This window comes from Paraglaciecola sp. 20A4, from assembly GCF_011378905.1.
Classification (GTDB): domain Bacteria; phylum Pseudomonadota; class Gammaproteobacteria; order Enterobacterales; family Alteromonadaceae; genus Paraglaciecola.
Window position 1 is genome coordinate 1 of sequence record NZ_WTPY01000027.1, and the last position, 57,671, is coordinate 57,671.

The following is a 57,671-nucleotide window of genomic DNA, read 5'->3' on the forward strand; positions in this document are numbered from 1 at the left end:
ACGCCAGCCAAGTTAATGGCTGAACACATGGTAGCAATAGCTGCTTAGCTGTTATGCACTTCAAAGTTGAATCTGCCGGTTATAAAGATGCTGCCCAAAGAGCTTTATATCTGTTAAGCGAGTCTCGACGTTTACAAGTCTCCGGCGTTGCCCTTAAAGACCGTTCGCAAGATGATGAGCTTGTGGCTTCGCAGCCAAACATGAGGCGAAAGCATAGCTTTCTAACAGGGCCTTGCTGACAGTTTCTTTAACGTTTAGACGTGGGGGCGCAGAGACCAATGTGAACAGTCGCTCTGTAATTTTGACCGGACTTTCTCGTCTTCGTAAGTAAAGACAAATCAGCCAAGCGCCTATATGGCGTGCTGATGTAAGGGTTCAATAAACGATTCCAACGACTCAAGTTTTGATTAACGATGCATATCGGTAATGGGTTTTGCTCTGTATATTACTTTTGTATCTGTATATTTATTCCTCAGCTGTATTTCAAAATTATTAACACTTTCGCCGTATTTTTACGCACATTATTTCGCAGCCCTGTGGCTAGAATCAGTTAACACACATAAGCACACACTCCACGTTCAGTGATTTGAACGGATGGCTACGCATCAAATAATAAATAAAGGTAGGTTTGCAATGGGTAACAAAAAATATTCGATCGCGAGGGACATGGGGCAAGTCGGCATGCCAGATTGGCCAAGTGAAGCGCTCACCGCAGCCCTTAAAACGGTCGATGTGTGGATAGAAATTGGCGCTGCTTGTATGTTGTACTCTGACATATGGGAAACCGTGATGAGAGAAAACAAGAAGGTTCGCTACAACATTCTAGCTGACTCGACTATCCCGTTTGCAGCGTGTTAAAGCACTTGAAGAAACGGGCATGATTAAGGGCTACCTTATGAACCCCGATATTGATCTGATTTGCTATAACGTGAAGGCCTATGGGCTGGTGACATTGAAATCAAATGATTACGAGCATGGCTCGCGCTTCGAGAAGTGCGTTAAGGGCATTCCTGAAGTGATTGACTGTCTTAAAACCAGTGGTTCAATAGATTATATCGCCCTTATCATGTGCTCAAGAATCGAAGACGTGAATAGGTTATGTGATGAAATCCTCGCTCAGGACTTGAATATAGAACGGTTAGAGACGTGCTTTGTGATGAGTGCACCTAAATGGTTTGGCGGATACCCACTGGAAAACCTTGAATGGAAAGTTGACTGACTAGAATGCCCGATAACTCAAGTTTATCGGGCATTCTAGTCGTTGGCAGGTATTAAGGTAGCTAAAAACAATTCAATGCAATAGCAATTACGTCCGTGGTTTAACGGCGAAACGGCTTAAACCAAGCATTCCCAAAAACAGCAACCAGTATACACTGGAGCCTTGGCGTTCGTACTCTTCTTCGTACACGTCGCAGTTGTCTATTGAGCCTCCAGCTATCGGTACAAGTTTTACCGCAACAACGTGAGTGGTGTAAGACTCAGCATCGTATTCGTCTAGCGCGATTTCTCCGGTGATATCTCTATCGACCGTTGATATGGTAGCGGTGGCAATGATTTCGTTATTCTCATTGATGCCGTTAGCCTGAGCAATAGTGTAAGGACTGTTACATTCGATTAAGTCATTTAGGCCAGAGAATATATCGTTGCGGTAATCATATAAAAATCCTTCAACTCTGCGTACCCCAGAGCTTGTTTCTTCATATTCAGTATAACCTACAACCATATTGTCATCGTTAATCGCTGTTGGGATTGTCGATGCACTATCGAAAAAGTCATCTGGGTAATCTATCAGTCCAGTATCATAGTCATAAACAAAGAACTTACTTGCGCTTGAGCCTAAGACGCTTTTTGTGGCGTAACCTACCACTAAATCATTATTATTAATGTCAGTCGCGTAGCTCGCGAAAACATCGTACTCTTCATCGTTGTCTTCGCTGATGGTGTAAGCTTTATCGTTGTCATATATTACGGCGGCAGACGTTAATGTGTCAGTGAAGTTGTAATAAGCTGGCGATGTGCCGACAGCAATACCGAAATCATTGATTGCTACAGCAGTACTACTATAGACAGTGGTGTCATTCTCATCTGGTTCAATAAGCATGGGCAGTTCAAGGGTGTCAGTTACGTTACCATCATCCAGTTGCCATATAACGCCCCGTCTTTGAAAGACAGTACTCAAGCTTGCATACGTACTGATACTTAAATTACGTAAGCAAGACTCTACCGGTACATCACCTCGCTCGTCTTCATCATTGCAGGCTTCAATACTGTCTTCCAATGTATCTGACACTAGCTCAGTGGTTGCAATTCCCACAACCTGATTCAGTTCATTTATGTCATAGGCTTCGCTATAACCACCGATTGTATCGTCTGGTGGTGCAAGTCCGATTACATCATCTCCGATCTGCGCAAACGCGCGGGCGTAAAAGTCATTTAATACATAGGTGACGTCTTCAATGTTTTCGTTTACATAGTCAAGAGTGTAGAAGCCGTCGTAGCTCAGTCCAACCGTATAACCTGATTCATTAATACCGCGCACAGTCGTTTTAGCGCTATTACGGTAGTCATCAGTACTGGGGGCAATCGTGTCAAAACCGTGTAGTAAAGTACTGGTGTCTTCGGTGGCGACGTAGCTGTTTATACTGGCTATTTGCTGGAAAAACTGACTCTCGTCATTGGCCACAATATACGCATATAAAAGTTCATAATCGGCGGTGTTGAAATCTCCGGATTTGGCATTTTCTATATTCGTCAAGCTAGCGATCAATGTGGCAGAATTAAAATCAAGTAAGGTGACATCAATAACGGGATTATATTGAGAAATTAAGTTAAGCGTAATTTCAGCGATATCGTTGATCGCACTGGGATAGGAATCCTCTCCTAGTTGCGCAGCGGGGATCTCAACCACTTCATACTGAGCACTAAACGCAGAGGGAATAGATAGAAATGCGCTGGATAGTAGTGCTGCCAATCTTGTTTTTTTCATTTGGAGTCCTGCTTAAAACTGTGTTTCATGGGTCTCTTTCGTTACTTGCTCAATTTCTTGCTGAGGGGTGAGCATCATTTTTCGCCAAAGCTTCAGGTAAAACTTCAAACTCAATCCTAAATTTTGTTCATGTACGTTCCCTGTAAATACAGATCGTAACGTGCAGTAAAACGTTAAAAGGATTGGTAACTGGAGGCCCCAAATATGAAATTAGGGCGTAAAACTTGAGCGAGCATAAAGCGACGCTCAGCCTGGACAATGATGAGTCAGGCTGGCGCAACTTAATTAAACTCGATTAATCGTCTTGGTTCTGATTGACTAACGTCATACTAAAGCCAGTAGAAGAACTATCATCAGCTTCAAATATCAAGAACTGCTCAACGCTATCTTCATTTAGCGTAAGTTGAAAGCTGTCCATAATAATATCTGAGTCTTCAATTGTGGCGATGGCGTATACAGAATACGTGTTGTTAATAAGGCTAATTGAGCTGTTACTTTCTTGAAGAACAGAAAGCGTATTGTCAGCAGTGGAAATAACCTCATCATTTTCTACGAAGTAAAACTTAACCCGGCTAAAATCGTCAGAATCGCTTAAGTTAACAACTTTTATGCCATGGCTATAGATACTAGAGCTGGTGCTCTTAGTGATCGTGATTGATTTGATGATAGATTCATAATCATCAACAATTCCATCTTCATTTTCATCAATAATATCGTCTTCATCGTCATCGATAGCATCGGTCTTTGCGTAGATAAACACCATATTATTGGCATTTTCTTCCAAGCTTAATAGCGCGTCATGAATGAAAAGCACATCTGTATCAGCATTATAAATATCAAATGAGTAATCACCATTAGCAGTCGTGGTGGTTTCACTGAATTCACCGTAGGCTAAATCATCTACTGTAATTTCGCTATCATCGTCTAAATCAACATTAAGATTAACCACGCCCGTGTAATCGGGTATATAGCGGTTAGTGGCTATACCGTTATAGAAACCAAAAGAGGCTTCTGAATCAACATCGTTTAATTCAGTTACGCTGTTAACACCGATACTGTCGATGCTGAATGGAGAACTGCCTACGCCAACGTTGTCACGCAAGACAACTAAATACTGGCTAACAACCGAATAGGAAATATCTTCAGATGTGAAGATAGGTTCGTCACTGCCTGGCTCTGTAATATAAAAAATATACTGGTCTTGATCGACTTTAAAATTTTCGGTCAAGGTATTAAGACTTACGTTTGAAACAAATTCTGCTTCATTAAATGTTTCATTGTCTTCAGACATATAAACGTCAACTGATGAATAGTCGCTGTTTAAGTTTAAGAAACGCACGTTAAACAAGTCATCATCATCATCGTCGTCGTCATCTACCACTGCGATATCAAAAGTCAGTATGGTCGGTTCGCGAATATCATCGGTCAGTGCAACGAAGGTAATATAATCATTTCTAATCTTGTGTTGCTCTTGATATATCACTTCAAGATCACTGCGATCGCTGCTTTCTTCATCTTGCCAACCAAGTTCAACCCAATAAGTATCATTATCTAATGCGTTGTTCGATGTAACGCCACCGAATTCAACTGAACTGTAAGTAATTTCAATTTCATCGTCATCATCTGTGTCTAGATCTTCGTCTACTGTCAAATATACTGCGGGGGCATTGTATGAGGCATTGTAAAAACGAATATAGCCCGTGTTGTCGTCATCACTTGAACCACAACCAGTAAGGGACATTAATGCTACGCTCATGTAAAGTAAGGGTGAGCGTAAGATCGACGAGGGCGTTTTGCTTAACTTCATTGTATCTCCAGATTTATTATAGATATGCAGTACTTCATCAATGATTGATGATGGTTTGCGATTCCGACTGACTATTTAAACGATAAGTTCACCGGTGTAACCCGTCTTTACAGAACCTTTACCTTCCTTGACAATAACTTGGCATTTCTAGACAAAACTTGGCAAAAGGCATGTGAATAGATACAAATAAGCGCGGGAAAATGTTACACGTCGATAGAATATATTGGCGTGCGAATTTCATCGGTATTTAACTGTTAACTGAGGGGGAATAAATACAAACGCCCACAGGATATGGGCGTGATATTGAATTTACGCACTAATTTTTATGTTTGATAACGCTACTTATGCCATAGAAGGCGACGCTAGCGCTAACGTAAACTGCTCGTCAGTGAGTCCCGTTTTCTCTTCTCAGGAAGGCGCAGGCAAAGCCACTGAGGATTATAAGTAAGCCCACTGCGGGTGCTGATGCATTCACACTGGGGCGAGCAACCTCTAGATTGAGTGTCGTTACTAACTCGTCATCTGTGAAAATCTGTTCGTTTCCGGCGTAAAGTAAACTGACACTCGTGGCTGTAAAATCCACAGTAAACGCAGATAAAAAAGTATTGTCGCTAATAGTCGCGCCTATAATTTCACTGCCGTCAGGCCATTCAATATCTTCGATAATCATATTCCACCCGTCTGTGATTGAGAACAAACCACTGGGATCGTTACCGGAACTGGTTAAAAATTGACGAATAGTGACGAACTCGTCAAAAAAACTCACCTCCATTTGCGTATTGTCGGGGATCCCTGCGGGTAGGGTTGGGCCAAACGTTACATTCGGTATATAGCCTGTAGCTAAATTATTTGCGTCGACCCCCGTACCAATAGGGCCGAATAAGTTGTTAGTCGAACCCTCAGCAAACAGCCCAACATTTAATCCGTCAGCATCGGTCAATAATGAAGCATTAGCATCTTTTGCACTGCCGATAATAAAACTACAACTGATGAAAAGCAGCATTAATGTGATTTTATGTGACATAAAAAACTCTCCTATTTTTTGTCTTGATACAATCTGTATTTTTCATAAATAAATTTGTGATATATGACCGCTAACATCAAGAAATAGGGCATAACAACATCCGTAATTGTATTGCTGGATATATAATGCATTTTTCAAACCAGAGAATATATTTACCCATAACTTCAAGGCCTTATCCTTGAGAATGGCAAATAGAATATTGCTTTAATGAGATACTGTAAAAGAGTCTGACATGCTCTGAGCGTTATCTGACAATAGCGCTAATATGTTGATACCTGGCCGCAAAAGCGTGCTAAACCCATCTAGCATCTTTGCTTATTGCTGCGTCCGTGGCAATTATGTCAACAATTGAAATGCGCCTGCAGCGCAGATAAACCAAGATTTGGAGTGCTATTGAGGTGTGACTAAAATAATTCGGTTAGTGCTGCTTTGATGTATCAGCAGATTACCTTCTCGCGTCGCGCGCATATGTCTTACGATCCCAGCATATATATTGCCAGTGGGGATTGCCCAGCTTTGAAATGCTTCTGTTACGGGATCGAATCTGACCAGTGTATCTGGCCTCATGCCAGACTCGTTGTACCAAATTACGTTATCGACCACCGCTATGGCATAAGGATGGGATTTCGGGCCACTGGGAGATGGCCATTCTTTTGCTATACCACTAACAGGATCGAACCGGCCCAAGCGGCCTTGGCTGGAGTTGACATACCACAGCATGCCGTCACTGGCGAAATCGAGACGCCGAACGGTTGTTGCTGGGTCTGGAAGCTTATATTCACGTAATTGCATTGTACGTGGATTGACTTTTATTAGGCAGTTACTGCCATTACATGCTACCCAAGGATTGTCGTTAGCGTCTAATTTAATGCCGTAAGGTCGTGAGTTTTTGGTTGGCATTGTGACAAGTTTGATATTGCCGGTTTCTGGCACGAGTCTGCCCACCATATTACTGTGCTGCAACGTAAACCACATGGTGCCTTTGCTATCAAAGATGGCCGAATGAGGATCTGTGGCTTCTGTGTCCGGCATTTTATAGGGTGTAATCTCGCCGGTGCTAGGGTTGAGCCTACCCACAGTGCCATTTTTGTTACCTGTGTACCATATATTTCCCGCTTGATCGTGCGTCACTGAGTGGGGCATTGATCCCACTGGCAGTGGGTATTCAGTCATTTCGTCGTTTGCAGGGTCTATTTTGCCAATTAGGTTTCCCCATTGTCCAGCCCACCATATAGCACCATCGGGTGCTTGTATTGGATCTCTAGCACGTTGACCTAAAGTAGGCACCGTCCACTCTTTGAATGTGATCGACGTGTTCCCAGAAATCAGCCGCGGGCTGTGCTTGGTGTTTTGCACAATGTTATCTGCTAGATAAGCCGTTATCGTCTCGCGGTTTGGATTTCCATCTAAATCCACCATAGTGGCAATCAATTCTTGCCAGCCTGATTGGGTATAACCAGAACTTTGCGTGATCTTATTGAGCTGATGGCAAACAGTGCATTGAGCTTGGATAAGCTTTTTGCCAGGGCCGTCTGGCCAATCACTGGCTTCATTCTGGGCGATAACGGGACTAAGAAAATTAATACTTCCCAGTGAAATAAACAGTTTCAACAGTATATTCATTGTTTCCCCCAAGCAGAAAATAATCCGTTACAAAGCACGACTGTATAAAGTGCTACATCTGTTTGCCGATAAAAGATCTCTATAGTCGGCAAAATAGCATTCAGTAATATAGTCTTGTGAAGGACGATATGATTGTCAAGAATGTGCGCAGATAGGGGTGGAAGACAAAATGTAATTCAGCTTTGCGAGTGGCGTTAAGTGCTCTGTTTTTTTACGTAATAAGCAGTCGATGGTCAACATTATAGAAAAGGTTAGCGATGGGTATTGGTCAATAAACTATCAGTTAATTGGACGCAAATGAAGGCCGAGCTCGGGGGATGGCATGCCCAGTATACGACATCTGCTATTCGGTATCTGATACTCGGTATGCGATACGCGATATGCGATATGCGATATGCGATATCCGATATCCGATACGCGATACGCGATATCCGATACGCGATATCCGATACACGATATCCGATACACGAGCATCGATAAAATATTTTTTTTGTCATATGGTCTTGCGGCGAAAAATCGCCGTAAGACGCGAGACGTTGATCAAATCAAGCCTGTTCGATCGTCATCTACTCTTTGAGCAATCAATTGGTCGGCATTAAGAATATTTCTCGCACTGAATTGCGTTTGTCAGCCTCTATAGCAAATAAAACAGCCTCGGCTACATCTACGGGGGCAAGTTTGTCAGGTTTCGCTTCATCAAAGAACGGTGTGTTTACCATACCTGGCGTAATAGTGGTGCATCTGCCTCCCCAGTCGGCCATTTCTTCAGCCAGATTTTGGCCGAATCCGTAAGCGAACCATTTACTTGCGCCGTAAACCGAGCCTTTAATGGGTCGACGCCCCGCGGCTGAACTGGTGATAATGAATTGTCCCACAGACTCACGCAAATGGGGAAGGGTAAGCTTGGCGGTATAAAGCAGTGCGTTAATATTAATCTTGAGCATCGTATTCCACTCGTCTGGATCACCGCTCTCAGTACCTGAGATAGAGACGCCCGTTCCTGCATTGGCAAATGCTACGTCCAAACGACCAAATTTCTCAAGTCCTGCCTGTACAACCTTATTCAGCTCGTCAATGTCAGTAGCATCGGCGGCGACTGCAAAAGCATGTTCTTCTCCTAAGTAGTCTACGAGTTCGTCTAATTGCTTCTGTCTGCGTGCGGTTAAAATTACTTTGTGACCATTTTGCACAAGAATTTTTGCAGTCATTTCACCTATGCCACTTGATGCACCGGTAATTAATACGACTTTCTCTTTAGCCATGTTACTTTCTCCTGATGAAATTAAAATTTGTTCTCTGTGTAGAACTGATGCTGTTTTATTAGAATTCAATCCTTAGCAAAAATTAAGCGTCTCTTGTGGGTATTTCACTAGGGGTTTCATTAACAGGGATAGGGGTATTTTGCTAGCTTGTTAATCAAAAACAAGAGATTAGTTTTTGTAATCCAAGATGGGCAATAAATGTGCGTTGTGCAGCGGTTCAATTGTAACTAGAATCCCCGCAAATTCGGCATCAACCGACGGTTTAGTTTAATAGTTATAATGATAAGGCGTGTTAAGTGAATACAGCAGAGTTTATTCAGATTCGAAAATTTATCGTTAAATTGGGCATTATGTTGCACAAATACGGTACACCTGCGTTTCGCTTAGAAGCTTATCTGACTGAGCTTGCTACTTATCTGGGGGTTCGCGCTTCGTTTATTGCTACCCCCACTGCGTTGACGTTCGTAATTTGGAGCGACAGACGGGAAGATGAATACAATCACTCAGTGCGCGTGCAGCCCGGTGATTACGATATGAATGCCTTATCTCGAACAGATGAATTGGCAACGCGTCTACTGGCCGGAGAGGTTGGTCTTGAAGAAGCAGATTATCAACTAGATGTGATTAACCAAATGCCCAGTCCTTATGGCAAAGTACTAACTGGCCTAGGTTTTTGCGGCGCTACGGGTGCCTTTGCCATGCTAATGGGGGCGAGTTGGCAAGAAATACTATGGACCGCCCTAATAGGCTTGATAGTATACTTTTTAGTCTTGTGGTCGCAAATTTCAAAACGCGTCACGTTGATGCTAGAGCCTGCGGCGTCACTTATCGCAGGGTTGGTGGCGTGTGCTATTAGCTTTTACTTTGATCATGGGATTAATATTCCGCTGGTGGTACTTTCGTCGGTTATTATTTTAGTGCCGGGGTTGGCGTTAACCATGGGGTTAGCTGAATTATCTTCACGTAATTTAGTGTCAGGCACAGCTCGGATAATGGATGCTGTCATGCAATTATTCAAATTGTATTTTGGCGCATTTTTAGGGATAAGCATTGGCTTTGGTTTGTTCGGCGCGAATGAATCACAAGTTGCCTACTCATTACCAGAATGGACGCGTTGGTTCGCCATATTTATGCTCTGCTTGGCCCTCGTTGTGATATTCAGAACACGGGTAAAGCATATTCCGTGGGCGTTGTTATCAGGTTTTATTGGTTATGGGGCAACGGTGTGGAGTTCGGCTTATTTAGAGCAAGGCTTAAGTACCTTTGTCGGCGCATTTGCGCTGGGCGTTTACGCAAATTTATTCACACGTATTGCTAATGCACCAGCGTCGTTGGTGAGCATGCAAGGCTTAATTGTGCTGGTGCCAGGCTCGAAAACCTATATTGGTTTAAACTCTTTTGTATCAGGGCAAGACTTCGTGCAAGCTGAACATATCGGTCAGGAAACGTTTTTGATATTTATGTCACTGATTGCTGGTTTAATTTTTGCCAATGTTGTGATGCCAACGAAAAAAGCACTATAGCGTGTAAAAAAAGTTGTCAGTCGATTTGAGATAATAAAAAAGAGAGCAATGCTCTCTTTTTTATTATCTGTTACGCACGTTAAACGTGAGAAGGATTAACTCACTTCTTTTAAACCCTCATCTGTTTCAGCGACAAAATTTTTCGGCAAAAAACTTTCTGCACAAGATTCCGCCAGTGCTTGAGCAAACTTGGTGGGTGTGTCTTCACGAAAGAAGCTACCCGCAACTGGACTCGCGTAAATCTCATCGAAACGGCGAACTTCTGTCTCGCTAACTCGGCGGAATATATGTGAGCGATTTAAATCGGACGTGTCACGTAAACCGGCCGATGCAATAATCTCTAATGCGGAATTGACCGTGGCTTTATGATAGCGTGCGACGCGCTCAGCTTTGTCGGGTACCACAAGGCCGCGGGTTAACTTGGGATCCTGAGTAGCGATACCAGTGGGGCATCTATTGGTGTTGCACTCTAATGATTGAACGCAACCTAGGGCGACCATCATGCCTCGCGCGCTGTTACACATATCAGCGCCTAAGGCTAAATTTTTAACCAAGTGAAAACCACTGAAGGTTTTGCCACTAGCAATAACACGTATGTCTTTTTTCAGATCAAAACCAACCAGCACATCACAGACAAACGACAGAGCCTCTCGCAACGGCATACCCACCGAGTTTGAAAACTCCAACGGGGCAGCGCCAGTTCCACCTTCGCCACCGTCAACGGTAATGAAATCTGGCTTTATGCCTGTTTCGATCATCGCTTTGCACACAGCCACAAATTCGCTGGCACGACCGATACATAATTTGAATCCTACAGGCTTGCCGTCAGATAGTTCTCGTAGTTGTTTGATGAATTGCATCATTTCAAGGGGAGTGTCAAATGCACTATGTGAAGGAGGTGAATCAACTTGGGTGCCAGGTTCAACAAGACGAATACGGGCTATTTCATTGGTGTTTTTATCGGCTGGTAACAAGCCGCCATGACCAGGCTTAGCCCCTTGACTGAGTTTTATTTCAATCATTTTAATGACGTCTTTTTGCGCTATCTTTTGAAAAGCCTCAGGATCAAATTTACCGTCTTCATTACGACAACCGAAATAGCCAGTGCCAATTTGCCATACAATGTCCCCACCATTTTCTAAGTGGTAGTCGCTGACGCTGCCCTCACCGGTATTGTGATAAAAACCGCCAATTGACGCTCCTTTATTTAACGCACGTATGGCGTTATCGCTCAGGGCACCAAAACTCATAGCCGAGATGTTGAAAAAGCTCGCCTCGTAAGGCTGAGTGCAATCAGGTCCACCAACCATAATGCGCGGAGCAGGGCTTTTGCTATCGTGATGCTTGGCTGCCATTGAATGGCCTATCCACTCGTATCCAACGCATTGGGTATCTATTTTTGTGCCATAGGGATTTGAATCTAGACTGCCTTTTGCACGTTGATAAATTAATGATCTGAACATTCGGCTAATGGGTTTGCCATCAGTTTCTGATTCGAAAAAATACTGACGAACGAACGGCCGTAAGCGTTCCATGATCCAGCGGCCATGACCGACTATTGGATAGTTGCGCAATATACTGTGGCTGGTTTGATGGTAGTCAGAATAGCCCAATGCTACGAGTGGGATAAGCAGCACGAATAACCATAGTGCAGGAAGCCAGAATAAACTGACGACTAAGATCGCTATCGCTGTCCATATGGCGATTTCTTTCAATTTTTTTTCCATTATTGCTCACTATTGTTGGTTTTTATAAAGGCTGATTCATATCAGACCCAGTGACAAGAGAACTTCGTTCAAGTATTCCAGTTACGTATAATTAGTCTAGTTGGTTTTGTTTCGGCATATTTCAATACTCAACGTGAAAATAACCATAGTTTAGTCCGACATTAAATGTATTGATGCTGAGCGACTAATATTGAATTGCCGTCTGAATCAATCTTCAGAAAGACTTGGGCTTTGGGTATTTTTATCTATCCCAGTGATAATGTCGACATCCTGTTTTTTTAGCGATTGTTGAATTTGTCTTATATCAGTATTTGCCCCGAGGAGTTAGCTTTGCTGTGCTGTTGTTTAAGGCGGCAATTAACTTATTAAACGCTAGCATTGAATGAGCAAACGGGCAAAAAACGTTAGCTGATTTAATACCTTTGTTATCCCTATTAGGTAATGCACTGGAATTGCCTCTACTTACTTATATATTAGGGCTCCAATTTGCCGCTTTCTTTGCTTTCACGCACATAATAATCAGGCTAATGTGCTATCCCTTGGACCATCTAATACACGACCGCAATGCTGGTGAATAAGTTGGCCTTCTTGAGTATGGGATACTTGCGAGTGGTGCGATATAACAGCATCATGTTTAACCGCGTTTCTAACGCTCTTATGTGGCGGCTAATCTAAGCCGTTGATATAGCCAACTTCTTCGAGGCTAACGTGAAGCGACTCGTAACTGCTACACAAACAAATTCGCCGATCTTTCCCACCATATTATTATTACCTGTGTGTAATAGTGATTTTCAAAAGTCGTATATTATCATTTCTCAGTAAACAACTATAATACGCACCATTAGTAACCGAGCATTAAGCTTGTGGTGTTAAAAGAAGCAAGTTAATTGCAATACCACAGTCACTAGATGCTTAATCATTTATTAACAAAGAAGTGAGAATTTTTATGTCAGATCAATTTATTAAATCAAAAGCAGCGATTGCTTGGGGACCGAAGCAACCCTTGTCTGTTGAAGAAGTTGATGTGATGCTGCCGCGCAAAGGCGAAGTGTTGATTAAAGTGATTGCTTCTGGTGTATGTCACACCGATGCATTCACCTTATCTGGTGACGATCCAGAAGGGATCTTCCCGGTTATTCTTGGTCACGAAGGTGGCGGTATTGTTGAGCAGATAGGCGAAGGCGTCACCAGTGTATCGGTAGGCGATCATGTTATTCCCCTTTATACGCCAGAGTGCGGCGAGTGTAAGTTCTGTTTGTCTGGTAAGACTAATTTGTGTCAGAAAATTCGTGAAACCCAAGGTAAAGGCTTAATGCCAGACGGCACTACGCGTTTTTATAAAGATGGTCAGCCGATCTTTCATTATATGGGCTGTTCAACGTTTTCTGAATACACAGTATTACCTGAAATTTCATTAGCAAAAGTCAACAAAGACGCGCCACTCGAAGAAGTTTGTTTGTTAGGCTGTGGTGTTACCACCGGGATGGGCGCAGTGATGAATACCGCCAAAGTAGAAGAGGGCGCAACCGTGGCTATCTTTGGTCTTGGCGGCATTGGCTTGTCTGCTGTGATTGGGGCGACGATGGCCAAAGCCAGCCGAATTATTGCCATCGACATTAACGAGAGCAAGTTCGAGTTAGCTAAAAAATTAGGTGCTACTGATTTCATTAATCCAAAAGACTACGACAAGCCTATTCAAGATGTCATTGTTGAGCTTACCGATGGCGGTGTTGACTACTCCTTCGAGTGTATCGGTAACGTTAACCTTATGCGCTCTGCACTTGAGTGCTGCCACAAAGGCTGGGGCGAGTCAGTGATCATCGGTGTAGCGGGTGCAGGGCAAGAAATATCCACCCGCCCGTTTCAGCTAGTGACCGGTCGCGTATGGCGTGGTTCTGCATTTGGCGGCGTAAAAGGTCGTTCAGAGTTACCTGATTACGTAGAGCGTTACCTGCAAGGTGAGTTTAAGTTAAGCGACTTCATTACTCACACTATGGGCCTTGAGGACATCAACGAATCCTTCGAATTAATGCATAAAGGCGAGAGTATTCGTAGCGTTATTCACTTCGACAAGTAATCGCACTTTGTGACTGCTCTGTATTGTGAGCAGTCCACTTCTCATATTGTGTTTTAATCACAAACGGCGTCTCGCCAAGTTTTAGGTACGCTTATGACAATCAAAAATTTATCCATCAATAAAAGTTTTGGCGGCTGGCATAAACAATATAGTCATCAATCCAAGACCTTAAATTGCACTATGCGCTTTGCTATTTATCTACCGCCGCAAACCGCGAACGGTACTAAGGTGCCCGTTTTGTATTGGTTATCTGGATTGACCTGCACCGAAGAGAACTTTATGCAAAAAGCTGGTGCACTGCGTATAGCAGCTCAGCTGGGCATCGCCATAGTGGCACCAGACACCAGCCCCAGGGGTGACGATGTGGCTGATGATGAAGGTTATGATTTGGGTAAGGGCGCAGGCTTTTACGTGAATGCGACCCAAGCACCTTGGGATCGGCATTATCATATGTATGACTATGTAGTGAATGAATTGCCCCAACTAATTGAAGCGACATTTCCCGTGTCAGACAAACGCGCGATTGCAGGGCATTCAATGGGCGGCCATGGGGCACTGACTATCGCTATGCGCAATCCTGAACGTTATACATCAATGTCGGCATTTAGCCCGATCAGCAACCCAGTACACTGCCCGTGGGGGCAAAAAGCCTTCACCACATACCTTGGTAGTGACATGGCAAAATGGCGTGAACATGATGCCAGCGAATTGATGCGCAGTGCCACACAGTTTGTCCCTGCTTTGGTTGATCAAGGCGCATCTGATGACTTCTTGGCAGAGCAGCTAAAGCCTGAAGTATTGCAAAGCGCAGCTAAGGCCAGCGGCTATCCGTTAGCGCTGAATTTGCATGAGGGTTACGATCATAGTTACTACTTTATCAGCAGTTTTATTGAACAGCATTTACGCTTTCACGCAACTTATTTAAATGAATAGCTCACAAGGTTAAATTAGCGGGTTAGCTTAATTAGACAATGTTGAACCTAAGCGATTTCTGCATCAATGTTGAAATCGCTTTCTACTAAACAGCCTAATCAGTAGCCGCCAAGCGGAAGTGAATAAATTTTAAACTTCTTTGTCTTGTGGCCACTCTTCCTCGGCCAATAGTTTGCTGGCGATGAGTTGTGTTCTTAATTCGTTGATGTGTTGTTTTAGTTCATCTCGAATAAGCCGAATAGCGGGGGAAATTAACTGGCGGCTGGGTAGCACTAACCATATTTCCGTTAACGAAATTTTATACTCTGGCATTAAGCGTTTTAGCCTCCCAGCTAATAAATCTTGGGCGGTATCAATGACTGTTTTTTAGTGATTCCTTCACCGTCAACGCATCACCGCCATAACGTTACGTTTGCATTATCTCCATAGAACACAAGCCCTTAGATAATCAGTCAGGATTATCAGGTGCTAAAGTCACTGCCCATTTTTTAACTTTTGAATCTTACACAAAGCGCAATACTAGCGAAATAATGATCCCGGTGGCGATAAGCTGAACTAAGCAAAATCCCATAATATCTTTAGCTTTGAGCCCCGCAATGGCTAACACGGGCAAAGCCCAAAACGGTTGGATTAAGTTTGTCCACGCATCGCCCCATGCTACCGCCATGGCCACGCGGCTCACGTCAGCCCCTAATTCAATCGCTGCAGGTAAAACGACTGGGGCTTGTACCGCCCATTGCCCGCCGCCTGATGGGACAAAGATATTCACCACGCCAGCACTGATGAAGCTCCATACGGGGAGTGACTCAGCGGTTGCAAAACTGATAAGCCATTGGGATAAACTTTGTGCTAAACCAGATTGCACCATAACCGCCATAATACCCGCGTAAAATGGAAACTGAATAATAATGCCGCTGCCACCATGAACAGCTTGTTGAAGGCTGTGCAGCAAACGTTTAGGGGTGCCGTGCAATACGATGGCTAAAAATAAGAAGAGGCTGTTTACAATATTCAGATTCAGGCCGCCACCTTGAACAAAGTAACTTACTAGGTAGGCTATACCCACAAAACCGACCAGCACTGCTAACAGCGTGCTGTTCTCGAGTTTATCCGCTGGTCGAGCATTTTCGGCGCTTGGCATAGGGTCGTCGTGCAGTTTATCTGGGCTGACGATAATGCTCTCGTCAACTGGGGGTAACATCATGCGATTAATAAGCGGCACTACGACAAATAGAATGCCAAGTAAAATGAGGTTAAAGTTGCTGAATATAGTGCTGCCTGTAGTGATTACGCCGATTTGGTCCCCACTAAAGTGCCCAGGCGTAGCGATTGTCAGTGGAATTGAGCCTGCTAACCCGCCGTGCCACACCACAAACCCGGAATAAGCACTGGCCACTAACAGTCGGTAATCGACTTGAATATTGCGGGCAAGGGCTTTGGCAAACAAAGCCCCGATGACTAAACCAAAGCCCCAGTTTATCCAGCTGGCCGTAAGTGACACCAATGTAACCAGAATAATGGCTTTACCTGGGGTATTCCCTAATTTCGCTAAGTGTCCTAAAAGGCCTTTCATTAAGGGGGTGTTGGCCAACATAAAGCCGCTCACTAGTACCAACAGCATTTGCATAGAAAAGCTCAGCAAACCCCAAAAACCGTCGCCCCATTGTTTAATGACGGTCAAGACAGGTTGCTGTTCAAATACTACCGCAGCGCCTATGGTGATCAGCGTTAACAGGAGAACAAAAATATAGGGATCAGGCAGATAGCGTTCTACCAGTTTTATAAAAGGCTTAGCGACACCGTTTAGCATATAAAAGGCTCATAACATATTGATAACAGGACGTATATTAGCGCACTTTATGTGAATGCTATATGCTTTGGTTTTGTTGGTAGAAAGCGCGCGACTGAACTGGATACATGGCTTGGCATTGAACCCGGCATCAGGCCCAGTATTAGAGTTAAATATTCAATCTATTAACAAACAGCCCGTTGGTTTTTCTTTATAATGCACAGCTCATTTCAAGTTTGAGATACTTATGATTATTCGCGATACCCCTCACTCATTTAGATTGTTTTTTATTCTACGTGGCTCGGTGTTACCGCTTATCTACGGGAAAATTATATTTATTACGCTGCTGGGCGTGGCGGTTGCTATTGCGCAGCATTTCTTTCCTAATGTATTCCCCAATTTCACCCTTGCGCCAGTGGCTTTGTTCGGTGTTGCGTTGTCATTGTTTCTAGGTTTTAGAAATAATGCGAGTTATGACCGGTGGTGGGAGGCGCGAAAGCACTGGGGACATTTGATTGTAGCGTCGCGTAGCTTGTCTCGTCAGTTGGTGACCTATCTTGATAGTACTGATGACGCAGACGTAGAGGCGCAAAAATATGCCATCAATCTGACCATCGCGTTTAGCCATGCTTTGCGTCACCAATTGCGGGAGTCAGACCCTTGGGGGGATATTAAAAAGTATGTCACGCAGGACGACATGCCGTTTTTGCAACAGGCGAACAGTTTGCCCGATGCTATATTGCGCTTGATAGGGCAAAAACTCGCCGAGTGCCAACGCAAAAAAAGGATATCAGATATTTTGTTGGTCAGTTTAAATCGGCAGATTACCGCTATGGCTGATGTGCAGGCGTCTTGTGAGCGTATTCATAATACGCCCCTGCCATTCGCGTATATGTTACTTGTTCAGCGTACAGCCTATTTATACTGCTTTATTTTGCCCTTTGGTATTGTGGCCTCCCAAGGATTAGTCACGCCTTTGTTTAGCGCGATCATTGCTTACACATTTTTTGGATTAGACGCGTTAAGTGAAGAGTTAGCCGAACCTTTTGGTCTGTCTGCTAATCACCTGCCTTTGCATGCCATCTCTCGCACGATCGAAATAAACTTGCTGGATATATTAGGGGAAAAACCACTGCCTGAGCCTATTAAAGCGCAAGATCACCGCCTAGTCTGAGCTGTCTAGGCGTTGACATGCAAAGAGGGGTTAGCGTGGCAAAGTACAATGTTTGTCTAATTAAAAATACTTTACCCAAGGCATACTTGTGCGCTTTTTAAATTTCGAAAACGCCCTCGTCGGATAATAAAGCGCCAAGGCGAGTAGCCCTGCAATAGCCCATACTTGCCAAACCCGCTCGACGCCAAAAACATCACCTTGGTTTGCCCCGTATAGGGCAAATAATACTCGGTATAAAATAAGCAGTACGTATAAATGCACGATGTAAAAGAACATGGGGGCAGAGCCAAAGCGTTCGATGACTTTGCTAAGGTTATTATCGACTTTCTCAAGGGCGCATAAGAAAAGCCAAGCGATGCCTAAGGTCAGTAAAATATAATCTAAAGAGGGTGGATATTTGGTGAAATTAACAAATGATTTCAGCCCATCGGCTAGGGTTTCGCCCGACTGCCAAGGCAGAGTTTCACCATAAATATTCAAGCCTCGTAGCACCAGTAATAATCCTAAACTGCCTAAGCCGCCGAGCACGAGCACTTTCTGGCGTTGACTCGATGACACGCTGCCAGCGTAAATTGGGCCAGCAAAATACCCCACAAAAATCACGCCTATCCAGGGTAATACAGGATAGGAGGCTTTAATTTTTATCGCGCCTTCATTTATAAGCCAGCCTCTGTCGTGCAATATGCTCCACAGGGTATAGCCGGTTTCGTCAGGGGTGAAGTGAACGAACCCTAGGGCGTTATGCCCACAGACAATGAGTATCCCTAAAGCTCCTATTAGCCAGTAATTAATGTTCCTCTTAGCTGTGACGAGCAGCATGGCGGATAACACCAACATGCTGACGCCGATGGCCCACATCACTTGCAGGTATAAGGCATCGTAAGTACCGAACCACGAGAAGTTGATTAGGGTCACTTCTACTAAAATAATAAACAGCCCACGTTTAAATAGAAAGCTGCTGGCCGAACGGGGCGCTTTATTATGCGGGTGAGCGTAAAGCCAAGCAGATAAACCCGTTAGGAAAACAAATACGGGCGCGCACAGATGTGCTGTCATTCTGGTGAAGAATAACTCTGTGCTGGTGGTATCTAGCGCCATGGGGTCGCTCACATTGTGATGATAGAAAAAACGCTCACGCACATGATCAACCAGCATAAGCAGCATCACTAAACCGCGTAAAATATCGATAGAGGCGATGCGCTTTTTGATCACGAGTGCGCGGTTATCTAGCGCCGAGTGAGCTCTTTGCCCTAGCGTGTTGGGCTTAACGTTGCTTGAAATAGTCTGATTCGTGCTAGCATCATGGTGAGGTAAAGCTTGTGACATGAAAAAAAATTAAATCCTGTTTGAAATAAGCGTGTTAGGTGAACGTTACTATCGCTTAGTAACCTAACTTTCTGTCGACTAAACCAGCAAGTGGCTGACGGTCAATGTAGCGCTGAACATTATTGACCAATACTTGGCCGGCGCTGTTATCTTGCGTGATAGCCGCTATATGCGGAGTAACCACTACATTTGAATGTTGCCATAGTGGATGCGTTTCAGGTAGTGGTTCGATGTCAAACACATCGAGTACGGCGTAGGCTAAATATTGCTGATTAAGTAACGTCAGTAAATCATCAGGAACGAGCTGCTCGCCGCGCCCTACATTGATAATGCTTGCGCCTTTAGGTAATTGGCTAAGGGTATGAATATTAAGAATGCCTCGGGTGTCAGGCGTGAGTGGCACTAAGCACACCAGAATATCGGTTTGCGCTAAGAAAGTAGGCAATTCAGCTTCGCCACTAAAGCAATTTACCTGTTCCATTTTTTTGGGGCTGCGGCTCCAGCCATTTACACTAAAGCCTAGCTCTAAAACCGTTTTCGCTGCAGCTTGGCCCAAATGACCTAACCCGAAGACTCCGATCCGCCTTTGCTTGTTTTCCATCGTGGGTATTGGCTGCCACGTACAGGTCTTATTCGCATTGATATAGCTAAAGGTATCACGGTGAATATTCAGAACATGCATGGCAATAAATTCGCTCATTCCTTTAACAATACCCGGGTCAAGCATGCGTACCACTTGAATATGCTCTGGTACGCTGGCTAAATCCAGCTGGTCGACACCTGCCCCAACTGAAAAAATCACTTTGAGGTTAGGGTAATCTTGCTGGTAATCACGGGGCAGTTTCCAGACAATCATAAGCTCTATTGCTGATTTATCTTCGATATTTGGCCAGTGGTACCACGTCACGCCGGGCAGGGCATCAGCGAACAGCGTGCGCCAGTTGTCGTTACGGGATTGTGGGCCGCGAAATAGAACATGGGTAGTCATGGTACTTGCCTCGTGTTTACGTTTTTAACTGTGAGCTTATATCCTATCCTGAGTTCCCTTAAAATTGGTAGCTTACACTGACACGATAATTGCGCGGTGAGCCAGGCATGGTCCAAAGTGCTGAATAAGAACTGGCGTAGTACTCTTCATCGAATAAGTTGTCGATGTCGAACATCACTTTGACTTTTTCACTAACCTGCATTGAGCCAAATGCACGCATTAGAGTGTACGAGGGTAAAATGTAATTGGGGTCAATGGTTTCGCCTAATCGCTCGCCTACATAATTGACGCTTGCACCAATGTCGGCTTCGTTACCCGCCAGTTCGAAGAAATGGCGTAACGTCAGGTTAGCGCTGTTTTTGGCTACGTTAATTAACTTACTCCCTGCCGGAATAGCCACGCCCCAATCAGCGTTGATCACGTCGTTTGCGGTATAGGCATCTGTGTAGGCATAGGCTGCGCTCAGTGTGGTTGAGTCACTTAAAGCCGCAGTAATATCAAGTTCTACGCCTTTACTTTCAGCCTCGCCTAAAGCGGCTGAGAAGCCAGAATTGACCGGGTCAGACGTTAATACGTTACTTTTTTCAGCTTTGTACACAGCAAGTGTACCAGTGAAGACATCACCGGGCGTGGCCCATTTCATGCCGACTTCGTAGGATTTGCTTTCTTCTGGCTCAAATGAAGTGCCGTTTACATCAGAGCCTGAATTGGGCCTAAAACCCTCGGCGTAGCTGGAATACAAGGTAATATAGTCGTTCGCTTCATACACCAAACCAACACGGGGGCTGGTGGCTGTCTGTTTTTGATTGACCGTTGACTCTGTTAAGCCGTTGGTCAAGTCTTGCTCGAACTTATCAACACGCAAACCGAGTAACACCTTCCAGTTTTCGCTTACGTCGATTTGGTCTTGCAGGTAGGTACCGTATGAGGTTTGCTCTTCGGTATTATCCTGAATGGGCGAGCCTTGCGGGGCAACTTGACCATAAACCGGATTGAATAAATTAATTGAATAGGTGGTGTCGCCGGTGCCAAACGCTGTGCGCCAACGCTCTTGGTAGGAATCGAGCTGATAATCGTAGGCATCTAAACCGATAAGTACATGGTGCTTCAAGCTGCCGGTAATAAATGTGCCGCTTAATTCAACGCGCCCTGATAAATCCGTGGCATCATAATCACGATAACGACGAAAACGGGTAACCGTCTCGCCGTCAACGTATAAAAGTTGTCTCGAAGAGGATAACTCCACTTCAGATGCGAAGCCTTCAAACGACGAGTCACGGTAGCCAATTCCAGCGAGTAAATCCCAATTGTTGTTGAAATGATGCTGCAGGACTAATTGATGGCCAGTGGCTTTAATATCCATTGGCCCATCGTTTTCTTCCCCTAAAAAACGTTCTGGGGGGACGGTATCAAAGTTGTTATTTAAGATAACAACACCGCGATCGAACGGGGTTTCTTGGTCGAGTACTTCAACTTCGTAGCTGACACTAGTGTTTTCACTTATTTTGTACAGAACGGACGGCGTCACCGAAAGTTTTTTGCTTTGAACCGTATCGCGAAAACTGCCTGCATCTTGATAAGAGCCATTTATCCGAAATGCTAAATCGCTAGTGATGGCATTGGTGTAATCACCTTCTACGCGGTAGGTGTCATAATTTCCCACAGACGCCTGAATATATCCCTCTTCGAAGAACTGCGGCTTTTTGGTAATAATATTAATGGTGCCGCCTGGCTCACTGCGTCCGTATAAAGCCGAGCCTGGGCCTTTAAGTATCTCGATACTCTGTACATTGGATGTATCACGGCGTCCGCTGTAACCGCGCCCTGCGCTAAAGCCATTGACTAAGTAACCAGAAGGCAAATTTTCATCACCGGCAAAGCCGCGAATGGCGAAGCTGTCCCACATGCCGCCAAACGAATTCTGGCGCACAATACCGCTTGAAAAGTCCAATGCGTTTTGAAAATCAACTATCCCAGCATCTTGCAATAACTCACCCGAAACGACACTCACCGCTTGCGGCGTTGATTTAAGGGGCACATCACCGCGGTAGGGTTGTTTATGATGCCTGATTTCAAGGTGTTCCAATTCGTCATTGTCGGTTGTTTTTTGTTGCGCTGACGCATTAAAACTTAATGTAATTGAAAGAGATGCCACTAATAAACGTTGGCAATATGGTAAGTGATATTTCATTTTTTCGCTCTTTATTGATCGCCATTTATAGTTGTGGCTTTGTTTTGTGTGGCCTTAGATGCTTGACTTGAATATAAGGTTTTAATGATATGTTATACTATAACAAATTAAAAGTAGTGTGAACTGTTCTTTACTCTTGCACTTTCTTTTAGCTGTTAATTACCTCTGCTACCCCCTTAATAAAACCTATATTGTCTCGAGTTTATTGCTTCCCCATGAGTTGAAATGACATTGGCCAAAATGAAAGCCTCAGAGTCAGTTATACCCATTCCAATAAATAATTGCCCTTTCAGAATTCATCCAGCGGGCCTTGAACAAGGCGTCGGTGTGAAATAAGGGTTGTTCCCTTTCAAATACCGAGAACGCATTACAAAAGCCGCTGGGGATTTCCCTTCGGGCTAATTTTAAAAGGACTTACTCTGTGTTGCTCGCACTTGAAAGAGCACCATGGGTTTTTAATAAAGGGCTATCATTCAAACGCCTTGATTGAGTCCTTTTAAATTTTCGCTGAGTGGTTAATTATTTGCTGGAGTTGGTATTATCCGTCTTGTAGTTTCGGTGAGCGTATATTTGCCGCCAAGCAACAATTTCTCTGTCGGCTCGAAAATAGATGGGACGTCAGTATTTAGAGGGTAGGGTAAGTGCGAAGTAGCAAATAAATTGAACAGGCACAAAAAAGCCACACTGGAACGAGTCCGAGTGTGGCTGAGAATCAATAAAGCTAAGTTTACTGTACTGGCATAGCAGCGTATTCGTCGAGTAGGATCTTCTCGCCTTCAGGCAAGCCATAGATTTCCCAAAACTGGAACACATCGGTGGATACATTCCACTCAGGTGGAACAGACCATTCTCTGTTGCCTGTTGCTTCATTGATAAATTCAACCAATTGCCATTGTGTGGTTTTCTGCAACGTCGCAGACAAGATACCAGCGGTGGGCTTTCTCAAGTCAAAGCCTGGTCCACTTGGGCCGCCTTCATAAGTCCATGCTAACAATACATGCTTAAGGGTGATGTCTTGTGTCGGTAGCACCGGCAGTTTTACCCAGACTGAATATTTGTAGGTCTGGCCGATAGAGCTTCCGCCTAAGCCATATGTTGCACTGTGCCAATTTCTTTGTTTGTTAAACACTTGCTGAACGATATTAGTCGATTCGCCATCGCCTGCGGTCACTTCTAGCGCGCTACCTGAAAGGCTATCGTCAGAAGCGATCACTGTGCCACCTTTCCAAGGGGCGCCTGCGCCATCAAGGTTAAAGTCGGTGTTAAACCCTGCTGGGTGAGCTGATTCACCAGTTTCGCACATCAGGTTTCTTATTACAGTGGCGGTAACGTTTTGACTGGCTACATCTGCAAATACAGTTGCACCCGTATCGCCAGAGTCTAAAGAAACGGTCGCATCAAAAGTAAAACCAACGGTTGAAGCATCACCCACTGAGAACATACCAACGCCACTCTCGCCGTAATTTACAGCGCTAGCAGGGAAGTCCATTTCGTTGCTTGATGTCCAGTTATAAGCATAATCGCCGGTTAATGTGTCTCCAAATGCGGGAGTCGGGGTAACATTAAAACCAGCGGTTACACAAGCTGGCACCTCTTTCATATCACTCGGTAAGCCATTACTATCCACATCTCTGTTCGTGATAGCCAAGGTAAACTCTGAAAAGACCTCTAAATTTACCGTAACAGATTTATCGGGCGAGTCAGTACTGGCGACAATGACGGTTGTTTGTCCTGCTTGTAGCGTGGTGATATTACCCATATTATCAATAGTGGCGATAGACGGGTCGGCAATTGTATAGTTTAGCCCTTGCGAGCAGGCTTTTTCAGGTAACACAGTGGCAAAAAGCTGCGCTTCTTGCCCCATTAGTACGCGAATCGGCTCAGCCGTAACGCTTTGAACAGCATCAAATACTGCGTTCATCGTCAATGTTAGCGTACGTCTTGGTAGTACTTGCCCAGCGGGCAGATCAAAACCGTTGTCAACGGCGAAATCAATTGTATAGGTTACTTGAGCTGGCTTGTCTAAAAATCCATCCGGTGTCGGATTATCATTCTCATCCCGCGGTCCGCCCCTTAGGTCGGTGGTGTCACAGGTACTGAGTTGATCGGCAAATTTATCGGTATCAATAATCAATTTAGCGTCTTGTTCAGAGAACGGCGACACAGTCTGATTGGCTAATCCGTTGCCTCTCACTTGCGGGGTTATGAAGTTTTGATCCGCTGTGAAGTTGAAGTCTGAAATGTTGATGTTGCCCGTCAATGGCTTGCCATCAGCTGTTGCGCCAGCCAGCAAATCAACTTCTTGCATACCGGTTTCTTCATCAAAAGAGGCGCTGAGCTCTGCAGCTTCGAAAGTCACAATATCGGAAGCAGAAAAGCCAGGGTCGTATCCTTCATCGGTGCCACCGCCACATCCGGCTAAGAAAGTGGTAAGCATGGCTGCCGTTACTTTGTTTACTAGTAAGTGTTTTTTCATCTTACTTCTCCAAAATTCTGTTATTTAGGTTGAGCTCACGATGTGAGCGGACTATACGAGCGCAAAGGGCTCAACCTGTTCTTAAAGTGTTATTGACTAAGGCGTGTTAGAACGTACCGCGTAAGCCGATACGGAACTGACGACCTGTTTTGAACAGCGCAGTCGTTCTATTGGTTGTTATGCTGCTGTCGTCAAAGACATTACCTTCGTCCAGTACTACTTCTTGAGAATTAAGATTTGTTGCATCAACAGCCCCTGAAGCGGTATAGAAATTCCGTCTTGTTTCATCGGTTAGATTCAACGCATTAAACGTCACTGTGAAATTCTTGTTGATTGCGTAGCTACCACTAAAATCAAGTCGAGTACTCGCTTCTTGCCATATCGCACCGCTGTTGTTTCTCGAAACCGCTTGCACATCGGTATAACGATTCGCTAAGCGCAGCTGTATGCCGTCTTTTTCCCAAAATATCGTCATATTTGCTGAATGTTGGGGAGTAAATGGCTGAGGTAGAGGGCGTAAAAAGCGACCGGTTGAGCCGATTTCTTGTGCTTCTGATTCCGAATCTTGATAGGTGTAGTTAACACTAACCCCAAGGGCAGAGAATAAACCTGGCAACATCGTATAGTTTTGCGTGTAGCCTAATTCTAAACCTTTAATGGTGGCACCGTCCCCGTTGGTTACGGTGGCGATGTTAACCACATCACATTCTATGGTCCATTTGTCGAAGAAGCCTGCCGCATAACGTAATGGGTGACAATTATCTTCGTCACCTGGCGTGCGATTAGGATCGAAGTCCAACAACAAATCAGCACTCTTTAAATCGATTTGGTCGCGCACATCTCTGTAGTGAAACGGGGTAACAATCGTTTCTTCAAAGTCTTTCATGTCTTTGTAAAACAGCGCAGCAGATAATAAGCCAGATTCGTTGAAGTACCATTCATAAGAGAAATCGAAGTTGGTAGAGGTTAAGTTCTCTAATTGAGTATTCCCCGCACGGCCATTTCCTGCGCCAAATTGTTGTTCGCGAATACTGTTACCAGGGTTCAATGAGTCAAAGCTTGGACGTGTCATGGTTCTTGTGGCGGCAAATCGTAGAATAGTGTCTTCGTCCAACGCGTAGTTAAGTGACAAACTAGGCAGCCAAGCATCATTAGTGCCGGTATCTGAAACCGGCGCTTCTCGTTGTTGCACTTCTTGGCCGGTGCCATTTGGCCCAGTAAAGGCTGTGCTTCTATCTAGGAAAGGCCAGATCAACCCATTTGAGTTGAATCTCGCCCATTCTGATGGGCTGGTTGGTACTAAGTTGCCGTTTTGGTCGTAAATTAGTGACGGTAATGCGTTGCTAGTAATGATGTTTCCAGATGCGTCTACGAATAGTAGCCTGTTAACATCAGGACCAGTTTGTCCATCGGCTCCTGGAATAAGGAATTGTCCTGTGGCTTGATCGTAAGGAATCGTTGCCTGATTATTAAAGTTGTATCCGTGAGTAACGGCAGATGCCCAACAGTTTCTTAACTGGTCGTCATTCTCTGGCGTAAAGCGGGTATCGTTGTTGCTGATCACTGCTTCAGGACAGGCGGGGTTACTCATGTTGGCAAGCCCTCTGGTCACAATGAGATCGTAAGGGTCAAGCATTTGTGGGGCGCGAATGTAATTAATGCTGCCTAAACCTGACGCTTCAGATTCATCGCGAACGTAGCGCACGCCTATGTTTCCGGTAAGCTTGCCATCAAAAAACTCAAAGTTAGTTTTTACATAAGCAGCCATTGTCTCGGTGGCAATCTCACGGCTACCCGCGCTTGAACGATTAACGCCTAGCTCACCGGCATTTTTACCGCCGACTAATTCAAGCGCTCTTTGGGAGTCGAGTAATGGCCACCCACCAAACAGCGCATTGCTGCGGTTAGCCTGCAAGTCTTCACCAAAGTTGTTATAGGGAAACGCGTCACTGCTGATGATGTCAGCCACTCGAATAGTGGCAAGTCCTCTGACTTCAAAGGGAGCAGACGGGTCATCAACATCAATTAAATCTTCACCATTGGTGATACGAGTATTTTCGATGCTGACGTCACGAGAACGGTCAGCCCACTTGGCACCAAATTCAACAGAGCGTACATGCTCATAGTCAAGCACCCAGTCAAAGTTTAAAAATACTGATTTGTTGGTGTCAGTCAGTTTGTTTTTACGAAAGACTAATTGGCCTAAATGGTTGTGCTCTAAATCGAAGGGATTAAAACGGCTGGTTACTGAGGTAACAGATCCGTCAAATGCATCGAACTGAGCAAGCGTGGACCCGCTAAAATAATCACAATCTGCAGTCGAGCCTGTTGAACAATCGTAACCAACCAGTTCTAGTATTTCATCAGGCTGCGCTTCTACCGCATTTCTGCCTGCTGTGCCCCACTGGGCGGTGCCGATTGAAAGAAACCTGTCTTTCTCGTCATCATCGGGGGTTTCATCTACGGTTTGTGAGTAACCAGCGATCAAATTGACCGTCAGGTTATCAGTAAGGTGATGGGTGAAATCAACTGTGCTGACTTTTGTTTCGATTTCACGTAACCCAGTTGTTCGGTTCGTTCCACCCGTAATAGAACGACTTGTGGCGCGTTCCAATGTATTAGTACCAAGATCAACCACGTTAAGCGCGGTATTATCATCATCAGGGTGAATTAACACCAGCGGCGAGATGTTCATATTAAGGCTTTGGTTATCTTCCAAAATATCCTGTTTGGTATAGGTCACATCCCATTGAATATCCGTTTTTTCATTAGGGCGATATTGCAAGCCCGTCGATAATGAAAAACGCTCGCGCTTATCTGTGTCTAAGCCAAAATTAATAGAGTCTCTGGCTAAAACGAATAGGTCTCCCTCAACGAGTTGTTGAGTTGCAGGGTCGTAATCTACTAAGCTCTCAATAGGGTTCACTAAAGCTTGACCGCTATCATCTAACAGCACGTTGCCTTGGTCATCACGCTGGTATCCCAGCACGCGAATGGGCTTGCCTGTGGCTAAATCTGTTGCGGTACGCCCACCATCATTGAGATCATTAATTGGAATGGCGCCAGTTTCAAAGTTAGTTGAAATTCTATCCTGACGCGTGTTTTGCACGTCTCTAGACGCGGTAATGATAAAACCCAGTTTTTCGTCAAAGTACTTATCGGCGAAACTACCATTTATTCTGTAGTCACTGTCATCTGCAAATTCATTGTAGCGACCTTCAATAGTAAAAGATCTTCTTGGTTTGTTTAGGTCAAGTGGCCTGATTGTCCTTAACATAATGTTTGCGCCCAGCGAGCCTTCATCTTGGTCTGCTGCAGCGGTCTTTACGACGTCAATTGACGAGAGAATATCTGATGAGAATGAACTTAAATCGACGCTGTTGTTATTGGCTGCGTTGTTATCTGAACCGTCATTACTGATACCACCGGTTAAGGCCACGCCGTTGATGGAAATCTGGTTCAACGAGGGGCCCGCGCCGCGCACAGAAATACGTGTCCCTTCACCGGCCTCTTCTTGCACCGTAACACCAGTCACGCGGGATAATGCATCAGCGATGTTTTGGTCGGTAGATTTACCCACATCTTCTGCGTGAATTGAATCACTAACCGTGTCAGAAAAGCGTTTTTGATTCATTGATTTTACTAAACTACTGCGAAAACCAGTGACGTCAATAATTTCAATGTCCTCAAGATCTTCATCCGAGGCTTGTGCAGTTTGAGCCGGTTGTGCTGTTTGCTGCTCATTTTCCTGGGCAATGGTGTGTGTGCTCATGAATGTAGTCATGACCGCCAATGATAAGGCGCTTAGTTTGAAGTGTGTTCTCATGATATTTCCCACGTTCTGTTTTTAAACTATTTACATGCGTGTCAACAAAGCAGATGAGTGTGCTTCATCTATAAATTCGAACACCTGACCTAGCCTTTATCCGATGATGTGTCGTACATCCTTTGTGCTAATAGGTGCTTGGTCATTCGCTAGCGAGTGTCGCGTTAGCCGATAAATATGTATTCAACCACTAGGGGATCGGGTTCAAAGATGCCCCTTTGGTATCAAACTCATTTAAACGTATTCGATACTGTATTTTTCAAATCTCATATAAATATAAACATATGATGTTTACGAGAGCAAGTCATTTGTTAACTTATATTTAACATTGTGCGATTGGAGGTGCGAGCCTATCCGACCTATTAAGACAGTCACTGGCATGTAAGATTTTATCTTTTACGATAAATAGCAATCACTTAACAGAAGCAAAAGTTGAGCTTTTAACGTGGGTGAGCGGTACAGACCGATGCATTAAAAAATACACATTAAAATTATTAGAAAAGCGTCAGTAGCACATATCAATGGTGGTGAGTATTAATCGAACCGTTTCGTAAACCAATTGTACTGATGATTTAAATTCACGTTGCTGGTGGGACGGTATTGATTTCTTGGTATTGATAATAAACGTAATTAACCCTCGTATAGTAAAAGTGAAAGCTCGAAATGGCATATCAAATTGAAGTGCTCAAACCAGTAATATTGCAGGTGTCGTTATATACCTCGATGTGAAAAGGTTATTAAGTTTCATTAAGCCAGATAGTACTTTTATCCTTAACGGGCTTTTTACAACAATCGCACTTAATCGATAGATAATTAATGAAGCAATTAATAAAGCAAAAGATTGGTGTTGATACCGAAATTTCAATCGGTAAAAAAAATTCAAATAGAGATATTAAAAGATATTGCATACACAAACATCATATGTTTATATGTGTGCCGTGAATTTAATTATTCATTAACAAATATTACACAGTTACCTCAATTGAATTTGATATAAAAAAATATTGTCCACACAACGTAATACTCGAGGTTGCCTGTGGGACGCTTATAAACCTCTTTAGGGTGTTTATTGGGACGACACATTATGAAAGCGAATTTTACTAAAGCTGCCATTATACTGCTGACAACACAGGGATTAATGGCCTGTCAAAGCGATGCGGATCCAACTGATACAGTCAACGAGTTAAATGACATCGCGCAGGTAACACCCATATCTGATCCGCAAAATGAAGCCGGTTGGATATTGAATACGGCGATCAGTGATGAGTTTACCGGTAATGAAATTGATCGTAGTAAGTGGTTAGTTCAAGGCGACAATAACGAATACTATATTTGGAAAGGTCGCGCACCCTCGCAATTTGCACCCCATAATGTCATCGTTGAAGATGGCCTGCTCAAGCTAAAAAGTCAGTGGGAGCCAGACTTCGCTTTTGCCGAAGAGAATTATGCTGATGGCGATGTAGACGCAGGTTACGGCGTATACGAAGATGAACCGATGCCGATAACAACGGCAGCTATTGTAAGTCACCAACGCTTTTTAAATGGTTATATGGAGGTGCGTTCAAAAGCTATAGATGCCGCCATGACCAGTGCCTTTTGGGCCCTAGGTTACCAGTCAGAGTTAGATATATTTGAGCAAATGGGTAGGCCTACCATTGAGGGGAATATTCGTGAAGACTACGTTAAATCTACGGCTCATGATTGGCGTCCACCCGCAAAACGTCCAACTTGGGCATTTCAACATAGCGAAAAATACCCCTTTAGGGTTGCCGATGAGTTTCATGTATACGCAGCTGAGTGGGGGCAAGATTATCTAAAATTATTCACCGACGGTAAGTTGATTTACTCGGTTACCCAAAAAGAGCTGGGTGATAAGTGGGTATTAACGAACCCGCTAGAAATCTGGTTAGACTCTGAGATTTTTCAATGGTTAGGTATGCCTCATAAAGAAGAACTACCTGGTTCATTTGACGTAGATTACGTTCGAGTGTGGCAAAAGCCCCAAGACAATACACTTCAGCGGGCGTTTTATAGTTTTGAAGGGCCGCAATTATTTGATAAAAACCCAAAGCCTTTAAAAATGGCACCTGAAAGCTCTAAAGATAATGCTTATCAACAATTTTGGGAGTTCCCCGGTGCATCATCTGAACACGCATCATTAGTCTATGAGCGTGCGACTAAAGGTAAGGCTTCTTTAAAAATAGAAGCCGACGCGAGCGATAATGCGCTAGTAATTTCTGCTATAGCGCCAGATGGTTCGGTGAACGTGCCCGCTGGCGAATACGAGATTTGTTTTGATGTGTGGCTGGCACCCGATAGCACATGGAAAACCTTAAACCTCGATTTGATTAACCCTAAAACAACTCTTCACTTTGATTTGCAAGCCATTAGCAAAGGCCTGTGGGTTAGCTTGAGTCAACCCTTGACGCGCAAAAGCGCATCTGGCGCAAATGATGCGCTTAATATTTCAATTGATAGCAGTAACCTTATTTCCGGCAAAAGTACGTTGTTTATCGACAATGTAGCGCTTAAAAAAGCCAAGTAAAAGGTGAGTTATCAATACTTTTCATCCTTAAGGAGATTAAAATGACGTTGAATATTTTGCTAACAGGCTTAGCAACAGCCCTGCTTTGCCATGGTAGTTACAGCTTTGCTGCACAGGACAGCGGCGATACATCCGCCGCTAAGGCAAAGAAACCCAATGTGTTGGTGCTAATGTTTGACGACATGCGTTTTGATACATTTTCCTATCGTGGGGGGCCGGTACCTACCCCAAATATTGATGCATTGGCTAATTCGGGTACGCGTTTTGATAACGCTATGACAACCACAGGTTTATGTTCTCCTTCAAGAGCGGCCTTGTTTACCGGACGATGGGGACATAAAACTGGTCTTGACGACAATGTCGGTTTGTATCACTCACGTGTTGATGAGTTATCTGAAGACCAAGGTGGCGTTATTCGTCGGGCCACCGACGCGGGTTATAATGTCGGTTACGTGGGCAAGTGGCACTTAGGACCTCAAGGGCCAGCATTGCGCGGAGCCAAATTTATGTGGGGTAAAGAGCATTCACAGGCTCGCCATTCTCGTCCTTACGTACCTTACGAAAAACAAGCCAAAATGGCCAAATACAATCGCGGTGAGCGAGATGCCAATGGTGAAAAGCACGAGTACTTTGAAACACTAGCCGGTACCTATGAAACCAACCATACCGCAGAAAATGTGCATATGGGACAAGAAATGCTGCGTGAAGCAGCCAAACAAGATCAACCGTTTTTCGGCGTAATCAGCTTCGAGCAGCCCCATCCGCCTTATCGTGTACCGGAGCCCTATGCCAGCATGTTTGATCCTAAAACGGTTAAATTGCCAGCCAATCACGCTGTTAAACGTCAATTTAAACCTATGGCTCAAGATGAAGATTGGTGGCCTTGGCACGACGTTGACCATATGACCGACATGGACTGGCGAAAATCCCGTACTTTCTATTACGGGGCTATTGCTATGATTGACCATGCAGTGGGAGAGATTATCGATACCACCAAAGCACTGGGTATGTACGATGATTTAACCATTATCGTATTAGGCGACCAAGGCAGCATGTTAGGTGAGCATGACTTATATGATAAAGGTCCGTACGCGTACGATGAGCTTATGCGTATGCCGCTTATTATTCGTAATCCTAATGTCGAGCCGAAAATTATTCATAAGCAAGTTTCGATGTTAGACATTGCACCAACCCTAGGTGACATGATGGCACTCAAGCCTGATGGGGACGTTGATGGCCGCAGTTTAACCAACTTGATGGAACAAGGTGACATCGCCGATAAAGGTCGAGTCGATAAAGCGCTTTACGCTTATGAATGGTACAACGGGGGTTGGTTTGGTATTCGCGCACTGCGCACACCTGAAATGAAATTTGTCTGGAACCCAGGTGATAACCGCGACGAGTTATACGATCTTAAAAACGATCCGATTGAAGTTAACAACGTGATTAAAGATAAAAAATATACCAAGCAATTGCGTCATATGGTGCAACTGATGGAAGACGAGTTGGTGCGTATTAACGATCCCTCGGTACAAAAATTCCGTTATCAAGTAGCCGGTTATCGCAGTGAAGAAGGTAAAAGCCAAGCTTATGAAGTCGACTAGGCGTCGTCTCTATTCCCCAAATTAGCTAAATGCTCGTTTGGGCTGCTTTTGGATTTTAGTAATTTGTGTAAGGACAACATAATGATGTGTAAAACAAAAATAGGCACCCTTATATGTGGTGCAATAGTGGCTATGTCAGCTGGGCTGTCGGCTTCGGTGATGGCTAATCAGGCTGATAATGCTGAAAAACCCAATATTTTGTTTGTATTGGCAGATGACCTTGGTTACAACGATGTGGGGTTCAATGGCTCAACAGATATCAAAACCCCGAATTTAGATACGTTAGCAAAAGACGGCGTAACGTTTGATGCGGCCTATGTAGCGCATCCCTTTTGCGGTCCAAGCCGCGCTGCCATTATGACCGGACGCTACCCTCATAAGATAGGTGCCCAATTCAATTTGCCAGAAGATAACTCTAACGTAGGCGTGTCTGCCGACGAGCCCTTTATCGCCCAAACGATGAAAAATGCCGGTTACTTTACGGGTGCCATGGGTAAATGGCATTTAGGCGAAGCACCAGAATTTCATCCTAATAAACATGGATTTGACGAGTTTTATGGATTTTTAGGTGGTGGGCATAATTACTTCCCTGCTGAATTCGAAAAAGCTTACGCTGATCGTGTGGCACAGGGGTTAACTAATATTAATATGTATCTCACGCCGTTAGAGCACAACGGTAAAGAAGTACGCGAAACTGAATATATAACGGATGGTTTAAGTCGCGAAGCCGTCAGCTTTGTTGATAAAGCAGCAGCTAAAAAACAACCGTTTTTCTTGTATCTTGCCTACAACGCCCCCCATGTTCCGTTGCAAGCGAAAGAAGACGACTTAGCGGTATTTAGCAATATAAAAGATAAAAAGCGTCGCACGTATGCCGCTATGGTATACGCAGTGGACCGCGGCGTAGGCCGTATCGTTGAACAGCTGAAAAAAAATGGTCAGTTTGATAATACCTTGATCGTATTTATGAGTGACAATGGCGGGAAAATGGGCCAAGGCTCAAATAATTTCCCTCTCAAAGAAGGGAAGGGCAGCGTACAAGAAGGCGGATTTCGCGTGCCAATGTTGTTCCATTGGCCTGAACACTTAAAAGCCGGTAGTCGCTTTCCCCATCCTGTACTTGCACTTGATTTGTACCCGACCTTTGCTGAAATAGGTGGTGCAACGTTACCTGCAGGTAAAAAGCTAGACGGCAAAGACATTTGGACTGGACTGCAAGCTGGCAATGCTCCCCATAAAGATGAGTTTATTTATGTACTTCGCCATCGTGATGGATTCAGCGATGCTGCTGCCAGACGTAATCAATACAAGGCAGTGAAAAATCATAACCAGAAGTGGAAGTTATTCAACATTGCGGATGATATTTCTGAGAACAAAGATGTCAGTGCAGCACATCCGGCCATTTTACGTGACATGGTTTCATCGATGGAATCATGGAGCTGGAACAATGCGCAACCTAAGTGGTTTCACAATTCTAGTGAGGGGGCAAGATGGCGTTTAAAAGCTATGCCTCGTTTTGATGAAACCTTTGAGGTAGGTGATGGCTCAAAACGCTGATATGAAGCCCTAACTGTCTATGTGGCCTGCCGTTGAGTCATCACTTAACAGCAGGCGATGAAATACGCTTACATAACGCCCGCCTTGGATGCTAGCAACTAGCAAAATCAATTGCATTCATTCTGCAAAAAAAGATGAGTATGAGGTTAAATAAATGAAAACACTCTTTCCTACGTATCCAGTAGCCGCACTAAGTGTGCTTATCGGATTAACAGCGGGTTGTCAAAGTGCGGCCCTTTCGCCACTTGGACAGGTTGCTTATGGTGAACAATCCAGCGAAAAGGCCTCGTCTGTACAGACACGTTTTAGCGCAGCTAAAAACGTTATCGCGCTTGAAAACAAGAGTCGACGTAAATGGGACAATCCCGTTATCGCTGACTTGGACCAAGATGGGTATGACGATTTACTGCTGACCGATCATGGTTACAGCGTTAAATTGTACTGGAACAATAAGGGGACGTTCGGTAAAGGCTACGATCTCATTATGGGCGACATGCACGGCATAGGCGTGGGAGATTTTGATAAAGACGGCGTGATCGACGCGTTGATTTCTCGCGGTGGGGGCTCTGGTGCCAACGCGCGTAACGCTAAACTTTTTCATTTCAGTAAAGATCGTAAAATTTCTAAAGGCGAGGATTTTTCACCGGCGTTGAGAAATATGCGTGGACGCACCAGCAAATTTTTTGACGCTGACAATGACGGTGATTTAGATTTAGCCTTACTCGGGTTTCCGTCGAAGGACGCCGGCCCAGAAGGTGAGAACTACTTGTACCGCAACGACGGTAAGGGTAACTTGACCCAAGAAGGCCTGTTACCTCGTACGCATCGTGACGGGCAAAAAATGCTGATCACAGACTTCAATCAAGACAATATCAGCGACATAATATTGTACGGTGATGGCGCGGTAAAAGCACTGCAGGGAGATGCTAAATTTGGCTTTAAGGATGTAACGCGCCAAGTGTTGGGGCAAGAGATAAGTGATGTGACTGGGATTGCCCAAATTGACTTTGATAACGATGGCGATTTTGATCTTTATCTCACTCGCGGCAAAAGATTGAAGGCGGGAGATACGTTTTACGATCCTCAGACCTCTACGTTGGCTTTTTACACTAAGCGGGGTCCATTCCAGCTTGATGATCTGCTCCTAGGGGAAGTCCTTGAAATTGAGAACCTACAAACATCCTATCCTGATCAAGACGTTTTTATCGGTGAAAGCGGCTATCAATATCAATTCCCTGGTGAGTTTCACGGCGGACAAAATATCCGTTTAGTTAGTAGCTTAGCTTTAGGCTGGCCAGACAAACCCACTAAAAAAGGTATTTACATTGGCTATATTGGTAACGATACCTGGCGGATAGCCGGCACCACTAATCCTCCAACAACCGGGGTGATTAAAAATGTTAAAAGTTATGTAGCCACTAAATTGCCTAAAGGTCCCAGCGACATATTACTTGAAAATCAGCATGGTCATTTTATCGATGTAACTGAGAAAGCTGGGCTCCTTAAAAACGTCCATAACACAGGTGTTGCGGTAGGTGATTTTGACAACAATGGCTTTGCGGATTTGTTTGTCGTTACTCGAGGTAATATGGTCACGCCTAACGCACAAAGTGTGTTACTCAATCAAGGCGACGGCACGTTCAAACTGGATCCGCACCACGGCGTTGTATCCCAAGAGCTTGGTGCCACTGGGTCAGGGGCGGATGCTATCGATTTTGATTTAGACGGTAACCTTGATCTAGTCTACGCCAACGAGCGTGGCAGATGGCATCTTGAAAGAAATAGTGGTTTTAGCTCAAATGATAGCAAAGCTGCCGAGGCTGGGCATTATTTGAAAGTAGCCGTGGAAGAATCACCTAGAAGCAAAGCATCACGCCGAGATGCTCTGGTGAGCGTTAGCGCTTGTGGAAATACCCAAATCCAACGTGTTGGTGATAGCGGTGCACCGTATACCCAGTCGTTGCGTGCAACGCTGCACTTTGGTTTAGGCTCGTGTACAGAAATTGACAAGGTAATCGTACGCTGGAGTAACGGTGAAAGCGATAGTGCACAATCTGTATCCTATGATGCGATCCTTAAGTTGCCGTTAAATAAAAAGTAACACTAGGCGTTATCTCAGCTTTAAAAGTAAAAGGAGCCACCAATGTGAATAGGTGGCGCTTATTTTTAGTCCTATTTTATGGGTATGTAATACCGTTAGATTTCACCCTAGCTAAATTGTACAGTCAGGCTGATTTTGCGGGGCTGCTTGTACAAAGGCATCTAACATATTACACGCCTCGTAAATGCGCATAATATTAGGGTAGGGCTGCATATCCACCTCGAATCGCAAGGCGTTATAGACTTGAGGGACTAAATAGACATCGACCATGGTGACCGTTTCTCCCATCGCATAGACGTTATTGCTCGACGTGTGCCTACCGCAACTTTTATCTTCTTTATTCAGTAATGCTTCAATCGCCGTGAAGCCCTCTTGTATCCAGTGGCGATACCATTCTTGCTTGTGCCTTTCGTCGACAGTTAATGCTTTACTCAGATATTTTAATACGCGCAAGTTGTTTAGTGGATGAATATCGCACGCAATCATGTCAACTATGCTACGCACATTGACTGCAGCCAACAGGTTATTGGGCATCAGTGGGTATTGCGGATATTGCCCGTCAATATAGGCCAAAATGGCGCCGGATTGAGTGAGCACCTCGCCACTGTCAATTTGCAAGCAAGGTACAAGACCTTGGGGTTGTAACGCCTTGTATTCATCAGTTAATTGTTCACTCTTAAGCAAGTTAACATATACCAATTCGTGCTCAATTTTCTTAAGATTCAGGGCAATTCGAACTCGGTACGCCGCTGATGAGCGAAAATAGCTAAATAATTTCATAGCAGTGCGGGTAAAACAGTACCGACCACTTCACCAAAACCAATGCTGACTGCGCCGTCACGACTGCAATGGGCGCGCATAATAATGGTATCACCGTCTTGTAAAAAGGTACGAGTTTCGCCGTTATCTAGGATTAACGATTTTTTGCCGCCTTGAGTCAGTTCAAGCAACGAGCCTGCCTCATCTGCTTCTGGACCAGATTGAGTGCCCGAGCCTAAAAGATCGCCTGGGGTCATAGGGCAGCCATTAACGCTGTGATGGGTAACGAGTTGAGCGGGTGTCCAGTAAGCATGTTTAAAGTTTGATTCAGACAGTTGCTGCGCAGCTTGCTTTGCTTGTCGCATGTTCTCGGTCTGGATAAAGCAGCTTAGGTTGATATCTAAATTTCCGTATTGCGAGTTCTCTTCGCTGGTTAGGTATGTTAGGGGTTGTGGATCTGTCTTAGGGCGACTAAATTGATGTCTAAATGGTGCTAGTGCCTGTGCTGTAACGACCCAAGGAGAAATTGTCGATGCGAAATTTTTAGCTAAAAAGGGTCCCAATGGTTGGTATTCCCATGCTTGAATATCTCGGGCAGACCAGTCATTTAAAATGCACATGCCAAAGATATGCTCTTGGGCGTTGCTGATATCAATACGTTGGCCAAGTTGCGTACCTTGACCAATAAACACGCCCATTTCTAATTCGTAGTCTAATCGTTGACAAGGAGCAAAGTCTGGTGTGCAGGCATCAGGTTTTTTGGTTTGCCCCACAGGGCGAGGGAAGGTTTGGCCTGAAACACCTATGCTTGATGAGCGCCCGTGATAGCCAATTGGTACCCATTTATAGTTAGGTAACAAAGGATTGTCAGGGCGAAACAAACTGCCGACTGCAGTTGCATGATGAATCGACGTATAAAAGTCGGTATAATCTGTTACTTGACAAGGCAGGGCGTATTGGGCGTCACTTTGTGCAACTAGGCAATTTTCAAGAGCACTTTGGTCAGCAGATTCTTCACTTAACGCATTTGACAATGCGCTTCGCAAGGTTGAATTTGTCTTAGCACCTAATCCCATTAAGGTATTTAAACTGCTTTGCGCGGCTGCTTGTGCCGCTGTTTGTGCATCGCCGATAAATAAATTTAGCTTCACGACTTTTGCCATGTCGAGTATCTGTTCACCAATGGCTACCCCACCGCGCCAAATGCCGTTAGATCCCGCCTCACGAAAAATTGCGAACGGTAAGTTTTGAATCGGAAATTGCGAGTGGCCATTAGCCGAGCTTACCCAACTTTTACGAGCCGGATCATGTGTTTCGTTTACCATTGTCATATTATCAATTCCTTAATAGCGTGCCGACGACTAGGGCTGGCCGTTAAAATGTTTTTTAAGATCGCCCCAACAGGCCAAGTAATTTTTCTGGCGCTGATGGGCATTAAGTGCAAATTTTGTTGGCTCGATCACATAGCGAGATTCCAGCATAAACGCCATGGTATTTTCATAGCGCTGAGGCTTCAGTTCGCCGTGGCTGGCTTTTTCAAACACCTCTGCTTCTGGGCCGTGGGGCGTCATGCAGTTGTGCAAGCTGAAGCCCCCTGGGGAGAAGCCTTTTTCTTTGGCATCATAGGTGCCTTCAATTAAGCCCATAAACTCACTCATCACGTTTCTGTGATACCAAGGCGGCCGAAAAGTATTTTCAGCTACCATCCATCGCGGTGGAAAAATAACAAAGTCTACATTTGCTATACCAGCGTCGGCGCTAGGCGAGGTCAGTACGGTGAAAATTGACGGGTCTGGATGATCGAAACTCACCGTGCTGAGCACGTTAAAACGTGATAGGTCATACTTATAAGGAGCGCTATTGCCTACCCACGCAACCACATCAAACGGGCTATGGTTTTGTGTTGACTGAAAAAACTCGCCACAAAATTTAGCAATGACTTGGTGATGCCCCTCGGTATCTTCGAAGCGCGCGAGGGGATATTCAAAATCTCTTTGATTCGCAAAGCCATTGGCTCCGGCAGGCCCACGCTCTGCTAGCTCCATTGGGCTACCATAGTTTTCGCAAAGATAGCCGCGAATAGGCCCATCTGTCGGTTCTATTTTAAATTTTATACCTCGGGGAATAACGAGGATCTCCCCAGGCGCTATATCTAGCTTGCCCATTTCCGTTATGGCGCTAAACGCCCCGAGTTGTGGGATAAACAGTAACTCGCCGTCGGCAGAATAAAATGATCGCCTGCCCATGTTTTTATTCGCCACATAAATATGAATACCAATGCCTGTTTGGGCGCGCACATCTCCGTTTGCTGCGACTGTTGTCAGACCATCGATAAAGTCAGTTGGCTCAGTGGGCAAAGGAAGGGCGTCCCAGCGCATTACATTGGGCGGGCAATCCGCATCAGTGATTGGCCCTGAACGCACATGCCCTTTTGCTATTTTGCTAAAGTCGCCCATGGCAATAGATGGGCGAATGCGATAGGTCCAAGTCCGGCGGTTTTGGTGCCGAGGCCGCGTGAAAGCACTACTGCTAAATTGCTCTGCATATAGCCCATAAGGGCAACGCTGCGGACTGAATTGTCCTACAGGTAACGCGCCTGGCAAAGCCTCTGTTTGGTGTTCATTATTGAACCCATACAGCTTGTTTATTGACACATCGACCGTCATGTACACCTCTTACTCACCTAGTTATAAACTTAATTAGCAGTAGTTTATTTATAGGTAATGCTCTCATGTGAGATTAATTTATAAGCTTAAATAACCTGAATGCAAGTTTATCGTGCTTATATGAAGCTATTAGGCGATTAATTAACGGTTGTTATCGTAAAGATTTCTTTAATTGCTCTTACTTAAGAGTAAGTGGTTGTGGCGTAGCAGTACGTTGAAGTGTAAGCTTTATGCATTCTGTCTCAGTACCTACTCTGATTGCGCAAAACAAAGCGTGAGACAACTTCGACTCTACACGGCGTTTAAAATGATTTTACTTAAACTGTTTGTACCTTATCGAATGGTCAATTTAGCTACGCGCATTAGCAATGCTTTCTCACAGACATATCGCGAGGAGTTTAAGCTGGCTATTCCTGATTGGCGGTTATTAGCCTGTTTAGGGGAGTACGGAAAACTTAATGCAAAAGATATTGCTGTGCTGACATTGATGGATAAATCTAAAGTGTCGCGAGCGGTCAAGCAGCTAGAGGATAAAGCTTTGTTGCGGCGGGAAACTGACCCGCAAGATAATCGCGCTGCTTATTTATCGTTAACCGAAGCAGGGTATGCCCAATATCAAAGTATTTCCCCTAAAGCTCTCGTGTGGGAAGAAGAATTATTAAGCGTACTCGATACAAGTGAGTACCGAAATTTAATGCGCATCATAGAAAAGCTTGATAACCAAGTGATCAAAATGGCGGCGCAGAGACACGAAAATAATCAATCTCACGAGGCTGATTAAGCAAAATAGCGCAAAAGTGCGATCTGCAAGAATAAATATCTTTTTCATCTCGGATTACCTTTCTTCTAAAATTGACTATCAGTCTCAGATGCTACAGTCCTTTCAGACAGAGGTTATGATTGCGATTGGGTTTACGTACGATCAAATTGATTATCTAGTAGGGATGTTCGTCCTAAGTCATTTTTGCAGCTAATGACGGTTGCAATAGCATATAAATTGACCATAAGACCAAAGTCTCATGGCTAATTTATAGGCCTAGACTCGCTTGCATTGATCTTATTTTTGACTGTCGTAACTATGTTGCATTATTATGTTAAGTGAATGATTTTTAAGTATAATTAATTATTCTTTTGGTGGGTAAGCACTTCCAGTCGTCTTTTTTAATGTTCTCATTTTTACTTGTACTCGCTGATCTTTGTTCGTATAAGACCTTTTGCTTAATCGCCATTTACCAATGGCTGGCTTACTCTGCCGCATCGATTTCATTTGCTTCAAAAAAAGCGTTTATTATTATTTTGAGCAAGTCACCATGTGTTAGGAAATATCATGAATACCACGTCGCAGTATGACAATCGGTCTGAAGCTATACAGACAGAGGATACGCAGACCATTTCTGATAGCTATGAAAATCTGCATAAGCCCAGTTCTGAGTTCGACAGCAGAGACGAGTACCTCGAGCATGAACTGCAAATTATGCAGCCAAGGCGTTGGCGGCCTAATTTACCTTTTCGAGATTATCGCTTCGAATTTGAGGATACGATACCCGCATTAGCAGGCACCATCGGCAAAGTCGTTATGGTTAGTGCTATTGCGGGCACGTTTGCCGGAACATTAGGCTTAAGTGACGGCTTTGTTTTAGAGAATGTACGCTATGAATTATTCATTGTTGCTGTTTTCATTCTGATATTTTCTGGTTTTATTTTACCGACCGCCAATCTAGCTGGTACCCACGGACCGCTTATTCCGTTAATTCCGATTGTTGTCGCAGCAGGTGGGCACCCTATGGCGTTTGGGTTACTGATTGGGGCGTTCGGTTTAATCCTCGCTGTCAGTAAAGGAGGAAGTTTACTAGCTCGACTTACCAGTAAAGGGGTATGTGGGGGGCTGCTACTGTACCTCGGCTTTATTGGCACTATTTCTCAAGTAAAGAAGTTATTCGCTTGGGCAGAAGATATTCAAATGACCCATATTGCATTTATTGTCATTCTGGCCACCATTTTATTATATGCATTGCTCGAGCACTTCAAAAAACGTTGGTTAGCGGTGCCACTTAGCTGCCTAATAGGTGGAGTGACGGCGTTTTTATTAGGGGCTCCGTTTGAATTTAAAACAGCCCCTGGCTTGCCTAATATCAATCCTATGTACTGGTGGGGCGAAAATACTGGTTGGATGCTAGGCATGCCAACCCTCGAAAGTTTCGTCGTTGTATTGCCGTTTGCCGTACTCGCCGTTGCCATGTGGTCGCCGGATTTCTTGGGTCACCAGGTATTTCAGAAAATAAGCTATCCACAGCGGACAGAAAAAGTGCAAATGAATATCGACGATACCATGCTTAGTGCATCGGTCAGGCAGACCTTTGGCTCTATTTTAGGTGGCTCGAATTTCGCGTCTTCATGGGGGACCTATATTGTACCGGCCGCCATTGCTAAACGACCCATTCCGGCTGGCGCTATATTAACTGCATTATTTTGTATTATCGCCGGTGTGTGGGGTTACCCCATGGATTTAGCGATTTGGCAGCCCGTGTTATGTGTGGCGTTAATTGTGGGGGTATTTATTCCATTGCTCGAAGCTGGCATGGAAATGACACGAGAAGGCAAAACCACCCAATCAGCCGCCATCGTGGTATTTGCATCAACGTTGGTGAATCCTGCGTTTGGTTGGTCCCTTACCATGTTGCTGGATAACCTCGGTCTGATTGGCTGTAAACAAAGAAGTGCCGAGTTAACCCATATGAGCCGCTGGATAATTCCACTGGTCATGTTTGTATTACTCACTCTGGTTATGGCGATGGTCGGCATGCTGCCAGGCATACCTGCACTGATGTCAGATTTCCAACATTAATAAAACGCGCAGATCATGCCATGGTCTGCGCTACCTGCTGGTTTTGTTTGTACAAAGTATCTCGAATTACAAGATCCAGCGATTATTCCTGCAAAACTTAGGCGCAGCAAATACATTATTAAATTACGGCATTATCGCGTTTATCGGTATGTTGGTCGTGGCTAAAATTTTACCTGAAACCAAGGGGAAAACTATTGAAGACATTGATCGAGATATAGTAAAAGCATAGGCCGTCATATTCAAATAAAGTGCGTGGAAGAAACTTTTTTAACGACCAAGTCAAAGAGATAAACAACCAACTAGTTAGGTAATGTGCTTTGTAACCTTTGCAAGGCGTGATACATTTACTGTATGTTTTAACATCTTATGTTTAGAATATTATCATGAGCGAATTAGTATATTACGATCTTAAACGCACGGCGACGATGACGCCTAGCATGCCTGTACAGGTAGCGCGGGAGTTGGGCCGCCGCATTGTTGCGGGCACATACGAGCCTGGCACGCTGATAGATGAAGAGAATACGTTAGCGACTCGCTATCAAGTTAGCCGAGTGGTTATTCGTGATGCTGTTAAAATTTTAGTTGGAAAGGGCTTGCTTGATGTACGCCGAGGCATTGGCACTCGAGTGCGCGCACGCAATCAATGGTCGATGCTTGACGACGACGTTTTAGCGTGGCATTTATCTGCACCGCCCAATCCTGCTTTTTTGAAACAGTTGATGGAAATCCGCTTAGCGTTTGAGCCTAAAGCGTCACGCTGGGCAGCAGAACGCGCCACAGATGAAGACATAGCTGAAATTGAAGCCGCGTGTGTGGCGATGGAGCAAGAAGGCGGTTCGGTGGAAAGCTTTGTGATTGCTGATGCCGAGTTCCACCGTGCAGTATTACGCTCTGCCCATAATGAATTTTTAAAAGCGATGGAAGGCGTGATTTACTCGGCTTTGTTGGTCAGTATTCGTTTGACCAACAAAGACCCTCGGGAGAATAAAACCTCTGTGCCATTTCACCGGGCAGTATGTAATGCCATTACAGCCCACGACGGCGACCTAGCAGAAGAATTAACGGCTAATTTGTTAAACGACGCTGATCACCGATTAGACGGTAATGTAGCGAATTATGTATAAACGCTAAGCACACTTGTCGCTTGATATAATTTTATAAGGCTAATTTATGGCCTAATTAAAACACCAGCTTAAGCTGGTGTTTTTAAATTCACCCTTCGTCGTTATCTTATCGAAAATCAAACTGCTAACTTACTTCCTTGTTTCTCGTTAGTTTACCAGTTGTGCAGTTGCTTCACGCAATGCATGGGTAAGGTTTAGCTAATGTAGGGATAGGAAACAGTAGGTGAATTTTTTGAATGGGCGACTGGGTGACAGATTACTCGTTTGGTTATTATTATCGCTATTGTTAGTAGGGCTATTTAGTACCAGCATATTGTTTTTGACGATTTTTATATAAGCCGAAGACGTGATTGGCTTGGGTATTATCCGGCCCAACTTTAAGGGCCTTGGCTAAGACCGACTAATACGTTGCGCTAAATTGGCTAAAACCTATATTTTTAGATTTTAGTCAATGATAAGGTTTGTCTAGCAAGCTTTAGATATTTGAAAGGGTAGAGTATGCACACGACTGATATTCGTTTATTTATTCCGAGCGAAGATTTTGCGCTATCCCAACAATTCTATCAAGCTTTAGGCTTTAGCAAAGAGCCCGTCAATGACGATTTATGTCTATTTATCAGTGGTGAATGTACCTTCTTTTTACAGAATAGTTACCAACAAGTATTCGCTGAAAACCTAATGATGCAGTTGATTGTGCCTGATATACATGTCGCTTTTGCGCAAATTGCAAGCATGGGTGATTTGGCTAACAAATATCAGCCCATTAAACATGAGCCTTGGGGTAAGGTCGTTTACTTGTGGGGGCCGTCAGGCGAGTTATGGCATATAACTGAATTAAACGCCCGATAAGCATTGACGAAATAACATTATTTATAGCCAAGCTATTTTAGCGGGTATCAATTTGCCGTCGCTAAATATTCGCGCTGACTGACGCCATTTTTATACCGGCAAAGAGTAAAAAACCGCCAGCCGATTTATTGATCACGTTCACAATTGATGATTTAACCGAACCACTGGACAGTTTCTGCCCGATGTAGGCGTACATGGTGTAAGACATCAAATCGACCAGTAAACAGGACGCACCCATAATTAGCAGTTGTCCTAATATGGGTTTTTCAATATCGATAAACTGTGGCAGTAACGCCAAAAAGTACAACAACGCTTTTGGGTTAGCCAACTCAACGATAAAACCTTGGCTAAACAACGCTAAACCTTTAGCACTTGAGCGAGCTTTTTTATGAATACTCAGCCCGCCGCTCTTACTGAATAATGCATTTAAGCCAAGGTATACCAAATACAACACTCCAACCCACTTAATAACCGCAAACAGTAAGTTAGATGCAATTATCAATGAGGCAATGCCTGTGGCAGACAATAGGAAGTACACCACATTCGCACCAGCCACACCGGTTACCCCGCACAAGGCTTTTTTCGCGCCGTGGCGAGCCCCTTGCGAAGCTATAGTGATCACAGCCGGTCCCGGAGACATACATACTATGATGGTGGTGGTTAAAAAAATAATATAGGCGTGCAAATCCATCCGTCATCCTGTTTAGTATGTATGTATCAGGTTTGAATGTGAAACCTGTTAGGAGTTATATATTCAGCAAGCTGTAATAGAAATCATCTATATTTAGCTGCATTACTGCTGTGCTGAGTAATATACAAACCCAAGCGTAAATTTACTAGACGTATAAGCGACAGGTTCTAATATAACCCGTTTAAACAAATCTTTATTCCTGATGTAGGTCAAATTTTGCGTATATTAACTAAATTAAATATAAGCTAGCAGTTGACATAAATTGCGCGAAAGGAGTAAAGTTGACAAAGTTTCAGTAATTACTGAAACTTCATAAGTGTAGTGTGTAACAACCTATTTTTAGATTTGTTTGGCGTCGCAATAAGCGACCTTACTAGGAGCCATTAACATGATAGATGAAACCTTTGTGGATCTATCGAGATTACAGTTCGCGATCACCGTACTGTACCATTTCCTTTTTGTCCCGTTGACGCTGGGCATGACATGGATCCTGGTTATCATGGAGTCAGTTTATGTAATGACTGGCCGTGAAATATACCGAGATATGACTAAATTTTGGGGTAAGTTGTTCGGTATTAACTTCGCGATTGGCGTGGCGACCGGTCTTACCATGGAATTTGAATTTGGTACTAACTGGTCTTATTACTCTCATTACGTTGGTGATGTGTTTGGAGCGCCACTAGCGATAGAAGGCTTGATGGCATTCTTCCTTGAGTCTACGTTCGTGGGCATGTTCTTTTTAGGTTGGGACCGACTCACCCGCAGACAACATTTAGGCGTAACCTTTTTGATGGCGGTGGGGACTAACTTCTCGGCGCTGTGGATTTTGATTGCTAATGGCTGGATGCAAAACCCAGTGGGATCAGAGTTTAATTATCAAACCATGCGTATGGAAATGACCAGCTTTGCTGAATTGGTGTTTAACCCAGTCGCTCAAGTTAAGTTTATTCATACCGTATCAGCTGGATATGTTGCGGCGTCGATGTTCGTGCTGGGCATCAGTAGTTACTATATTTTAAAAGGGCGGGATATTTCCTTCGCCAAACGTTCGTTCTCTGTCGCCAGCGGGTTCGGTTTAGCGTCAATACTGTGTGTTATTTTGCTCGGTGATGAATCAGGTTACGAGGTGGGTGAAGTACAAAAGGTGAAGCTGGCGGCTATCGAAGCTGAGTGGCATACCGAAGAAGCGCCAGCAGCGTTTACGGTGTTTGGGTTCCCGGACTCTGAAGAACAAGTGACACACGCGGCAATAAAAATACCTTACGCATTAGGGATTATTGCCACACGCTCCTTAGATGAAGAAGTAACGGGTATTAATGATTTAGAAATACGTCATGAAGAGCGCATTCGCAACGGAATGGTGGCATATAAATACTTAGAAATTCTAAGAAGTGGCCAAGACACGCCAGAAAATATCGCCATATTTGATACCTTAAAAAGCGATTTAGGCTACGGCTTATTACTTAAGCGCTATACCCCGAATGTAGTGGACGCAACCGAAACACAAATTCAACAAGCGGTAAAAGATTCGTTCCCAAAAGTTGGGCCGATGTTTTGGTCGTTTAGGATTATGGTGGCTTGTGGTGTGGCGATGCTAATCGTATTTGTTTTGGCGTTCTACTACAACGCGCATCGCGTTATTGAACAAAAACGCTGGTTGTTGTGGGCAGCGGTATTCAGTATTCCTTTACCCTGGATAGCCATCGAATTTGGCTGGGTAGTAGCAGAGTACGGTAGGCAGCCTTGGGCGATATCAGAGATTTTACCCACGTTCTTAGCGACGTCGTCTCTGACGACTAATGATTTACTGATCAGTATTGCCGGCTTTGTTATTTTCTACACAGGTCTTGGCACAGTAATGGGTTGGTTAATGTTGCGTTTTATTCGTCTTGGGCCAAGTTCGTTGCATACCAACAAATATCACTTTGAAAAGATTAATCAGCAAACTGATGATGACCTAGGAGCACAATCATGATCTTTGATTACGAAACCCTCAAACTGTTGTGGTGGGTGATTATAGGCGTATTGCTGATTGGCTTTGCTGTTACCGATGGCATGGATATGGGCGTAGCGATGCTACTGCGCCTCGTCGGTAAAACGGATAGCGAGCGCAGAACGGTAATCAATACCATTGGTGCTCACTGGGATGGCAATCAGGTTTGGTTTATCACCGCAGGTGGTGCCCTATTTGCGGCTTGGCCAATGGTCTACGCTGCGGCATTTTCTGGCTTTTACTTCGCCATGTTATTGGTGTTATTTGCATTGTTCTTTCGCCCGTTAGCCTTCGATTATCGCAGTAAAATAGAGACTGACCGCTGGCGTAATAACTGGGATTGGGCGCTATTTTGTGGCAGTGCAATCCCAGCTTTGGTCTTCGGTGTTGCGTTTGGGAATCTGTTTTTAGGCGTGCCTTTTAACATCGATAATTTGTTACGTGCGAGTTACCAAGGGTCATTTTTTGGCTTACTTAATCCCTTCGGATTATTAGCAGGTCTTATCAGTATCACTATGTTAATGGGCCATGCAGGTATGTGGTTGCAATTGCGTACAGATAGCGACGTTGCAAAACGTTCTGGGCAATATGGTCGTTATGCTTTAATCGCTTTTATGTTGCTGTTTGCCTCGGCGGGTATTTGGGTGGCTAATATGGATGGATACCAAATCGTTAGCATGCCTGATACGCAAAGTTACGCTAATCCTATTGGTAAAATGGTAACGACAGCGCCAGGTGCTTGGTTAGACAATTACACAGCGATGCCACTGACTATCATCTTCCCGGCGTTAGGCTTTGCGATGGCGACACTTGCGCTGCTGTTTTCGAAAATGGGTAGACCAGGTTTAGGATTGATATCGTCAAGTGTCATGTTGGTGGGCGTTATTATGACGGCGGGCGTGTCTTTGTTCCCATTCATTATGCCCTCAAGTAATAATCCTAACGTAAGCTTAACCATGTGGGATGCGGTTTCTAGTCATATGACATTGAATGTAATGTTTATTGCAGTGTCAATTTTCATTCCTTTGATTTTGTTTTATACCACTTGGTGTTACGTCAAAATGTGGCGCAAAGTCACCGTCAAAGAAATTGAAAATAATACTCACGGTAGCTATTAAACGCTTATTGTTGACCAATATAGGCCATGTCCATTGAATTCATGGACATGTTGCCTGAGGAGAAAATTTATGTGGTATTTTGCTTGGATCTTAGGCGTATTGTTAGCCTGTACACTTGGCGTGATTAACGTGATGTGGTACGAATTTCATCAAAATAAAGACAGCGTAGCGGACGATCAGAAAGAGTTGTATGACAAGCTCAACAAAGAACGTGACAACTAAACCCCGTCCAGACCGCGCGCAACAAATGTTGCTGCGCGGTTTTTTAAAACGAGAATCTGCACCCGCTGCAGGTCTACTTAAGTTCAGTATTGCCCTTGGCACCCTTAACGCGTTATTGATGATTGCGGGTGCCTATCTTTTGGCTCAAATTATTCATCTTGCAATGTTTGAAGACGCGAATATCAGTGACGTCAGCCACTTTCTTTGGTACTTGGGCATTACTGTTATCGTCAGAGGATTTTTTTTAGCCCTTAGTCAACGTTTTAGTGCGCGGGCCGCACGTAATATTAAAACAGCTATGCGCGCCAATTTACTGCAAAAACTCACTCAGCTTGGGCCGCATTTCACCGATAAAAAAGGTCACGGGGCACTGCTTAATACTGTGCATGACGGAGTAGAAGCCTTACACGACTATTATGCCAATTATCTGCCCAGCGTCGCCTATAGCGCGCTAGTACCGCTGGCTATTTTGGTGGTGATATTCCCCACAGATTGGCAAGCGGGTTTAATCTTTTTATTTACCGCGCCGCTTATCCCGTTTTTTATGATCTTGGTTGGCTCCAAAGCTGAGCAACTCAATCAAGCCAGATGGCAACAATTAGCCATGCTGGGCAACTATTTTTTTGATCGGGTGCGCGGCTTAACGCAGCTAAAGTTGTTCGATGCTACTAAGCGCGAATTGCAACAAATTGCCCGTATCTCTGATGACTTTCGTCACGCGACATTAAGTGTATTGAAAGTCGCATTTCTCTCGTCTTTTGCGTTGGAATTTCTCGCTACCATCAGTGTTGCCCTTGTGGCCGTACTGATTGGCTTTAGGTTGTTCTTTGGCACCTTAGACTTTGCGACCGGCTTTGTGGTGTTGCTGCTCGCACCAGAGTTCTATTTACCGCTGCGTAAGTTAGGCAATCATTATCACGCACGCCTAGAAGGAATAAGTGCCGCTGGAGACATGCTAGACATACTGCATAGTCAAAATGATGAGAGAGTTGACGAAACCGACTCCCACAGTGAAAAATTCCAGCAAGAACATAAAAAAACCGCATCGCTTAGTGAAATATTTATAAAAAATAGCCGTTTAGTCAACGGTGTTTCTGTCTCAGAATTGAATTTTACTTACCCAGATAGTCACGAAGGCATTACCGACATAACGTTAGACTTGCCCTCAACGGGATTAATCGCGTTTGTTGGTTCAAGTGGTGCAGGAAAAAGTACTTTATTCGATTGTTTATTGGGTTTTCATCCACAGGTGATTTCTCGGATTCGGGTGAATGAACAACCCCTTTGTGAGCAAGATATACCAGTTTGGCAACAGCATATTGCATGGATCCCCCAGCAACCGACCTTGTTTTACGCCAGCATAAAAGACAACATCACCCTGGCGAAACCTAACGCCACAGAAGCGCAAATTCAACAAGCAGTTAAGCAAGCGGGTGCCCTTGAATTTATACAATCCCTTGATAATGGCTTTGATACCGTATTAGGCGAACAGGGTGAAGGACTTTCAGGTGGACAAAAACAACGCATCGCCCTCGCTAGAGCCTTTATAAAACAGGCAGCTATTTTAGTATTAGACGAGCCAACAGCCCACCTTGACAGTGCAACTGAGCACAGTGTGCAATTAGCCATAAACGAATACGCTAAGCAGCATTTAGTGCTGGTTATTGCCCATCGTCTGGGAACGTTAAAACAAGCAGATAAGGTTGTGGTGCTTGAAGCCGGAAAGATAGTTCAACAAGGCCGTTATCAAGATATTAGCCAGCAGCCAGGTCCTTTCACCTCATTACTTCATAGTGGTGACCATTTGGCTAAGACCAATGCAGAAGCCGATGGTGTTGAACAATCCGTTCTACAAAAGGCGCATCGTCATGACTAACTTTATGCGTTTATTAACGTTGTGCAGGCCGCACTATAAAGCGATGGCACTTGGCGTGTTCCTAACCGTATTAACCGTATTGGCTAACGTTGGCTTACTGGCGATTTCAGGTTGGTTTTTAGCATCCATGGCGGCAGCTGGTATCGCGGATGTGCAAATGAATTATTTTACCCCAGCCGGAATTATTCGTTTTTTAGCTATAGTGCGCAGTGTCTCGCGTTACGGCGAGCGTTTAGTTACCCATAACGCCACATTCTTATTATTAAGCGAAATTCGAGTTAACGTATTCGCCACCTTAAGCAAACTTAATAGCAAAGACTTAGCTATGAATCGCAGTGCTGATTTATTTAATCGCATGCAAAATGATGTCGATGCTTTGGACAAGTTTTATCTTAATGTTCTGTTACCCATGCTCGTGGCATTGGTCTGTGTGCCGATAGTTATCGCGATTATCGCCGACTTCAACGTTGCAGTTGCGATGATCTGTTTATGTGGCATTTTGCTGGTGGGAGTAGGATTACCTATATTATTAAGCCAAAAGCTAAGACGTACTGCTTCACAGCAAACTCAGCGTTCAGCTGAGCTGCGAGAAGCCCTGTCCGATATACTAACCGGCCAGCGCGAATTGGCTATTTATCAGGCAACGGCAAGCCAATTAGCTAAATGTAATCATATACAGCAAAACTATAATGAATTGTTAGATAAACGACATAAAGCGTTAGCCAATAGCGATGGGTTAAGCTTGATTGTGGTGCAGTTAGCAATGGTGGCCTGTGTGATTTTACTGGTGCCTCTTGTTCATTCTGGGCAATTACTTAATGTTCACCTGGCTATGTTAAGCCTGTTTGTATTGGCCAGTTTTGAAACCGTGTTGACCTTACCAAATGCCTTTATTCAAATGCCCGTGGCGTTAAGTGCTGCGGGGCGAATTTTTGCGCTACATGACAAGCTGGATAAGAGCCAGGCGGAAGCATTAGCTAAAAATGCGAATGAACCTGAGGGTGTGAAATTCTCCGTAGCAGAAAATTTTACCGCATTAGATTTACCAAATCAGGCTGTCGGGCTTACTTTACAAGCGGTGAGCTATCGTTACGCTAATGATGCACTGACGCAAAGTCAAACGACAAATTTACCCAGCGATAATAGTTCAGTGAGTAATGGTATTGTTAATGATTCAGCAAGCGACGGGTATGCCCTTGAAAACGTCAGTTTTACGATTAAAGCTCAGCAAAAAGTTGCCTTAGTCGGGCCAAGTGGCAGTGGCAAATCCACACTGGTAAATTTACTCAGTGGGCTATGGCCGGAACAGCAAGGGCAAGTTATTTTTACGGGTGAAAAGGGCTTAAATCACACTCAGGAAAGTCAATGTGTGGCAAGGGACCTTAGCTTTGAAAAGCGTACTCAATTGATGGGGGTTTTAGCCCAGCAGCATCATATTTTTGATGGCACAATTGCTGATAATTTGCATTACGCAGAGCCACGTGCAAGTGTCGAACAAATGCAAAAGGCCTGCGAGCAAGCTCAGTTAGGTCAGTGGTTAACAGCATTACCAAATGGTTTGAATACTCGCTTAGGCAGCGCAGGTAGGCGTATGTCGCAAGGTCAATCACGGCGCTTAGCTATTGCGCAAATGTTATTACGCCACCCCGCTATTTTGGTGTTAGATGAACCTACCGAAGGACTAGACAACCAATCAAAACAAGCCGTGATGCAGGCCCTCATTCAAGCGATGAGTCACAGTACGGTATTGTGTATTACTCACGATCCGGCTTTGCTAACAAGCATGGACAAAGTTATCTGGCTCGAAAATGGTCTAGTTAGAGGCGAGGGTACTCATCAAGCATTGTTACTAGCCCATCAGGAATACGTGGCACTAACCACTCGGTTTTAATTTTCGGCGGGTGGAGTTAAAAGCGCTATACTTTTTTATGATAATTTTATTGTTTTGGTTTGCTTATACGTTATCGAAATGCGTTAATTTTTAAGGCGCTAAGCGCACAAAAAACAGTTTGCATAGATTAAGTGGTTTCGCGGTTTCGTGGGGTGGTTTTTTATAAGTCATTCGTAGCATAGCAATCAACTACAACATATTAGAGGTTTATATGAAGCGCGTTACGGGTATCGGTGGTGTTTTTTTCAAAGCAAAGGATGCACCTGCGCTGCACGCTTGGTACAAACGTCATTTGGGCATCGATGTTCAATCGTGGGGTGGTACTTCGTTCTCTTGGCGTGACGAGAAGGGTGAACTTGCTAATGGCTCAACCATCTGGTCTGTTAGTTCACAAGAGGTTGATACGTTTTCACCAAGCAAGGCCTCGTTTATGATCAATTACCGGGTAGACGATCTTTACGCTTTGGTTTCAGTTCTTAAAGCTGAGGGGTGTGATGTACTCGATAACATTGATGATACTGAATATGGGAAGTTTGCGTGGGTTATTGACCCAGAAGGAAATAAAGTCGAGTTATGGGAGCCACCTGCGGGTCAATGATATAGACCTTTAAGGATATCTCGGTTAACGGAGCGCTATTATGCGGGGATTCAGCAAGGCTGCCAGCGTAAGTTACCTATGCTTTGCTTTAACGTTGAATAGGGCTTTGCTTTTCGAGTTATTTACGGGTGTTGTTATATGATGAAGGGATTATCTTATAACGGGAAAGCGTTACAACTTTACCGAAGGATTACGCCAGTTGCTTGATCGATAATATGAGCATCATGTTTTTAATGATGACTATTATTACGCAAAATGACAGAGCAGCTTCAGAACAATTCTTTAATGCCGATATAGCGGTATTGAATTATTCAAACACTCACCCTTGCTTGTCTGCGGTTTGACTTATACTGTGTGTTGTAAGGCGCTGGCGGTACCGCAAAGCATTCCTGTGTAAAATCAGGAATGACTAAGGATTCTCACTTTGACAAAAACCTTTACGTTTGGGCTACAAACTAAAACCACGCTGTTATTAGGTGGTTTGATAGCGATTGCGTTAATTTTTATCAGTTATACCAGTAGCTGGCAATCAAGAAAACTCGCTGAGACCAACGTTCTTGAATTGGAACAAAGTAAATCTCGAGTACTTAAACGGTCTATTGAAGTTGCCTTAAAAAACCAAAGGCAAAACCTACTATCGTTACGCGATGTGCCGGCTAATCAAGCAATAATAAGAGCGCTAGCCAACAATGGCGTTGATCCACTTAGTGGCGATAGCTTGGAAGAATGGCGTCAACGTCTAACTGTGATTTTATCGGCATTTGTGACCAATCATGCGGAATTCCAGCAATTACGTTTTATCAATTTCACCGGGGATGAATTGGTAAGAGTACAGCGGGCGGCTAATGGGAATATAAGTGTTGTCCCTGATAATGAGCTGCAGAATAAGTCTGACTCTGTTTATGTTACAGAAACAATCAAATTAAATGCCGGAGAAACTTACTTCTCAGATGTTAATTTAAACAGAGAACATGGCGCTATTCAGATCCCGCATCTTCCGGTCTTGAGGATTGCGACCCCTGTTTTTAACGCTGACGGAATAGTCTCAGCAGTGATCGTATTGAATTTATCTACCGAGCAGTTGTTTCAAGAAATTTTCTCTCAAATCGATGGCGTAAAGCGAGAAATCATAGATGATAAAGGTTTCTATATTAAAACCGCTGATAACGCTAAAGCTTTCGGATTCGACCTAGGTACTGACGACAAGTTAAGCACCGAAGAGCCGTTTATGGCTGACACCATACTCAGTCAAGATTCATTTATACGCTATGACAAAAACGATAAAGAACTGGAAGGATTTGAAAAAATATTTTTTGCCCCTCAGGATCACGAACGTTACTGGGTCTTGACCTTCCATATTCCGGAAAATCTGGTTTTTTCAGATATCAGCACCTCTTTACAACAAACATTAATCTTCAGTTTAGTGATGGGCGCTTTATCTATTTGCTTGATTATCTGGTTTGTATCACGAAGAATATTGACCCCTATCGTGACGATGGCGCAGGTGTGCGAACGTTTTAAGGCGGGTGATTTGAGCGGGCGGTTGGACACTGATTCTGTTAGCGATGAAATGCTAACTTTGTATCAAGGCATTAATACATTTGTTGAAAATCAGCAACAGACGACCACTCTACTAAATGACGAGGTTAATGCGCAAGCCAAACGACTTTCTGCCGTCATCGATAACATAGTAGATGGCATTATTACCATAAATGAACGAGGTAATATTGAATCATTTAACCCCGCAGCAAGTAAAATTTTTGGCTATAGCGAACAAGAAGTGATTGGTCATAATGTCAAAATCTTAATGCCTGAACCCTATCATACTGAGCATGACGGCTATCTCAATCACCATCTTAAAACCGGTGAAAAAAAGCTGATAGGACTCGAGCGCGTCGTTATTGGCCAACGCAAAGATGGGTCAACCTTTCCAATGGAATTAGGGGTCAGTGAACTTATTATCAATAATGCCAAGCACTTTGTTGGTATCACGCGAGACGTGACCGAGCGTCATCAAGCCAAAGAAGAGTTGAACAAAGCCAAACTTACCGCCGAACAAGCCAGTTTAGCCAAAAGTGAATTCTTGGCCAATATGAGTCATGAGATACGTACGCCTATGAACGGGGTGTTAGGCATGACTAATTTATTACTCGACACTCAACTAAATGCTGAGCAATATAATTTTGCTAAGATAGTCAAAAACAGTGCCCAATCGCTGATGACCATTATTAATGACATACTTGATTTTTCCAAAGTAGAAGCGGGCATGTTGGAAATGGAAGCCATTCAATTTGACTTGGGTGCATTGATGAATGAGTTTGGTAGCAGTATTGCGGTTCGTGCTCACGAAAAAGGGCTTGAATTAATTTGCCCGGCTAATCCGGTTCAGCATAAGTGGTATAACGCTGATCCCGGACGTATTCGCCAGATTCTTAACAATTTGGTAGGCAACGCCATCAAGTTTACTGAAAAAGGCGAAGTTGCTGTTTATTACAGTCTGCAGCAGCGCACTGAATCGCGCAGCAAAGTGTTGATTGAAGTGACTGATACTGGAGTAGGGCTAAATGCAGAAGATCAAGCGAGACTTTTCGAGCGTTTCAGCCAAGCTGATGGCAGTACTACCCGTAAGCATGGAGGTACTGGCCTAGGGCTTGCTATAAGCAAACAATTAGTAGAACTGATGGGCGGAGAAATTGGTATTAGGAGTGTCGAAGGAGAGGGGTCGACATTCTGGTTCACCCTTGATCTAGAAAATGCTGAACCTGTGGAAACCGAACGCGAGGAAGCGGATCTAAGCGGACAAAAAATATTAGTCGTTGATGACAACCTTACCAACCGCACATTGCTCGGACACTTGCTGACTAACTGGCAGGTCGAACACACGCTTGTTGGCCGTGCAAGAGACGCATTAGAAAGCCTATCGACTGCGGTAGCACAGAATCAACCATACAGCATTGCGATAATAGATATGCAAATGCCAGGTATGGACGGCGCTCATTTGGGAGCCATGATCAAAGCCACACCCGAACTAGCCAGCACCCATCTGATGATGCTTACATCTCAAGGGCAACGGGGTGATGGTAAGAAATTCAAGGATGCCGGATTTAGCGCTTATCTCAACAAACCCATCGATCAATCCATTCTGCAGAATTCACTTATGCAAGTAGCGGGGCTTACCTCTGATGACGGCCCATTGCTTACCGTCTACAGCACACGTAAAAAGCCCCAGTACAAGGTTCGAGTGTTGATTGTAGAAGATAATGTTATTAACCAGATCGTAGCGCAGTCTTTGCTTGAACAGTTTGGTATACGCGCTGATGTGGCTGCCAACGGCGAAGAGGCATTAGTCGCTCTTAAAAGTTTGCCTTACGACCTCGTATTTATGGATTGCCAGATGCCGGTGATGGATGGTTTTGAAGCGAGTCGCTGTATTCGAGACCCGCAATCTAAAGTGTTAAATAAAGATATCCCTATCGTTGCCATGACGGCAAACACCATGCAGGGTGATCGTGCCAAATGCCTTGCTGCAGGTATGAACGACTTTATCTCGAAGCCGGTGGAAACAGTTAAACTTCAACAGACGCTAGAGCTATGGTTAGCTAAATCGAGAATAGACGGTTAAATTAACAATACCCAACTTCTATTAATTTGACTCTTGTAAGCCCAGAGAAGTAGTTTTTTCTATATCTTTGCCTTTAAAAACTTATCCAAGTAAGGCTTGATGGCATTATCCACGTCGGTTGATTGCCCGCTGTTAGGCTCATCGGAGTATGCAGCAATTGAGGCTAATTCAATTAATACTTGTCGAGCAATATCTTCTCGCACTAATCCTCTTGAATAAATAGATAGCTGTTTGCTCGTCGCTACATATTCAATGGGGTTAAGCAGTTTAGTTTTTTTAAATATCTTCGAGCTGAGCACGACACTGGATACACGTTTTGTCCATTCACTTGGCATAAGTTTAAATAGCAAACTAATATCTTTTTTTGATAATGCATGAAAAGGTGCATTGCTGAATTTTCCAATCACAATCTTCATTATTACTCCATTTATCCAACCCTACCTGATTATACCAATTCCAGTGAATAATTAACCACTTAGAGAAAATTTAAAAGGGCTTAATCAAGGTGCTTGAATGATTGCCCTTTATTAAAAATCACATGGTGCCCTTTCAAGTTTGAGCAACGCAGAGTAAGTCCTTTTAAAATTCGCCCGAAGGGAGTTCCACAACGAGTTTTGTTCTGCGTTCTTGGTATTTGAAAGGGATGAACCATTACTGTACACCGACGCCTTGTTCAAAACCCGCTGGATGAATTCACAGAGGGCAATTATTGATTGGTATTACACGAGAGAGTTAATCGTCGAATCGTTCAAAGAATAAACCGTGTGTATTTTTGAGCTTTTGCTACCGAGGCCCATTAAGCATTAAGGATGCGGAAGAGAAGCCATGGCAGTCAAAGAAAGTCGGCGGTTACCATTATTGTTGTTAATAAATATCAC

General features: G+C 44.1%; 38 protein-coding genes and 1 pseudogene. 21 read left to right on the plus strand and 18 right to left on the minus strand.

The window, feature by feature from the left end; translation table 11 throughout:
* The first annotated feature begins 633 nt into the window (after window positions 1-633).
* Together GQS54_RS18580 and GQS54_RS18585 are read left to right on the plus strand one after the other, a co-directional pair.
* Window positions 634-858 carry a hypothetical protein gene (locus tag GQS54_RS18580; protein WP_166425426.1) on the plus strand — a complete coding sequence of 75 codons (225 nt, stop codon included), beginning with the start codon at window positions 634-636 and terminating at the stop codon, window positions 856-858.
* Between the two features lie 37 nt (window positions 859-895).
* On the plus strand, window positions 896-1,219 hold the full coding sequence (locus GQS54_RS18585) for an Lrp/AsnC ligand binding domain-containing protein (protein ID WP_166425427.1): 324 nt from the start codon (window positions 896-898) through the stop codon (window positions 1,217-1,219).
* Window positions 1,220-1,306: 87 nt separating this feature from the next.
* Here the strand turns inward: GQS54_RS18585 and GQS54_RS18590 are convergent, their stop codons facing one another.
* The 5 genes from GQS54_RS18590 to GQS54_RS18610 all read right to left on the minus strand — a co-directional run bounded on the left by GQS54_RS18590 (window position 1,307) and on the right by GQS54_RS18610 (window position 8,702).
* A complete protein-coding gene (locus tag GQS54_RS18590; protein ID WP_166425428.1) occupies window positions 1,307-2,986 on the minus strand; it encodes a DUF3466 family protein in 1,680 nt (559 codons plus the stop codon).
* 295 nt (window positions 2,987-3,281) lie between these two features.
* Window positions 3,282-4,793 carry a hypothetical protein gene (locus GQS54_RS18595; protein ID WP_166425429.1) on the minus strand — a complete coding sequence of 504 codons (1,512 nt, stop codon included), beginning with the start codon at window positions 4,791-4,793 and terminating at the stop codon, window positions 3,282-3,284.
* Window positions 4,794-5,178: 385 nt separating this feature from the next.
* Entirely contained in the window at window positions 5,179-5,817 is a 639-nt protein-coding gene (locus GQS54_RS18600; protein ID WP_166425430.1) for a hypothetical protein, read from the minus strand.
* A 390-nt stretch (window positions 5,818-6,207) separates the two neighbouring features.
* Window positions 6,208-7,440, minus strand: a complete 1,233-nt coding sequence (locus GQS54_RS18605; protein ID WP_205967829.1) for a cytochrome C — start codon at window positions 7,438-7,440, stop codon at window positions 6,208-6,210.
* A 581-nt stretch (window positions 7,441-8,021) separates the two neighbouring features.
* The gene (locus GQS54_RS18610) at window positions 8,022-8,702 is read right to left on the minus strand and encodes an SDR family oxidoreductase (protein ID WP_166425431.1); all 681 of its coding nucleotides are present in this window, start codon (window positions 8,700-8,702) and stop codon (window positions 8,022-8,024) included.
* A gap of 296 nt (window positions 8,703-8,998) precedes the next feature.
* Between GQS54_RS18610 and GQS54_RS18615 the strand changes: the two genes are divergently transcribed.
* Window positions 8,999-10,225, plus strand: a complete 1,227-nt coding sequence (locus GQS54_RS18615) for a threonine/serine exporter family protein (RefSeq protein ID WP_166425432.1) — start codon at window positions 8,999-9,001, stop codon at window positions 10,223-10,225.
* Between the two features lie 95 nt (window positions 10,226-10,320).
* On the opposite strand, the gene GQS54_RS18620 is transcribed toward GQS54_RS18615, so the two are convergent.
* Window positions 10,321-11,952, minus strand: coding sequence for an FMN-binding glutamate synthase family protein (locus tag GQS54_RS18620; protein WP_166425433.1), 1,632 nt, complete (start codon window positions 11,950-11,952; stop codon window positions 10,321-10,323).
* Window positions 11,953-12,898: 946 nt separating this feature from the next.
* On the opposite strand from GQS54_RS18620, the gene GQS54_RS18625 reads away from it, so the two are divergent.
* Both GQS54_RS18625 and fghA read left to right on the plus strand, forming a co-directional pair.
* Window positions 12,899-14,029 (plus strand): S-(hydroxymethyl)glutathione dehydrogenase/class III alcohol dehydrogenase, encoded by a 1,131-nt coding sequence (locus GQS54_RS18625; protein WP_166425434.1) that lies wholly within the window; start codon window positions 12,899-12,901, stop codon window positions 14,027-14,029.
* Window positions 14,030-14,122: 93 nt separating this feature from the next.
* Entirely contained in the window at window positions 14,123-14,962 is an 840-nt protein-coding gene (gene fghA, locus GQS54_RS18630; protein ID WP_166425435.1) for an S-formylglutathione hydrolase, read from the plus strand.
* A gap of 129 nt (window positions 14,963-15,091) precedes the next feature.
* On the opposite strand, the pseudogene GQS54_RS18635 reads toward fghA, so the two are convergent.
* Both GQS54_RS18635 and GQS54_RS18640 read right to left on the minus strand, forming a co-directional pair.
* Window positions 15,092-15,354, minus strand: a pseudogene (locus tag GQS54_RS18635) (LysR family transcriptional regulator); the annotation flags it as partial.
* Window positions 15,355-15,464: 110 nt separating this feature from the next.
* The gene (locus GQS54_RS18640; protein ID WP_166425436.1) at window positions 15,465-16,772 is read right to left on the minus strand and encodes a TIGR00366 family protein; all 1,308 of its coding nucleotides are present in this window, start codon (window positions 16,770-16,772) and stop codon (window positions 15,465-15,467) included.
* A 226-nt stretch (window positions 16,773-16,998) separates the two neighbouring features.
* Here GQS54_RS18640 and GQS54_RS18645 point away from each other — a divergent pair, with 226 nt between their 5' ends.
* Window positions 16,999-17,925 carry a bestrophin family ion channel gene (locus GQS54_RS18645; RefSeq protein WP_166425437.1) on the plus strand — a complete coding sequence of 309 codons (927 nt, stop codon included), beginning with the start codon at window positions 16,999-17,001 and terminating at the stop codon, window positions 17,923-17,925.
* Between the two features lie 60 nt (window positions 17,926-17,985).
* Here the strand turns inward: GQS54_RS18645 and GQS54_RS18650 are convergent, their stop codons facing one another.
* The 5 genes from GQS54_RS18650 to GQS54_RS18670 all read right to left on the minus strand — a co-directional run bounded on the left by GQS54_RS18650 (window position 17,986) and on the right by GQS54_RS18670 (window position 28,732).
* A complete protein-coding gene (locus GQS54_RS18650; RefSeq protein WP_166425438.1) occupies window positions 17,986-19,251 on the minus strand; it encodes a heparan-alpha-glucosaminide N-acetyltransferase domain-containing protein in 1,266 nt (421 codons plus the stop codon).
* A gap of 55 nt (window positions 19,252-19,306) precedes the next feature.
* Complete coding sequence (locus GQS54_RS18655; protein ID WP_166425439.1) at window positions 19,307-20,239, minus strand: glyoxylate/hydroxypyruvate reductase A; 933 nt, start codon at window positions 20,237-20,239, stop codon at window positions 19,307-19,309.
* 58 nt (window positions 20,240-20,297) lie between these two features.
* The gene (locus GQS54_RS18660; RefSeq protein WP_166425440.1) at window positions 20,298-22,430 is read right to left on the minus strand and encodes a TonB-dependent siderophore receptor; all 2,133 of its coding nucleotides are present in this window, start codon (window positions 22,428-22,430) and stop codon (window positions 20,298-20,300) included.
* A 727-nt stretch (window positions 22,431-23,157) separates the two neighbouring features.
* Window positions 23,158-24,906, minus strand: a complete 1,749-nt coding sequence (locus GQS54_RS18665) for an Ig-like domain-containing protein (RefSeq protein WP_166425441.1) — start codon at window positions 24,904-24,906, stop codon at window positions 23,158-23,160.
* 106 nt (window positions 24,907-25,012) lie between these two features.
* Window positions 25,013-28,732 carry a TonB-dependent receptor gene (locus tag GQS54_RS18670; protein WP_166425442.1) on the minus strand — a complete coding sequence of 1,240 codons (3,720 nt, stop codon included), beginning with the start codon at window positions 28,730-28,732 and terminating at the stop codon, window positions 25,013-25,015.
* A 1,084-nt stretch (window positions 28,733-29,816) separates the two neighbouring features.
* Here GQS54_RS18670 and GQS54_RS18675 point away from each other — a divergent pair.
* The 4 genes from GQS54_RS18675 (at window position 29,817) to GQS54_RS18690 (ending at window position 36,539) form a co-directional block, all read left to right on the plus strand.
* A complete protein-coding gene (locus GQS54_RS18675; RefSeq protein WP_205967830.1) occupies window positions 29,817-31,277 on the plus strand; it encodes a family 16 glycosylhydrolase in 1,461 nt (486 codons plus the stop codon).
* Window positions 31,278-31,318: 41 nt separating this feature from the next.
* Window positions 31,319-32,881 (plus strand): sulfatase-like hydrolase/transferase, encoded by a 1,563-nt coding sequence (locus GQS54_RS18680; RefSeq protein ID WP_166425443.1) that lies wholly within the window; start codon window positions 31,319-31,321, stop codon window positions 32,879-32,881.
* An 81-nt stretch (window positions 32,882-32,962) separates the two neighbouring features.
* Entirely contained in the window at window positions 32,963-34,438 is a 1,476-nt protein-coding gene (locus GQS54_RS18685; protein WP_166425444.1) for a sulfatase-like hydrolase/transferase, read from the plus strand.
* 154 nt (window positions 34,439-34,592) lie between these two features.
* On the plus strand, window positions 34,593-36,539 hold the full coding sequence (locus GQS54_RS18690; protein ID WP_166425445.1) for a CRTAC1 family protein: 1,947 nt from the start codon (window positions 34,593-34,595) through the stop codon (window positions 36,537-36,539).
* A gap of 111 nt (window positions 36,540-36,650) precedes the next feature.
* Here the strand turns inward: GQS54_RS18690 and maiA are convergent, their stop codons facing one another.
* The 3 genes from maiA to hmgA are packed head-to-tail and all read right to left on the minus strand — an operon-like array spanning window position 36,651 to window position 39,964.
* Window positions 36,651-37,319 (minus strand): maleylacetoacetate isomerase, encoded by a 669-nt coding sequence (maiA, locus tag GQS54_RS18695; protein WP_166425446.1) that lies wholly within the window; start codon window positions 37,317-37,319, stop codon window positions 36,651-36,653.
* Window positions 37,316-38,629, minus strand: a complete 1,314-nt coding sequence (gene fahA / locus GQS54_RS18700; protein ID WP_166425447.1) for a fumarylacetoacetase — start codon at window positions 38,627-38,629, stop codon at window positions 37,316-37,318. The genes maiA and fahA overlap by 4 nt, the downstream gene beginning before the upstream one ends.
* Window positions 38,630-38,659: 30 nt before the next feature.
* Window positions 38,660-39,964, minus strand: a complete 1,305-nt coding sequence (hmgA, locus tag GQS54_RS18705; protein WP_166425448.1) for a homogentisate 1,2-dioxygenase — start codon at window positions 39,962-39,964, stop codon at window positions 38,660-38,662.
* A 307-nt stretch (window positions 39,965-40,271) separates the two neighbouring features.
* Between hmgA and GQS54_RS18710 the strand changes: the two genes are divergently transcribed.
* From GQS54_RS18710 to GQS54_RS18730, 4 genes are all read left to right on the plus strand, one after another.
* Entirely contained in the window at window positions 40,272-40,745 is a 474-nt protein-coding gene (locus tag GQS54_RS18710; protein ID WP_166425449.1) for a MarR family transcriptional regulator, read from the plus strand.
* Between the two features lie 546 nt (window positions 40,746-41,291).
* On the plus strand, window positions 41,292-42,809 hold the full coding sequence (locus GQS54_RS18715) for a DUF3360 family protein (RefSeq protein ID WP_166425450.1): 1,518 nt from the start codon (window positions 41,292-41,294) through the stop codon (window positions 42,807-42,809).
* A gap of 383 nt (window positions 42,810-43,192) precedes the next feature.
* Window positions 43,193-43,933, plus strand: a complete 741-nt coding sequence (locus tag GQS54_RS18725; RefSeq protein ID WP_166425451.1) for a FadR/GntR family transcriptional regulator — start codon at window positions 43,193-43,195, stop codon at window positions 43,931-43,933.
* Window positions 43,934-44,431: 498 nt separating this feature from the next.
* Window positions 44,432-44,782, plus strand: a complete 351-nt coding sequence (locus GQS54_RS18730) for a lactoylglutathione lyase (RefSeq protein ID WP_166425452.1) — start codon at window positions 44,432-44,434, stop codon at window positions 44,780-44,782.
* A gap of 61 nt (window positions 44,783-44,843) precedes the next feature.
* Here the strand turns inward: GQS54_RS18730 and GQS54_RS18735 are convergent, their stop codons facing one another.
* Window positions 44,844-45,473, minus strand: a complete 630-nt coding sequence (locus GQS54_RS18735; protein ID WP_166425453.1) for a LysE family translocator — start codon at window positions 45,471-45,473, stop codon at window positions 44,844-44,846.
* Between the two features lie 388 nt (window positions 45,474-45,861).
* On the opposite strand from GQS54_RS18735, the gene GQS54_RS18740 reads away from it, so the two are divergent.
* The 7 genes from GQS54_RS18740 (at window position 45,862) to GQS54_RS18770 (ending at window position 56,793) form a co-directional block, all read left to right on the plus strand.
* Entirely contained in the window at window positions 45,862-47,448 is a 1,587-nt protein-coding gene (locus GQS54_RS18740; protein WP_166425454.1) for a cytochrome ubiquinol oxidase subunit I, read from the plus strand.
* Window positions 47,445-48,584 carry a cytochrome d ubiquinol oxidase subunit II gene (gene cydB / locus GQS54_RS18745; RefSeq protein WP_166425455.1) on the plus strand — a complete coding sequence of 380 codons (1,140 nt, stop codon included), beginning with the start codon at window positions 47,445-47,447 and terminating at the stop codon, window positions 48,582-48,584. Before GQS54_RS18740 ends, cydB begins: the two co-directional genes overlap by 4 nt.
* A 69-nt stretch (window positions 48,585-48,653) precedes the next feature.
* The gene (gene cydX / locus GQS54_RS18750; protein WP_166425456.1) at window positions 48,654-48,806 is read left to right on the plus strand and encodes a cytochrome bd-I oxidase subunit CydX; all 153 of its coding nucleotides are present in this window, start codon (window positions 48,654-48,656) and stop codon (window positions 48,804-48,806) included.
* Window positions 48,796-50,682, plus strand: a complete 1,887-nt coding sequence (gene cydD, locus GQS54_RS18755; protein WP_166425466.1) for a thiol reductant ABC exporter subunit CydD — start codon at window positions 48,796-48,798, stop codon at window positions 50,680-50,682. Before cydX ends, cydD begins: the two co-directional genes overlap by 11 nt.
* On the plus strand, window positions 50,675-52,573 hold the full coding sequence (locus tag GQS54_RS18760) for an ATP-binding cassette domain-containing protein (protein ID WP_166425457.1): 1,899 nt from the start codon (window positions 50,675-50,677) through the stop codon (window positions 52,571-52,573). Before cydD ends, GQS54_RS18760 begins: the two co-directional genes overlap by 8 nt.
* 211 nt (window positions 52,574-52,784) lie before the next feature.
* Window positions 52,785-53,171 (plus strand): VOC family protein, encoded by a 387-nt coding sequence (locus GQS54_RS18765; RefSeq protein ID WP_166425458.1) that lies wholly within the window; start codon window positions 52,785-52,787, stop codon window positions 53,169-53,171.
* A 424-nt stretch (window positions 53,172-53,595) separates the two neighbouring features.
* A complete protein-coding gene (locus tag GQS54_RS18770) occupies window positions 53,596-56,793 on the plus strand; it encodes a response regulator (protein ID WP_166425459.1) in 3,198 nt (1,065 codons plus the stop codon).
* A gap of 59 nt (window positions 56,794-56,852) precedes the next feature.
* On the opposite strand, the gene GQS54_RS18775 is transcribed toward GQS54_RS18770, so the two are convergent.
* Window positions 56,853-57,209 carry a hypothetical protein gene (locus GQS54_RS18775; protein ID WP_166425460.1) on the minus strand — a complete coding sequence of 119 codons (357 nt, stop codon included), beginning with the start codon at window positions 57,207-57,209 and terminating at the stop codon, window positions 56,853-56,855.
* Between the last annotated feature and the right edge of the window lie 462 nt (window positions 57,210-57,671).

What these genes read in the sequence shown, in the direction of transcription:
- GQS54_RS18740 (WP_166425454.1), top strand. Translation starts at nt 45,862, where the DNA reads ATGATAGATGAAACCTTTGTGGATCTATCGAGATTACAGTTCGCGATC.
- GQS54_RS18685 (WP_166425444.1), top strand. Translation starts at nt 32,963, where the DNA reads ATGATGTGTAAAACAAAAATAGGCACCCTTATATGTGGTGCAATAGTG.
- GQS54_RS18655 (WP_166425439.1), bottom strand. Translation starts at nt 20,239, where the DNA reads ATGACTACCCATGTTCTATTTCGCGGCCCACAATCCCGTAACGACAAC.
- GQS54_RS18690 (WP_166425445.1), top strand. Translation starts at nt 34,593, where the DNA reads ATGAAAACACTCTTTCCTACGTATCCAGTAGCCGCACTAAGTGTGCTT.
- hmgA (WP_166425448.1), bottom strand. Translation starts at nt 39,964, where the DNA reads ATGACGGTCGATGTGTCAATAAACAAGCTGTATGGGTTCAATAATGAA.
- GQS54_RS18650 (WP_166425438.1), bottom strand. Translation starts at nt 19,251, where the DNA reads ATGTCACAAGCTTTACCTCACCATGATGCTAGCACGAATCAGACTATT.
- cydB (WP_166425455.1), top strand. Translation starts at nt 47,445, where the DNA reads ATGATCTTTGATTACGAAACCCTCAAACTGTTGTGGTGGGTGATTATA.
- GQS54_RS18590 (WP_166425428.1), bottom strand. Translation starts at nt 2,986, where the DNA reads ATGAAAAAAACAAGATTGGCAGCACTACTATCCAGCGCATTTCTATCT.
- GQS54_RS18710 (WP_166425449.1), top strand. Translation starts at nt 40,272, where the DNA reads ATGATTTTACTTAAACTGTTTGTACCTTATCGAATGGTCAATTTAGCT.
- GQS54_RS18680 (WP_166425443.1), top strand. Translation starts at nt 31,319, where the DNA reads ATGACGTTGAATATTTTGCTAACAGGCTTAGCAACAGCCCTGCTTTGC.
- GQS54_RS18670 (WP_166425442.1), bottom strand. Translation starts at nt 28,732, where the DNA reads ATGAGAACACACTTCAAACTAAGCGCCTTATCATTGGCGGTCATGACT.
- GQS54_RS18585 (WP_166425427.1), top strand. Translation starts at nt 896, where the DNA reads ATGAACCCCGATATTGATCTGATTTGCTATAACGTGAAGGCCTATGGG.
- GQS54_RS18610 (WP_166425431.1), bottom strand. Translation starts at nt 8,702, where the DNA reads ATGGCTAAAGAGAAAGTCGTATTAATTACCGGTGCATCAAGTGGCATA.
- GQS54_RS18640 (WP_166425436.1), bottom strand. Translation starts at nt 16,772, where the DNA reads ATGCTAAACGGTGTCGCTAAGCCTTTTATAAAACTGGTAGAACGCTAT.
- GQS54_RS18735 (WP_166425453.1), bottom strand. Translation starts at nt 45,473, where the DNA reads ATGGATTTGCACGCCTATATTATTTTTTTAACCACCACCATCATAGTA.
- GQS54_RS18725 (WP_166425451.1), top strand. Translation starts at nt 43,193, where the DNA reads ATGAGCGAATTAGTATATTACGATCTTAAACGCACGGCGACGATGACG.
- GQS54_RS18645 (WP_166425437.1), top strand. Translation starts at nt 16,999, where the DNA reads ATGATTATTCGCGATACCCCTCACTCATTTAGATTGTTTTTTATTCTA.
- GQS54_RS18580 (WP_166425426.1), top strand. Translation starts at nt 634, where the DNA reads ATGGGTAACAAAAAATATTCGATCGCGAGGGACATGGGGCAAGTCGGC.
- GQS54_RS18620 (WP_166425433.1), bottom strand. Translation starts at nt 11,952, where the DNA reads ATGGAAAAAAAATTGAAAGAAATCGCCATATGGACAGCGATAGCGATC.
- maiA (WP_166425446.1), bottom strand. Translation starts at nt 37,319, where the DNA reads ATGAAATTATTTAGCTATTTTCGCTCATCAGCGGCGTACCGAGTTCGA.
- GQS54_RS18595 (WP_166425429.1), bottom strand. Translation starts at nt 4,793, where the DNA reads ATGAAGTTAAGCAAAACGCCCTCGTCGATCTTACGCTCACCCTTACTT.
- GQS54_RS18765 (WP_166425458.1), top strand. Translation starts at nt 52,785, where the DNA reads ATGAAGCGCGTTACGGGTATCGGTGGTGTTTTTTTCAAAGCAAAGGAT.
- GQS54_RS18715 (WP_166425450.1), top strand. Translation starts at nt 41,292, where the DNA reads ATGAATACCACGTCGCAGTATGACAATCGGTCTGAAGCTATACAGACA.
- fghA (WP_166425435.1), top strand. Translation starts at nt 14,123, where the DNA reads ATGACAATCAAAAATTTATCCATCAATAAAAGTTTTGGCGGCTGGCAT.
- GQS54_RS18625 (WP_166425434.1), top strand. Translation starts at nt 12,899, where the DNA reads ATGTCAGATCAATTTATTAAATCAAAAGCAGCGATTGCTTGGGGACCG.
- GQS54_RS18730 (WP_166425452.1), top strand. Translation starts at nt 44,432, where the DNA reads ATGCACACGACTGATATTCGTTTATTTATTCCGAGCGAAGATTTTGCG.
- GQS54_RS18660 (WP_166425440.1), bottom strand. Translation starts at nt 22,430, where the DNA reads ATGAAATATCACTTACCATATTGCCAACGTTTATTAGTGGCATCTCTT.
- GQS54_RS18760 (WP_166425457.1), top strand. Translation starts at nt 50,675, where the DNA reads ATGACTAACTTTATGCGTTTATTAACGTTGTGCAGGCCGCACTATAAA.
- GQS54_RS18600 (WP_166425430.1), bottom strand. Translation starts at nt 5,817, where the DNA reads ATGTCACATAAAATCACATTAATGCTGCTTTTCATCAGTTGTAGTTTT.
- cydX (WP_166425456.1), top strand. Translation starts at nt 48,654, where the DNA reads ATGTGGTATTTTGCTTGGATCTTAGGCGTATTGTTAGCCTGTACACTT.
- GQS54_RS18605 (WP_205967829.1), bottom strand. Translation starts at nt 7,440, where the DNA reads ATGAATATACTGTTGAAACTGTTTATTTCACTGGGAAGTATTAATTTT.
- fahA (WP_166425447.1), bottom strand. Translation starts at nt 38,629, where the DNA reads ATGACAATGGTAAACGAAACACATGATCCGGCTCGTAAAAGTTGGGTA.
- GQS54_RS18775 (WP_166425460.1), bottom strand. Translation starts at nt 57,209, where the DNA reads ATGAAGATTGTGATTGGAAAATTCAGCAATGCACCTTTTCATGCATTA.
- GQS54_RS18665 (WP_166425441.1), bottom strand. Translation starts at nt 24,906, where the DNA reads ATGAAAAAACACTTACTAGTAAACAAAGTAACGGCAGCCATGCTTACC.
- GQS54_RS18675 (WP_205967830.1), top strand. Translation starts at nt 29,817, where the DNA reads ATGAAAGCGAATTTTACTAAAGCTGCCATTATACTGCTGACAACACAG.